This window comes from Lentzea sp., from assembly GCF_036380075.1.
Taxonomy (GTDB): domain Bacteria; phylum Actinomycetota; class Actinomycetes; order Mycobacteriales; family Pseudonocardiaceae; genus Lentzea.
Genome location: NZ_DASVFL010000027.1, coordinates 57,672 through 115,342, shown reverse-complemented (window position 1 = coordinate 115,342; position 57,671 = coordinate 57,672). Strand labels below are relative to the sequence as shown.

43 protein-coding genes (2 of these 43 cut by a window edge) are annotated in these 57,671 nt (G+C 71.1%); 23 read left to right on the top strand and 20 right to left on the bottom strand.

Annotated elements, in window-relative coordinates:
- The 5 genes in view from VF330_RS03175 to VF330_RS03155 are tightly spaced (at most 1 nt apart) and all read right to left on the bottom strand, a layout consistent with a single transcriptional unit that may run on beyond the window.
- A protein-coding gene (locus VF330_RS03175; RefSeq protein WP_330849953.1) for a glycoside hydrolase family 2 protein crosses the window boundary here: on the bottom strand, positions 1-1,524 show its 5' portion. Its footprint begins 906 nt before the window's first position; the window shows 1,524 of its 2,430 coding nt (coding positions 1-1,524); its start codon is at positions 1,522-1,524; the stop codon falls past the left edge of the window.
- Positions 1,521-2,276, bottom strand: coding sequence for an ABC transporter ATP-binding protein (locus tag VF330_RS03170; RefSeq protein WP_330849952.1), 756 nt, complete (start codon positions 2,274-2,276; stop codon positions 1,521-1,523). Before VF330_RS03170 ends, VF330_RS03175 begins: the two co-directional genes overlap by 4 nt.
- Positions 2,273-3,946, bottom strand: a complete 1,674-nt coding sequence (locus tag VF330_RS03165) for a dipeptide/oligopeptide/nickel ABC transporter permease/ATP-binding protein (RefSeq protein WP_330849951.1) — start codon at positions 3,944-3,946, stop codon at positions 2,273-2,275. Before VF330_RS03165 ends, VF330_RS03170 begins: the two co-directional genes overlap by 4 nt.
- Entirely contained in the window at positions 3,943-4,941 is a 999-nt protein-coding gene (locus tag VF330_RS03160) for an ABC transporter permease (RefSeq protein ID WP_330849950.1), read from the bottom strand. The genes VF330_RS03165 and VF330_RS03160 overlap by 4 nt, the downstream gene beginning before the upstream one ends.
- Before the next feature lies 1 nt (position 4,942).
- Positions 4,943-6,598, bottom strand: coding sequence for an ABC transporter substrate-binding protein (locus VF330_RS03155; RefSeq protein WP_330849949.1), 1,656 nt, complete (start codon positions 6,596-6,598; stop codon positions 4,943-4,945).
- Positions 6,599-6,744: 146 nt separating this feature from the next.
- On the opposite strand from VF330_RS03155, the gene VF330_RS03150 reads away from it, so the two are divergent.
- The 8 genes from VF330_RS03150 (at position 6,745) to VF330_RS03115 (ending at position 15,786) form a co-directional block, all read left to right on the top strand.
- The gene (locus tag VF330_RS03150; protein WP_330849948.1) at positions 6,745-7,962 is read left to right on the top strand and encodes an ROK family transcriptional regulator; all 1,218 of its coding nucleotides are present in this window, start codon (positions 6,745-6,747) and stop codon (positions 7,960-7,962) included.
- Positions 7,963-8,364: 402 nt separating this feature from the next.
- Entirely contained in the window at positions 8,365-9,894 is a 1,530-nt protein-coding gene (locus VF330_RS03145) for a glycoside hydrolase family 43 protein (protein WP_330849947.1), read from the top strand.
- A gap of 179 nt (positions 9,895-10,073) precedes the next feature.
- Positions 10,074-10,997 (top strand): sugar ABC transporter permease, encoded by a 924-nt coding sequence (locus tag VF330_RS03140; RefSeq protein WP_330849946.1) that lies wholly within the window; start codon positions 10,074-10,076, stop codon positions 10,995-10,997.
- A complete protein-coding gene (locus VF330_RS03135) occupies positions 10,987-11,829 on the top strand; it encodes a carbohydrate ABC transporter permease (protein WP_330849945.1) in 843 nt (280 codons plus the stop codon). The genes VF330_RS03140 and VF330_RS03135 overlap by 11 nt, the downstream gene beginning before the upstream one ends.
- A 15-nt stretch (positions 11,830-11,844) precedes the next feature.
- Positions 11,845-13,155 (top strand): ABC transporter substrate-binding protein, encoded by a 1,311-nt coding sequence (locus tag VF330_RS03130; RefSeq protein WP_330849944.1) that lies wholly within the window; start codon positions 11,845-11,847, stop codon positions 13,153-13,155.
- Positions 13,152-14,237: a Gfo/Idh/MocA family oxidoreductase gene (locus tag VF330_RS03125; RefSeq protein ID WP_330849943.1), complete on the top strand. Its 1,086-nt coding sequence runs from the start codon at positions 13,152-13,154 to the stop codon at positions 14,235-14,237. Before VF330_RS03130 ends, VF330_RS03125 begins: the two co-directional genes overlap by 4 nt.
- Positions 14,219-15,100: a PmoA family protein gene (locus VF330_RS03120; RefSeq protein WP_330849942.1), complete on the top strand. Its 882-nt coding sequence runs from the start codon at positions 14,219-14,221 to the stop codon at positions 15,098-15,100. The genes VF330_RS03125 and VF330_RS03120 overlap by 19 nt, the downstream gene beginning before the upstream one ends.
- Positions 15,094-15,786 (top strand): cupin domain-containing protein, encoded by a 693-nt coding sequence (locus VF330_RS03115; RefSeq protein ID WP_330849941.1) that lies wholly within the window; start codon positions 15,094-15,096, stop codon positions 15,784-15,786. Before VF330_RS03120 ends, VF330_RS03115 begins: the two co-directional genes overlap by 7 nt.
- Positions 15,787-15,792: 6 nt before the next feature.
- On the opposite strand, the gene VF330_RS03110 is transcribed toward VF330_RS03115, so the two are convergent.
- Together VF330_RS03110 and VF330_RS03105 are read right to left on the bottom strand one after the other, a co-directional pair.
- On the bottom strand, positions 15,793-16,761 hold the full coding sequence (locus tag VF330_RS03110) for a LacI family DNA-binding transcriptional regulator (protein WP_330849940.1): 969 nt from the start codon (positions 16,759-16,761) through the stop codon (positions 15,793-15,795).
- A 210-nt stretch (positions 16,762-16,971) separates the two neighbouring features.
- Complete coding sequence (locus VF330_RS03105) at positions 16,972-17,976, bottom strand: LacI family DNA-binding transcriptional regulator (RefSeq protein WP_330849939.1); 1,005 nt, start codon at positions 17,974-17,976, stop codon at positions 16,972-16,974.
- A 171-nt stretch (positions 17,977-18,147) separates the two neighbouring features.
- Here VF330_RS03105 and VF330_RS03100 point away from each other — a divergent pair, with 171 nt between their 5' ends.
- Entirely contained in the window at positions 18,148-18,840 is a 693-nt protein-coding gene (locus tag VF330_RS03100; protein ID WP_330849938.1) for a GH12 family glycosyl hydrolase domain-containing protein, read from the top strand.
- 1 nt (position 18,841) lies between these two features.
- The gene (locus VF330_RS03095) at positions 18,842-20,608 is read left to right on the top strand and encodes a rhamnogalacturonan lyase (protein WP_330849937.1); all 1,767 of its coding nucleotides are present in this window, start codon (positions 18,842-18,844) and stop codon (positions 20,606-20,608) included.
- Here the strand turns inward: VF330_RS03095 and VF330_RS03090 are convergent.
- The gene (locus VF330_RS03090) at positions 20,605-21,570 is read right to left on the bottom strand and encodes an acetylxylan esterase (RefSeq protein WP_330849936.1); all 966 of its coding nucleotides are present in this window, start codon (positions 21,568-21,570) and stop codon (positions 20,605-20,607) included. The genes VF330_RS03095 and VF330_RS03090 overlap by 4 nt on opposite strands.
- Positions 21,571-21,606: 36 nt before the next feature.
- Positions 21,607-23,841, bottom strand: coding sequence for a rhamnogalacturonan lyase (locus tag VF330_RS03085; RefSeq protein ID WP_330849935.1), 2,235 nt, complete (start codon positions 23,839-23,841; stop codon positions 21,607-21,609).
- A gap of 240 nt (positions 23,842-24,081) precedes the next feature.
- Between VF330_RS03085 and VF330_RS03080 the strand changes: the two genes are divergently transcribed.
- From VF330_RS03080 to VF330_RS03030, 11 genes are all read left to right on the top strand, one after another.
- On the top strand, positions 24,082-26,784 hold the full coding sequence (locus VF330_RS03080) for a glycoside hydrolase family 3 C-terminal domain-containing protein (protein ID WP_330849934.1): 2,703 nt from the start codon (positions 24,082-24,084) through the stop codon (positions 26,782-26,784).
- 16 nt (positions 26,785-26,800) lie between these two features.
- Positions 26,801-27,796, top strand: coding sequence for a LacI family DNA-binding transcriptional regulator (locus VF330_RS03075; protein ID WP_330849933.1), 996 nt, complete (start codon positions 26,801-26,803; stop codon positions 27,794-27,796).
- A 62-nt stretch (positions 27,797-27,858) separates the two neighbouring features.
- Positions 27,859-29,838, top strand: coding sequence for a TIM-barrel domain-containing protein (locus tag VF330_RS03070; RefSeq protein WP_330849932.1), 1,980 nt, complete (start codon positions 27,859-27,861; stop codon positions 29,836-29,838).
- A gap of 1 nt (position 29,839) precedes the next feature.
- Positions 29,840-31,483: an extracellular solute-binding protein gene (locus tag VF330_RS03065; protein WP_330849931.1), complete on the top strand. Its 1,644-nt coding sequence runs from the start codon at positions 29,840-29,842 to the stop codon at positions 31,481-31,483.
- Positions 31,470-32,387 (top strand): ABC transporter permease, encoded by a 918-nt coding sequence (locus tag VF330_RS03060; RefSeq protein WP_330849930.1) that lies wholly within the window; start codon positions 31,470-31,472, stop codon positions 32,385-32,387. The genes VF330_RS03065 and VF330_RS03060 overlap by 14 nt, the downstream gene beginning before the upstream one ends.
- On the top strand, positions 32,384-33,277 hold the full coding sequence (locus VF330_RS03055) for a carbohydrate ABC transporter permease (protein ID WP_330849929.1): 894 nt from the start codon (positions 32,384-32,386) through the stop codon (positions 33,275-33,277). The genes VF330_RS03060 and VF330_RS03055 overlap by 4 nt, the downstream gene beginning before the upstream one ends.
- Before the next feature lie 3 nt (positions 33,278-33,280).
- Entirely contained in the window at positions 33,281-35,236 is a 1,956-nt protein-coding gene (locus VF330_RS03050; RefSeq protein WP_330849928.1) for a beta-galactosidase, read from the top strand.
- Positions 35,233-37,362, top strand: a complete 2,130-nt coding sequence (locus VF330_RS03045; RefSeq protein WP_330849927.1) for a glycosyl hydrolase family 95 catalytic domain-containing protein — start codon at positions 35,233-35,235, stop codon at positions 37,360-37,362. Before VF330_RS03050 ends, VF330_RS03045 begins: the two co-directional genes overlap by 4 nt.
- 170 nt (positions 37,363-37,532) lie before the next feature.
- Positions 37,533-39,791 (top strand): cellulase family glycosylhydrolase, encoded by a 2,259-nt coding sequence (locus tag VF330_RS03040; protein ID WP_330849926.1) that lies wholly within the window; start codon positions 37,533-37,535, stop codon positions 39,789-39,791.
- 142 nt (positions 39,792-39,933) lie between these two features.
- A complete protein-coding gene (locus VF330_RS03035) occupies positions 39,934-43,017 on the top strand; it encodes a family 78 glycoside hydrolase catalytic domain (RefSeq protein ID WP_330849925.1) in 3,084 nt (1,027 codons plus the stop codon).
- 64 nt (positions 43,018-43,081) lie between these two features.
- Positions 43,082-43,531, top strand: a complete 450-nt coding sequence (locus VF330_RS03030) for a hypothetical protein (protein ID WP_330849924.1) — start codon at positions 43,082-43,084, stop codon at positions 43,529-43,531.
- A gap of 49 nt (positions 43,532-43,580) precedes the next feature.
- Here VF330_RS03030 and VF330_RS03025 read toward each other — a convergent pair whose 3' ends face one another.
- From VF330_RS03025 to VF330_RS02985, 9 genes are read right to left on the bottom strand one after another with little or no spacing between them, the layout of a single operon-like run.
- Positions 43,581-44,810 (bottom strand): SGNH/GDSL hydrolase family protein, encoded by a 1,230-nt coding sequence (locus VF330_RS03025; RefSeq protein WP_330849923.1) that lies wholly within the window; start codon positions 44,808-44,810, stop codon positions 43,581-43,583.
- 57 nt (positions 44,811-44,867) lie between these two features.
- Positions 44,868-46,190 carry a rhamnulokinase gene (locus tag VF330_RS03020; protein ID WP_330849922.1) on the bottom strand — a complete coding sequence of 441 codons (1,323 nt, stop codon included), beginning with the start codon at positions 46,188-46,190 and terminating at the stop codon, positions 44,868-44,870.
- Positions 46,187-48,211, bottom strand: coding sequence for a bifunctional aldolase/short-chain dehydrogenase (locus VF330_RS03015; protein WP_330849921.1), 2,025 nt, complete (start codon positions 48,209-48,211; stop codon positions 46,187-46,189). Before VF330_RS03015 ends, VF330_RS03020 begins: the two co-directional genes overlap by 4 nt.
- Positions 48,211-49,365 carry an L-rhamnose isomerase gene (gene rhaI, locus VF330_RS03010; protein WP_330849920.1) on the bottom strand — a complete coding sequence of 385 codons (1,155 nt, stop codon included), beginning with the start codon at positions 49,363-49,365 and terminating at the stop codon, positions 48,211-48,213. Before rhaI ends, VF330_RS03015 begins: the two co-directional genes overlap by 1 nt.
- Positions 49,366-49,382: 17 nt before the next feature.
- On the bottom strand, positions 49,383-49,694 hold the full coding sequence (locus VF330_RS03005; RefSeq protein ID WP_330849919.1) for an L-rhamnose mutarotase: 312 nt from the start codon (positions 49,692-49,694) through the stop codon (positions 49,383-49,385).
- 1 nt (position 49,695) lies between these two features.
- Positions 49,696-50,760 carry a rhamnose ABC transporter substrate-binding protein gene (gene rhaS, locus VF330_RS03000; protein WP_330849918.1) on the bottom strand — a complete coding sequence of 355 codons (1,065 nt, stop codon included), beginning with the start codon at positions 50,758-50,760 and terminating at the stop codon, positions 49,696-49,698.
- Complete coding sequence (locus VF330_RS02995) at positions 50,757-51,716, bottom strand: ABC transporter permease (protein WP_330849917.1); 960 nt, start codon at positions 51,714-51,716, stop codon at positions 50,757-50,759. Before VF330_RS02995 ends, rhaS begins: the two co-directional genes overlap by 4 nt.
- Positions 51,709-52,743 (bottom strand): ABC transporter permease, encoded by a 1,035-nt coding sequence (locus tag VF330_RS02990; protein ID WP_330849916.1) that lies wholly within the window; start codon positions 52,741-52,743, stop codon positions 51,709-51,711. Before VF330_RS02990 ends, VF330_RS02995 begins: the two co-directional genes overlap by 8 nt.
- Positions 52,740-54,239 (bottom strand): sugar ABC transporter ATP-binding protein, encoded by a 1,500-nt coding sequence (locus VF330_RS02985; protein WP_330849915.1) that lies wholly within the window; start codon positions 54,237-54,239, stop codon positions 52,740-52,742. The genes VF330_RS02990 and VF330_RS02985 overlap by 4 nt, the downstream gene beginning before the upstream one ends.
- 126 nt (positions 54,240-54,365) lie before the next feature.
- Here VF330_RS02985 and VF330_RS02980 point away from each other — a divergent pair, with 126 nt between their 5' ends.
- The gene (locus VF330_RS02980) at positions 54,366-55,385 is read left to right on the top strand and encodes a LacI family DNA-binding transcriptional regulator (RefSeq protein ID WP_330849914.1); all 1,020 of its coding nucleotides are present in this window, start codon (positions 54,366-54,368) and stop codon (positions 55,383-55,385) included.
- A 67-nt stretch (positions 55,386-55,452) separates the two neighbouring features.
- On the top strand, positions 55,453-56,340 hold the full coding sequence (locus VF330_RS02975) for a serine/threonine-protein kinase (protein WP_330849913.1): 888 nt from the start codon (positions 55,453-55,455) through the stop codon (positions 56,338-56,340).
- Here the strand turns inward: VF330_RS02975 and VF330_RS02970 are convergent.
- Together VF330_RS02970 and VF330_RS02965 are read right to left on the bottom strand one after the other, a co-directional pair.
- The gene (locus tag VF330_RS02970) at positions 56,264-57,262 is read right to left on the bottom strand and encodes a TerC family protein (protein ID WP_330849912.1); all 999 of its coding nucleotides are present in this window, start codon (positions 57,260-57,262) and stop codon (positions 56,264-56,266) included. The genes VF330_RS02975 and VF330_RS02970 overlap by 77 nt on opposite strands.
- 72 nt (positions 57,263-57,334) lie before the next feature.
- Positions 57,335-57,671 carry the 3' portion of a beta-glucosidase family protein gene (locus VF330_RS02965; RefSeq protein ID WP_330849911.1) on the bottom strand. 1,961 nt of this gene lie beyond the right edge of the window, so only the last 337 of its 2,298 coding nucleotides appear in the window; its start codon lies beyond the right edge, outside the window — the gene reads right to left on this strand; the stop codon is at positions 57,335-57,337.

Here is a 57,671-nt window from a genome sequence, read left to right as displayed (position 1 = left end):
GCCGAACTCCGAGCAGAACCGCGGCACGTGGTCGCGGTAGTGCGGGTAGCCGACCTGGTTCCACACCTGCCACTCGTGCCGGGTGCCGTGGTCGGCGGAGTTGGGGTGCGGGCCGCCGTACGGGCTGCCCGGGCAGTAGAACCGGGTCGGGTCGAGCTCGGCCACGATCGACGGCAGCAGGTCCTCGTAGTGGCCCAGGCCCCACGTCCGGCCGTCGAGCTGCTCGGGCCAGCCCCAGTCGGCGAAGCCCCACAGGTTCTCGTTGCCGCCGTTCCACAACGCCAGCGAGGCGTGCGGCATCAGGCGCACGACGTTCTCGCGGGCCTCGGCCTCCAGCTCGCCGCGCAGCGGCTCCTCCTCCGGGTACGCGGCGCACGCGAGCGGGAAGTCCTGCCACACCAGGACTCCGCGTTCGTCGCAGACGTCGTAGAAGTCGTCGGACTCGTAGATGCCGCCGCCCCAGACCCGCAGCAGGTTCACGTGCGCGGCCACCGCCTGGTCGACCCGGCGGGCGAGCCGGTCGCGGGTGATCCGGGTGAGGAAGTGGTCGTCGGGGATCCAGTTGGCGCCCTTGACGAACAGGGGCTTGTCGTTGACGACGACGGTGAACGGGGTGCCGATCTCGTCCGGTGTGGTGTCGACGGTGATCGTGCGGAACCCGATCCGCTTGTCGTAGCTGTCGAGGAGCTCCGAGGACCCGTGCAGCGTCACGGACAGGTCGTGGAGCGGCTGGGCGCCGTGCCCGACCGGCCACCACAGGTCGGGGTAGGGAACGTCCAGGCGCGCGGTCACGGTCGTCTGCCCGGCCGGCACGAGGACGGTGCAGTCGCGGTCGCCCACGGCGATCCGCAGCGTCAGGTCCTCCTGCCGGTCCCACTCGACCGTCGCGTGCACCTCGACCCGCCCGGTCGAGCCGGTGACGGTCACGACCGGGCGGACCTCGGCGAAGCGGGCGGTGTGCCAGCGCTCCAGCCGCACCGGCCGCCAGATGCCCGCGGTCTGCAGGTCAGGGCCCCAGTCCCAGCCGAAGCTGCACGCCATCTTGCGGATCATGTTGAACGGGTGGGCGTTCACGTGCGCGCGCTGCCCCAGGGCCGCCTCGACCTTCTCCGCGTGCGCGAGCGCGGACGAGAACGCCACCGCCAGGTCGTTGCAGCCGTCGACGAGCAGCTCGCGGACGTCGAAGCGGTGGCTTCGGTGCATGTTCGCGGTCTCGCCGAGCAGGTGCCCGTTCAGCTCGACGGCCGCCACCGTGTCGAGACCCTCGAACACGAGGTCGGCGCGGCCATTGGTGGAAGTGGAGGCGAGGAACGTGGTGCGGTAGCGCCAGTCCGCGCGGTGCGTCCAGGTCAGCTCCGCCTCGGCCCGGTCGAGGAACGGGTCGGTGATCAGCCCGGACGCCAGCAGGTCGAGGTGCGTGCTGCCGGGCACGGTCGCGGGCACGGTGCGGCCCCGGACGTTGTCCGGCACCTCGTCCGTCGTCGCGGTCAGCTGCCAGCCGTCGTGCAGGTACTGCCGGATCAAGACGGACCTCCCTGGCGGAAACGGGTTTCGGGGTTCGGCGCGGCGGCGGCGAGCAGCCGGGTGTACGGGTCCCGCGGGCGCACGAGCACGTCGTCGCTCGGCCCGCGTTCGACGATCCGGCCGCGGTGCATCACCAGGACCTCGTCGGAGAAGTGGCGGGCGGTCGCGAGGTCGTGCGTGATGTAGAGGACGGCGAGGTCCTCCTCCCGCTGCAGGCGGGCGAGGAGCTCGAGCACGTCCAGCCGGATCGAGACGTCGAGCATGGACACCGGTTCGTCGGCGACGACCACCTCGGCGCCCGGTGCGAGCGCGCGGGCGATCGCGACGCGCTGGCGCTGGCCGCCGGAGAGCTCGTGCGGCCGCCGGGACGCGAGGCGGGGGTCGAGGCTCACCCGTTCCAGCAGGTGCGGGACCTCGGCGCGGGACCTGCCGTGCAGCAGCAACGGCCGGGCGAGGTGGTGCTCGACCGTGTGGAACGGGTTCAGCGACGCGAACGGGTCCTGGAAGATCATCTGCACGTGGTCGCGGTAGGACCGCGCGGCGACGGGCGAGCCGTCCGGCCCGGTCAGCACGACCTCCCCGGACGTGGGCCTGACCAGCTTGGCGATCATCCTGGCGGTGGTCGACTTGCCGGACCCGGACTCGCCGACCAGCGCGACCGTGCGGCCGGGGGTGAGGGTGAACGAGACGTCGTCGACGGCGCGGACGCCGCGGTAGGTCTTGGTCAGACCGCGCACTTCGAGGGTGGTCATCGCGTCAGCGCTCCCGCTTCTCCGGTCAGGCCGGGGAACGAGGCCAGCAGCTGCCGGGTGTAGGGGTGCCGCGGCCGCAGGTAGAGGTCCTCGGCGTCGGCGTACTCGACGACCTCGCCGTCGCGCATCACCGCGATCCGGTCGCTCAGCTCCAGCAGCAGCGGCAGGTCGTGCGTGATGAACACGACCGCGAACCCGAGCTCGTCGCGCAGGCGCTTGATCTCGTTCAGGATCTCCCGCTGCACCAGCACGTCCAGCGCGGTGGTGGGCTCGTCCATGATCATGACCTGCGGTTCGAGCAGCAGCGCCATCGCGATCACGACGCGCTGCCGCATGCCGCCCGACAGCTCGTGCGGGTACGCGCCGAGCCGTGCCGGGTCGACGCCGACGAGCCGCAGGACCTCCGCGCAGCGCGCCTCCCGGTCCGATGTGGACGTTCCGGGGCGGTGCGTGGCCAGGACGTCGTCCAGCTGCGCGCGGACCGTCGTGACCGGGTTCAGGGAGTTCATCGCGCCCTGGAACACCATGGAGAGCCTGGCCCAGCGGAACTTCCTGAGCTCCTCCGCGCCCAGTGCCAGCACGTCGACGTCCTCGAACCGGACGGAGCCGGACGTGACCTCGGCCGGCGGCCGGTGCAGGCGGTTGACCGCGTACGCCAGGGTGGTCTTGCCGCAGCCGGACTCCCCGGCCAGGCCGAGGATCTCGCCGCGCCGCAACGTCAGCGACACGTCCTTGACCGCGTGCACGGGGGTGGCGCCCCGGTAGACGACGTTGAGGTCGCGGACGGTGAGCACGGCGCCGGGTTCCGGGGGAGCGTGGTCCGCGGCCACCACGTCCTCCCGGCGTCGTTCGCGGTCGCGCAGGGCGGGGTTGACGATCTCGTCGATGCTGAAGTTGACCAGCGCCAGCGCGCCGCCGAACACCGCGATCACCAGGCCGGGCGGCACGAACCACCACCAGGCCTCGCGTTGCAGCGCGAACCCGTTCTGCGCGTAGTAGAGCATCGTGCCGAGCGTCGACGAGTCCGAGGCGCCGAGCCCGAGGAACGATAGCCCCGCCTCGCTCAGGATCGCCAGCACGACGGCGAACACGAACTGCGCGGCGAGGATCGGCAGCAGGTTCGGCAGGATCTCCACACCGATGACCCGCCACGTCTTCTCGCCGGACACCCGCGCCGCGGCCACGTAGTCCCTGTTGCGCAACGACAACGTCTGCGCGCGCAGCACGCGGGCGGCCGCGGCCCAGCCCGTGATGGCGAGCACCAGCGCGATCGTGGACGTGCCGCGCTGCTCGGCCGGCACGAACCCGGCCACCACGATCACCAGCGGCAGGCCCGGGATCACCAGCACCACGTTGGAGAACAACGAGAAGACCTCGTCCACGACCCCGCCCGCGTACGCGCCGACGATGCCGAAGAACCCGGACAGCACCGTGGCCATGACGCCGACGAGCAGGCCGATCCACAACGAGCCGCGGGTGGCGTGGGCGAGCTGCGCGAGGACGTCCTGACCGGTCAGCGTGGTGCCCAGGAGGTGCTCACCGCCGGGCGGGGTGAGGCCGCTGTCCCTGATCAGCGCGGGGTCGCCGGTGAGCAGCGGGCCGAGGAGTCCGAAGAGGACGACCAGCCCGGCGAGCACCAGGCCGGTGACGAGCTTGGGGGACCGGGTCATGACACGGTGCTCCGATCCCTCGTGCGGGGGTCGACGAGGCCGTACAGCAGGTCCACGACCAGGTTGGCGCCGAGCACCGCGACCGTGATGACCAGGAAGATGCCCTGCATGAGCGCGTAGTCGTTGTTCTGCACGGCCTGCAGCAGCTTCGAGCCGATGCCGGGGTAGGAGAACACCTGCTCGGTGACGATCGACCCGGACACCACGAAACCGAGCGAGATGGCGAACCCGGCGACGGACGGCAGCACGGCGTTGCGGGCCGCGTACCTGATCATCACCCGGCTGCCGCGCAGCCCCTTCGCCCGCGCGGTCAGCACGTAGTCCTCCGCCATCGCCGAGACCATCGTGTTGCGCATCCCCAGCAGCCACCCGCCGACCGACGAGAGCACGATCGTCACCGCGGGCAGCGTGCCGTGGTAGAGCGCCGACCCGACGAACTCGGGGCTCCAGTCGGGATCGAGCACGACGTCGTAGCCGCCGTTGAGCGGGAACCAGCCGAGCCCGGACGACAGCACCGCGACCAGGATCAGCGCGAGCCAGAAGTACGGCACGGCCGACAGCATCGTGGTCGCGGGCACGAGCGAGTCGAGCCACGTGCCGCGCTTCCAGCCGACCACGGCGCCGAGGCCGATGCCGAGCAGGAACGACAGCAGCGTCGCGAGCCCGACCAGCACGACGGTCCACGGCAGCGAGCCCGCGATCACGTCGGTGACCTGCGCCGGGAACGCGCTGACCGACACGCCGAGCTCGCCGCGCAGCAGGTTGCCCAGGTAGGCCAGGTACTCCGCGGCGAACGACTCGCGCCCGCCGGTGCCGAGCAACGTCTCGTAGGCCTGCCGCGCGGCGGGGTCGACGCTGCCGCCGCGCTGCTGGAGCTTGGCCATCAGGATGTCCACCGGGTCGCCCGGCAGCAGTCGCGGGATGACGAAGTTCAGCGTCACCGCCGCCCACAGCGCCGTCAGGTAGAAGGCGGTTCTGCGCAGGTGATGGCCCATGTCACTGCCCCGCGGGCTTGAGCTTCGCGTACACCTGCGAGGCGTCCGGCCGCTTCCAGACGGCGGGGAACGCGTAGAGGTCGTCCTTCGTGGGCCAGCCGGTGAAGCCCCTGGCGTTGAACTCGCTGGGGATGCCGCCGGTGAGCACCGGGATGTACGGCATGGACTTCTCCAGCTCGACCTGGATGGTGTCGTAGTGCCGCTGCCGGGACGGGTCGCCGGTGTCGGTCTTCTTCAGCTCGGCGATCGCCTGGTCGACCGCCGCGTTGCTGAAGCGCGCGTAGTTCGGGACGGCGGCCTGGCCGACCGGCGCCGTCGTCGCCGTGGAGAAGAAGTAGCTGTAGGTGTAGAACGGGTCGGGCGCCGGGCCCTGCTCCACCGAGTCGATCAGCAGCTCGTACTGGCCGCGGCCGCGCGCGTCGGCCCACTCGTTCCACGACAGCTGCTGCGGGGTGAGCTTCACGCCGATCCGCAGCAGCTGCTGGCTCAGCGTCTCCAGCGCGGTGATGTAGTCGGTCCAGCCGGCGACCACCTTCACCGTGAGCGCCAGCGGTTTGCCGTCCTTGGCGTAGATGCCGTCGCCGCCCTTGGCGTACCCGGCGGAGGTGAGCAGCTGGTCGGCCTTGGCGACGTCGGGGTCCATCGGCGCCAGGCGGTCGGTGAGCTTGCTCGACACGAGCGCGTTGTCGCGCGGCAGGAGCGTGAAGCCGGGAGACATCTCGCTGTTGACGTTCTGGAAGGCGAGCGAGTTGATCTGCGTCCGGTTCATCCCGTGGTAGATCGCCCTGCGCACGGCCGGGTCGGTCTGCGCGCCCTGGCAGCCGAGCTGCGCGTTCGAGCACGTGAAGAGCGCGACCTGGTTGAGCGGCAACGTGATCGCTTTGTAGCCGGGGTAGTTCTTCTCGATGTCCTTGATGTCGGGGATCGGGCCGGTCTGCCAGTCGACCGACCCGGCCTTGAGCGCGTCGACCCCGGCCTGGTTGCCCGACAGCGACAGGTACCGCACCTGCTTGACCGCGGGCTCACCGCCCCAGTACCTCGGGTTCGCCTTGAGCGTGAACGACTGCGCCTTGAAGTCGCCGAGCGTGAACGGGCCGGTGCCGACCGGGTTCCGGTTCACCTCGGTGGCGGGGGAGGGGTAGTTCTTCCAGATGTGCTCGGGCATCATCCACAGCTGGCCGAGCACCTGCGGTCCGTCCATGTAGGACGGTTCGGGGAACTTGACGACGACGTGCGCGTCGTCGGTGGCGGTGGCGGTGCCCTTGAAGCCGGTCTTGTTCATCGCCGGGGTCTTCGCGACCATGCCGAGCGTGAAGACGACGTCCTCCGCGGTGAACTTCTCGCCGTCGGACCACGTCGCGTCGTCGCGCAGGGTGATCGACAGCTCGGTGCCGGTGGCGTTCCACTCGAACGCCTTGCCGAGCAGTGGTTTCGGCGGCTGGTCCTTCGCGATGTTGTAGAAGAACAGCGGTTCGTAGATCGTGCCGGGACCCTCGATCTGGGTCGGGGCGTAGGGGTTGAAGTTGAGCTGGAAGTCGCCGGCCTGACCGGTGTAGACGACCAGCGTGTCGTCGGCCTGGCCGCCGCCGGACGCGGCACAGCCGGCCGCTACGACCACCGTCAGACCCAGTGCGCAGAGCCGCTTCAGCAGGAACATCGTCGATCCTCCCCGTGGCTGGGATGCTGCGGGGCGAGATTCTTCAGTTACTAAACAAAGAAAGTCAACGGCCGAAGGTGCTTTACTTGACCCTCGGTCGTCGATGGAGCAGGTTCGTCGTTCGACGGCGGACGGAGGGCGTGGACGTGAGCGGACCGGCGCGGGTGACCCACGCGAGCACCAGGGCGGCCGTGCTGGACCTGATCCGCGCCGCGGGCATGATCAGCAGGGTCGGCCTGGTCAACGCCAGCGGCCTGACCGGCGGGACGATCTCCACGGTCGTGCGCGGGCTGATCGACGAGGGCTTGGTCGCCGAGACCGGGCATGCCGAGTCGACCGGCGGCAAGCGGCGCGTTCTGCTCCAGCTCGACCACTTCGCGCGCTACGCCGTCGGCGTGCACCTCGACGACGCGCGGATCACCTACGTGCTGACGAACCTCGGCGGCGCGGTCGTCGCCCGCATCTCGCGGGCGGGAGCGGCGAGCGAGGAGCCGGCGGCCGTCGTCGCCAGGATGGCCCGCGAGGTCGGCGCGCTGATCGACAGCGTCGGCGTCGAACGCGGCCGGATCCTTGGGCTGGGACTCGTCTCGGCGCGGCCGTGGCAGTTCGGCGCCGACCTCGGACGCGCCACGGGCCTGCCGGTGGTGCTGGACAACGACGCGACGGCCGCGGCGATCGGCGAGCACTGGTCCGGCGGCGTCGGCGCGACCTCGACGTTCGCCGCGCTGTACATGGGGTCGGACCTCGGCGCGGGCGTGGTGCTCGGCGGCACGACCCACCGCGGCCCCGGCGGGCACGCCGGCGGGATCGGCCACTTCTGCCTCGACGTCGACGGGCCGCCGTGCCCGTGCGGCGGGAGGGGCTGCCTGGAGGTGCTGGCCGGGCCCGCCGCCGTCGTGGCGCGGGCGCGGGAGGACCGGGCGCTGACCCGCGCGGCCGGGCTGCCCGGCGGCCGGACCCGGCCCGCCACGCCGGTCGCCACCGACTTCGCCGCGATCTCCCGGGCCGCGCGCCAGGGCAACGCGCGGGCGCTGGCCCTGCTGGAACGGTCCGCCCGCCACGTCGCGGCCGCCGCCAGGACGCTGGTCCACGCGCTCGACCTCGAGGTGCTGGTGCTCACCGGTCCGAGCTTCGCCATCGCGGGCTCGATCTACCTGCCGGTGCTGCGCGAGGAGCTCGACCGGGCGTTCGCCTCCAGGGGAGCGCGGCCGGTCGCCGTGCGGTTGTCGCCATCGGCCGCCTCGGCGCCCGCGATCGGCGCCGCGGCGATCGTGCTCCAGTCGGAGCTCGTGCCCCGCCACCAGGGACTGCGGCTGCCGGACGACCTCGCGGCCGACGAGCCGCCGGTCTTCCAGCGGGCATAGCCGCAGGTCCTCCCGCGGATCTCCGGCGGTCCCGGAAAACGGGATTTTGCATTTCGCACCGAGCGCGTTAACGTCGATGCCATTGTTCGACAACGCGCCGATCGAATATGTCGAAGTGCATTTGTTCCGCACTGTGTTTGTTCAGTCCGCGAGAGGGAGACGTCTCAATTGGCGGGCTGCCGCGCGATGTGGAACGTTATCGACAACGATTGACACGACCCGGTGACGCGGGGGAGTCTCGGGCTTCCGAGACAACCGAACTCCGGGACGACGACCTCTGCGACGATCCGGCGGACCGCCGCAGCACCCGCGCAGCCGGGACCAGCCGTGGGCAGGCGGCACCGGTCCCGGCTGCGCACCACCACGCCGTGGTGCCGGGGACGAAGCGCGGGAGAGCTCCCCTTGGCACAGTTCGCGAACCCGATCCTCGCCGGCTCCCACCCCGACCCGTCGGTGTGCCGCGCCGGGGACGACTACTACCTCGTCACCTCGACGTTCGAGTACTTCCCCGGCCTGCCGCTCTACCACAGCCGTGACCTGGTGCATTGGCGCCAGGTCGGGCACGTGCTGGACCGGCCGTCGCAGCTGCCGCTGCAGGGGATCCAGGCCTCCGGCGGGCTGTACGCGCCGACGATCCGCCACCACGACGGCGTGTTCTACGTGGTGTGCACGCTCGTCCACGGCACGCGCGAGTCGGGCAACTTCGTCGTCACCGCCACCGATCCGGCCGGGGAGTGGTCAGAACCGCAGTGGCTGCCGGAGGCGGCGGGGTTCGACCCGTCGCTGTTCTTCGACGACGACGGCCGCGCGTGGTGGACGGCGACCCGCGAGATCGAGAACGGCCGCAACGAGATCTACCTGCGCGAGTTCGATCCCGCGAAACTGGCGCTGGTGGGCGAGGAGCACGTGGTGCTCACCGGAATCGTGCGCGGTTCCGTGTGGCTGGAGGCGCCGCACGTGTACAAGGTGGACGGTCGTTATGTGATGGTGTGCGCGGAAGGCGGCACGGATTTCGAGCATTCCGTCGTGGTGGCGTCCTCGGACGACATCACCGGGCCGTACGTCCCCTCCAAGATCAACCCCGTGCTGACCCACCGCCACCTCGGCCGCTCGTACCCGATCGCGGCCGTCGGGCACGCGGACCTGGTGGGCACGCAGCACGGCCAGTGGTACGCCGTCCTGCTCGCCGTCCGGCCGTACGGCGGCTACTACTACAACCTCGGCCGCGAGACCTTCCTCGTGCCGGTGGTGTGGGAGAACGGCGCCCCGGTCTTCAGTCCCGGCACCGGGCGGGTCGAGGAGTCCTACCCCGTCCCCGAGCTGCCCGCACACCCGTGGCCTGCCGATCCCGAGCCCTTCTCGTCCGCGGAGCTCGGGGGCGAGTGGATGCTCCTGCGCACGCCGCCGGAGGAGCCGTTCTGGTCGCTCACCGAACGTCCGGGGCACCTGCGGCTGCGCGTGCGCCCGGAGTCGGTCACCGAGCGGGCGAACCCCAGCATCGTCCTGCGCCGCCAGCAGCACCAGGACTTCCACGCCTCGTGCACGCTGGAGTTCCGGCCGGACGGGCCGTCCGACGCCGCCGGGCTGGTGCTGCTGCAGAACGACGACCACCACGTCCGGCTGCTGCTCGGCGCCGGGGGAGAGGTCGTGCTGGTGCTGCGCGCGCAGGGCCGTGACGAGGTGCTGGCGAGGACCGAGGTGGGCGACTCCGCCGTGCGGCTGGGCTTCGAGGCGCGCGGGCAGAGCCACCAGGCGCTCGTCGCCGTCGGGTCGGCGGTGTGGCGGCCGCTGGGGGAGCCGTTCGACGGACGGGTGCTCAGCACGCCGGTCGCCGGCGGGTTCACCGGAGTCCACATCGGACTGTACGCGACCGGCGCCTCCGGGGGTTCCTGGGCCGACTTCTCCGACTTCGTCTACCGGCCGCTGGACTGAATCGTTCCGTCCAGCGGTCCCTCCACGGGAGAGGACTGTCCACACCGGACCGTAGTCGAAACGTTACCCGGCTGTTCGACAGCGGGCGTTCGACGCCGTTCGACAGCGCTGCTTGACGCTGCGCGAAGCGCCGATGCAGACTCCGGAAAGCGTTTTCCAGCCGACGGGGTCAGGAGTTCATGAGCGCTCTCGACGAACTGCGTCAGCTGCGCCGTGGCGGCGTGCAGGTGCGCAAACGCGACAACAAGGCCGCGTTCTGGTTCCTCGCGCCCTGGTTCGCCGGGCTGGTCTTCATCACGATCGGCCCGGTGCTCGCGTCGTTCGGGCTGGGCTTCACCAAGTACAACCTCATCCAGCCGCCGAAGTTCGTCGGGCTCGACAACTTCGCCCGCATCCTGAGCGACGAGCGGCTGCACAACGCCCTGCGCGTGACGTTCACCTACGTCCTGGTGTCCGTGCCGCTCCAGCTGGCGTGCGCGCTGGGCGTCGCGCTGCTGCTCGACAAGGGGCTGCGCGGGCTCGCGTTCTACCGCTCGGCGTTCTACCTGCCGTCGCTGCTCGGGTCGAGCGTGGCGATCGCGGTGCTGTGGACGCAGGTCTTCGGCACCGACGGGCTGGTGAACCGGGTGCTGGGCCTCTTCGGCGTCGAGGGCAGGGGCTGGATCTCCGACCCGGACACCGCGCTGTCGACGCTGATCGTGCTGAACGTGTGGACGTTCGGCTCCCCGATGATCATCTTCCTGGCCGGGCTGCGGCAGATCCCGGTGGTCTACTACGAGGCCGCCGCGATCGACGGGGCGAGCCGGTGGTCGCGGTTCCGGCGGATCACGCTGCCGCTGCTGTCGCCGATCCTGTTCTTCAACCTGGTCCTGCAGATCATCCACGCGTTCCAGTCGTTCACCCAGGCGTTCGTCGTCTCCGGCGGCACGGGAGGGCCGTCGGACTCGACGATGTTCTACACGCTCTACCTGTACCAGCAGGGCTTCAGCCGCTTCGACATGGGCTACGCGTCGGCGCTGGCGTGGTTCCTGCTGCTGATCATCGCGGCGTTCACCGCGGTCAACTTCTGGGCGGCGAAGTACTGGGTGTTCTATGACGACTGAACTGCGCCGCCGGCTCCTGGTGCCCGCGAAGCACCTCGGCCTGGTCCTCATCGGGTTCGTGATGCTGTACCCGGTGCTGTGGATGGTCGTGAGCTCGCTGCGGCCGGGCGACGAGATCTTCCGCAGTCCCGGCCTGATCCTCGACACGTTCCGGACGGAGAACTACACCGAGGGCTGGAACGCGCTCTCGCCGTCGTTCGGGACGTACCTGCTCAACTCGGCGATCCTGGTGCTGGGCTGCATCGTCGGCAACCTGGTGTCGTGCTCGATGGCCGCGTACGCGTTCGCGCGGCTGCAGTTCACCGGCAAGCGCTGGTGGTTCGGGATCATGCTCGGCACGATCATGCTGCCGATCCACGTGATCATCGTGCCGCAGTACGTGCTGTTCTCGAACATCGGCTGGGTCAACACGTTCCTGCCGCTGATCGTGCCGAAGATCCTCGCCACCGACGCGTTCTTCGTGTTCCTCATGGTCCAGTTCGTCCGCGGCCTGCCGCGCGAGCTCGACGAGGCGGCGCGCATCGACGGCTGCGGCCACCCGCGGATCTTCCTGCGGATCGTGCTGCCGCTGATGAAACCCGCGCTCGCCACCACGACGATCTTCACGTTCATCTGGACCTGGAACGACTTCTTCGGTCAGCTGATCTACCTGACGGACCCGGACATGTACACGGTGCCCGTCGCCCTGCGGTCGTTCGTCGACTCGACGGTGGCCACGTCGTGGGGCTCCCAGTTCGCGATGAGCGTCGTGTCGCTCGTCCCGATCTTCCTCGCGTTCCTCGTCGGTCAGCGGTACCTCGTCAAGGGGATCGCCACGACCGGGGGCAAGTAGCCGAAAGGGAAGCTCATGCTCAGAGGTGTTCGCCGCGGAACCGCCTGGGCGGTCCTGCTGTCGCTGTCCGCGTCACTGCTGGTCGCCTGCGGGTCGTCCTCCGACGCCGGAGGCGACCTGACGGCGGAGAAGGTGACGCTGCGGTTCACGTGGTGGGGCGCGGACGACCGCCACAAGCGCACCCAGAAGGTCATCGACCTGTTCCAGCAGAAGCACCCGAACATCACCATCAAGGGTGAGTTCAAGGAGTGGAACGGTTACTGGGACAGCCTCGCCACCACGATGGCGGCCAACGACGCGCCGGACATCATGCAGATGGACGAGCTGTACATCGCCTCCTACGCCGAACGCGGCGCGCTGCTCGACCTGAACGAGGCCAAGAAGCACCTCGACACCACGAACTTCGACCAGAAGGCGCTCGCCACCGGTACGATCGGCGACAAGCGGTACGGGCTGCCGGTCGGGCTGGGCATGTACTCGATCATGGTCAACCTCGACCTGCTGGCGAAGTACAACATCCCCGTGCCCGACGACACGAAGTGGTCGTGGGACGACCTGAAGACCATCGCCGACCAGGTGTCGAAGGCCGGCGGCGGGCAGGTGTTCGGCATGCAGTCGCCGGGCATCAACGACGCCGCGGGCCTGAGCATCCGCGCGCGGCAGCAGGGCAAGGCGATGTTCGACGCCGACGCGAAGGTCGTGCTGCCGCAGGAGATCGCCCGCGACTACTGGCAGTACATCCTCGACCTGTCGAAGTCCGGCGCCTCGATGTCGCCGTCCGCGACGATCGAGAAGGCCTCCGCCGGCCTGAACCAGTCGGCGACGGCGACGAACACGGCGGCGTTCGGCCTGTGGTGGAACACCCAGCTCACCGCGCTGACCGCCGCGAGCGGCGCGAAGCTGAAGCTGCTGCGGATGCCGGGCGAGACGCAGGGCAAGGCGCCCGGCGCCTACTACAAGCCGTCGATGTTCTGGTCGGTGTCCGCGCGCTCGAAGTACCCGGCGGAGGCCGCGGCGTTCGTGAGCTTCCTCGCCAACGACGAGGAGTCGGCGAAGATCCTGCTGACCGAACGCGGCGTGCCCGCCAACCAGAAGATCCGCGAGGCGATCGCCGACCAGCTCAAGGAGACCGACAAGGCCGCCAAGGAGTACCTCGACACCGTGCCGGTCAGCGACCCGCCGCGGATCACCCCGAACGGCGCCAGCACCCTCGACACGATCCTCAAGCGGCACACCGAGGACGTGCTGTTCGGCCGGACCACACCGGACCAGGCCGCGGCGTCGTTCATCAAGGAAGTGCAGTCCGAAGTGGACGCGGCGAGGTGAGGCGGGCCGCGGTCGTCGGCACCGGCGCGATCGCCTCCGCCCACGCCGAGGCGCTGCGGGCGGCGGGCGACCGGGTCGAGCTCGTCGCGGTGGCGGACGTGGACGCCGACCGCGCGGCCGCGTTCGCCGCGGAACAGGGTGTGCCGCGGACGTACCCAGGCCTCACGGCGATGCTCGACGCCGAGTCGCTGGACGTGGTGCACGTGTGCACACCACCCCGTCACCACGTGCCGTTGGCGCTGGAGTGCCTGGCCGCCGACGTGCACGTGCTGGTCGAGAAGCCGCCCGCGTTGTCGTTGAGCGAGGTCGACGCGCTGATCGCCGCCGAGCGCGGCTCGCGGGCGTCGGTCGCGACGGTCTTCCAGCACCGGTTCGGCCCGGCGGCCGTGCGGCTGCGGCGGCTGGTCGCGGAAGGAGTGCTCGGCAGGTCGTTCGTCGCGAAGTGCGACACGCTCTGGTACCGCGGCGACGCGTACTTCGAGGTGCCGTGGCGCGGCACGTGGGAGAGCGAGGGCGGCGGCCCGACGATGGGCCACGGCATCCACCAGTTCGACCTGCTGCTGTCGGTCCTCGGGCCGTGGCAGGAGATCCGGGCGGTCGCGGCCCGGCAGGCGCGGGACGTGCAGACCGAGGACGTGTCGATGGCGCTGGTGACGTTCGCCGACGGCACGGTCGCCTCGGTGGTGAACTCGCTGCTGTCGCCGCGGGAGACCTCGGAGCTGAGGTTCGACTTCGAGCACGCCACGGTCGAGGTCGAGCACCTCTACGGCTACACCGACGCGCACTGGGTCGTCACCCCGGCGCCCGGTCGCGAGGACGTGGCCGCGCGGTGGCGGCAGGAGCAGTCGTCCGGGGTCGTCAGCGGCCACCGGTGCCAGGTGGCGGCGTACCTCGACGCCCTGGACAGCGGCGAGAAACCCCCGGTGACCCTCGAGGACACCAGGACGACCATGGAGTTCATCGCCGCGCTCTACGCCTCCGCGTTCACCGGCGCGGTCGTGAAGGCCGGTCAGATCGGTCCGGACAGCCCGTTCTACGCCACGATGGAAGGGATCGGTGCCCCGTGGGCGAACGCCCGGTGATCTCGCGGCAGGACGACTCGGTGCTCGCGATGGCGGTCGGCGACGTCGAGCTCTTCGAGTACGTGCACGGGCCGTCGACACCGGCCTTCGAGGGGCCGAAGCCGTACCTGCACCCGGTGCGGACGCTGGACGGCGACGTCGTGACGGCGTTCCGGCCGCACGACCACCGGTGGCACAAGGGTCTGCAGATGACCGCGACCGACGTGTCGGGCGAGAACTTCTGGGGTGGCGTCACGTACGTCCGCGACCAGGGGTACGTGGTGCTGCCGAACGTCGGGAGCATGCGGCACGACTCGTTCGCGGACGTCGCGGACGGGTTCGGCGAAGAGCTGTCGTGGTTCACCGAGGCGGGGGAGAACTGGGTCCGGGAGACCCGGTCGTTCGTCGTGCGGGACGTCCTCGACGACTCGTGGACGCTGGAGTTCTCGACCTCGCTGACGAACGTGCGCCCGTCGCCGCTGGTGTTCGGCAGCCCGACCACGAACGGGCGCGAGCTGGCCGGGTACACCGGGTTCTTCTGGCGCGGGCCCCGGTCGTTCACCGGCGGGGAGGTGCTCGCGGCCGACGGCGGCGCGGGCGAGGACATGATGGGCAAGACCGGGCCGTGGCTCGCGTTCACCGGCCACCACGACGAGGTGGACCGCTCGTCCACGCTGCTGTTCCTGGACCACCCGTCCAACGGCACCACCCACTGGTTCGTGCGCAGCGGGCCGTTCGCGGCGGTCAACCCGTCGTTCGCGTTCCACGAGACGGTGTCGCTGGAACCCGGTGAGGGGCTGGACTTGCGCTACCGGGTCGTCATCGGGTGCGGGGCGTGGGACCGCGACCGGCTGGAGTCCTATGTGGAGGCACACCCGTGGTGACGCCGTTCCCCGGCGGCATCGGCATCTCCGGGCTGCGGGTGTACGACTGGCCGACGGTGGACGGGCTGTGCGGGGGTTCGCCGCACGCGCACCTCGTCTGCTCGGAGTGCTACTACGTGGTCGGCGGCACCGGCAGCGTGCAGACGTTGACCGCCAAGGGGTTCGCCTCGACGCCGTTGCGCGAGGGTTCGGTCGTGTGGTTCACGCCCGGCACGGTCCACCGGCTGGTGAACGACGGCGACCTGCGGATCGTGGTCGTGATGCAGAACAGCGGCCTGCCCGAGGCGGGCGACGCGGTGTTCACGTTCCCCTCGGAGGTGCTGGCGTCTCCGGCGCGGTACGCGGAGGCCGCCGCGGGCGGTGACGAGGAGGCCGTGCGGCGGCGGCGCGACCTCGCCCTGGAGGGGTTCCTGGAGCTGCGACGGGGTGGGACCTTGAACTCGTTCCACGCCGCCGCTCTCGCGTTGAAGCGGGACCTGCTGGACTCCTGGGAGGAGCGGTGGCGGTCCGGGGCGCTGGCGGCCGCCGAACTGACCGGCGACCACCTGGACCGGCTGCGCTCCGGCGACCTCGGGCACCTCGGCGAGGCGGTCGTGCACGTGCTGGACTCCCCGGCACCCCGACGGCTCGGCATGTGCGGCCGGCTCGACACGCACGATCCGGGCGACGGGAAGCCGGTGTCCTGACGAGGTTCACGCCGTCGACTCCCGCACCACCAGCCGGCACGGCTGCCGCACCACCCCCGACGCCGGCGCCCCCGCCAAGGCCGAGAACAGGTGCGCCACCGCGCTGGTCCCCAGCTGCTCCAGGTTGAGGTCCACGGTGGTGAGCGGCGGGCTGCAGTCGGCGGCGAAGATGTCCCAGTTGCCGTACCCCACGATCGCGATGTCGTCCGGCACGCGCCGCCCCAGCGCCGCCAGGGCCTGGACGACCCCGCTCGCGATCTGGTCGTTGCCGCAGAAGATCGCGTCGGTCTCCGGCGCGGTGGCGAGCAGCAGGCGCGCGGCCTGGCGGCCCCAGCGTTGCGACCATTCGCCGTGCAGGACCTGGCCCGCCGGTGCCAGGTCGTGCGCGGCCAGGACGCTGTGCACGGCGGCGGCCCGGTCGCGGGCGGTCCGGTGCGACTGGGGGCCCGTGATGTGGGCGATGTGCCTGCGGTGCAACGCGATCAGGTGCTCCACGGCCAGGTGGGCGCCGCCCTCGTCGTCGGAGACGAGGCTCAGGTCCGCCGGGTTGGTCGAGCGGCAGTACGCGTACACCGCCGGGACCGGGAGGTCGGTGGTCAGGGAGGCGCGGACGTCGTTGCTGTCGCCGACCACGATGAAACCGTCGACCTGGCGGGCCAGCAGGGTGCGGATGTAGTGGTTGCGGCGGATGGCGTCACCCCGCGTGTCGCACAGCAGCACCGACATCTCCTGGTCCGACAGGGCGTTCTCGGCGCCCAGCAGGATCGGGACGGCGAAGCGGCCGTCCAGCTCGTCGGTGAGCAGGCCGATGGCGCGGGTGCGGCCGGCCACCAGGCCCTGCGCGAACACGTTCGGCTGGAACGACAGCTCGGCCGCGGCTCTCAGCACGCGGGCCCGTGTCGTGACCGCCACCTCGCCGCGGTCGTTGATCGCCTTGGACGCGGTGGCGATGGAGACCCCCGCCAGCCGAGCCACGTCCCCGAGCGTCACCGCTTCTGACCGTCGCCTGCCCATCGAAATCCTTTCGAACGACATTCGACTGCGTGTTCGACAATTCCTCCGGCAAATGGCGCAACGTCGAAATCGTTTTCGTCCTCCAGAGTGCGTTGTGCGGCGATTTTGCGCAACAGTCAGGGCCGTCCCACCGGCGTGCGGTGCGGGTGAACGGCCTGTCGGAGACCAGGTCTACCGGCGGGCGGCCGTGCTGCCGCGGTCGGTGAGCGCGGGAGCGAGCAGCCGGACCTGGGACGGGTGCTCGCCCTGCAGTCCGCGCATGAGCGTCTCGACGGCGATCGCGCCGACCTCCTCCGCGGGGATGGAGATCGACGTGAGCGGCACCGGCTGGGCGGCGGCCATCGCGTCCGGGCACAGCGCGATCACCGAGACGTCGTCGGGAACCCGGCGGCCGCGGCGGCGCAGCTCCAGCACCACGTCGCCGAGCACGGCCTCGTTGTGCACGACCAGGCCGGTGACGGCCCGGTCCGGCCGCAGCAGGTCGTAGAGGCATTCGCTGAGCGCGGGGAAGGACGGCGCGCACGGGTGGACGTGCGTGGTCACCCCGCGCCGCCGCGCGCATTCGGTGAAGCCCTCCAGGAACCGCGTCGCATAACCGGTTCCGCGTTCGTAGACGGCCGGCGACGAGCCGATGAGACCGACCGACCGGTGCCCGAGATCGGCCAGGTGCTCCACCACCCGCGCGCCGCTCGCGGTGAAGTCGAGGTCGACGCAGTCGAGCCCGTCGGCCTCCGCGGGAACGCCGATGAGCACGACCGGCACCGGGAGCTCGCGCAGCGCCGGGACGCGCGGGTCCCGCGCCTCGACGTCCATGACGAGGACCGCGTCGGCGCGCGACGAGGCGATCACGCGGTGCACCTCGTCGGCGCCGGACTCCTTGGTGAGCAACAGGACGTCGTAGTCGTGCGCGCGGGCCGTCGTGACGATCGACGACACGAACTGCATGATCACGGGCAGGTTGAGGTCCGTCCTCAGTGGAACGACGAGCGCGAGGACGTGGGTGCGGCTGCTCGCCAGCGCCCGCGCCCCGGCGTGGGGGTGGAACCCGAGCTCGCGGATGCTGCGGCGGACGCGGTGCGACGTGGCCCGCGAGATCGGCCTCTTCCCGCTCAGGACGTACGAGACCGTGCTCACGGACACGCCGGCGTGCCTGGCGACGTCCTTGATGGTGATCAACCGGCCTCCCCGCCCGTGTCTTCGCGACAACCTTAGCGAGTGATTCTTTCGATTGTCGATTCGCGTCGAAAAAACTGATCGGGCTTTGTTCGACTTGTTCGACGCTAATGTTCCGCGGCAGTGAAACGTTTCAATTTCGCGGTTCACCTGGCGCGGAGAAGGGCAAGTCCCATGAAACAGATCAAGCGCGCGTTAGCGGCGGCCGTGGCCGTGACGCTGGCGTTCTCGTTGAGCCCGCCGGCCGCCTCGGCGGCGGCATGGTCGTCGTCGGACCGGTGGGGGACCTGGACCAACAGCGGTTACACCGTCCGCAACGACGTCTGGGGAGACGGGCACGGTCCCCAGACGATCTCGGCCGACTCCTACAGCCGCTGGAACGTCTGGGCGAACCACCCGGACACCGGTGGCGTGAAGTCGTACCCGCACGCCGCGAAGGCGGTGAACAAACGGCTCAGCGCGATCGGTTCGCTCTCCAGCAGCTACAACGTCAGCGTGCCCGGCTCGGGCGCCTACGCGACGGCGTACGACATCTGGGCCGACAACAACGCGTTCGAGGTCATGCTCTGGATGACCAGGACCGGGCCGGTCGGGCCGCTGGGGACCTTCCAGGTCAGGGCGTCGACCGGCGGCCACACCTGGGACGTCTACCGCGGTTCCAACGGTCACAACGCGGTGTTCTCGTTCGTGCGCACCTCGAACGCGAGCTCCGGCACCGTCGACGTGAAGGCGGTCCTCAACTGGATCCGCACCCGCGGCTGGTGGGGCGACGTGACGCTCGGCGAGGTCCAGTTCGGCTACGAGATCACGTCGTCGAGCGGCGGCAGGACCTTCACCACCAACAGCTACTCGGTCTCGGGAGGATGAGATGAGGCGACCGGCTCTTTCGGCGCTGCTCGCGGTGGTCCTGGCCGCGGCCGGCGCACCGGCGCTGTCAGCTGAGTCCGCAGCGGGTTCCGCGGGGGACCGCGGGCTCGTCAGCATCCGGTCCGTGCACGGCACGGGCAACTTCGTGTCGTGGCGGCTGCTCGGCTCGGACCCGGCGGCCGTCGGGTTCGACGTCTACCGCGACGGCGTGAAGGTGAACGGGGTGCCGGTGACGACGGCGACGAGCTACCTCGACGCGGGCGCCCCGCCGACCGCGTCCTACTCGGTGCGCCCGGTCGGCGCGGGTGTGTCGGCGGCGGCCACACCTGAGGTCGGCACGCTCGAGACCAGCAGGGACGTCCCGATCCAGATCCCGGCCTCCGGGTACGTCGCCAACGACACGTCGATCGGCGACCTGGACGGCGACGGCGAGCAGGAGATCGTGCTCAAGTGGGATCCCGACAACGCCAAGGACAACTCGCAGGCGGGGGTCACCGGCAACGTCTACCTGGACGCGTACAAGCTCAACGGCACCAGGCTGTGGCGCATCGACCTCGGCCGCAACATCCGCGCGGGCGCGCACTACACGCAGTTCCAGGTCTTCGACTACGACGGCGACGGCCGTGCGGAGGTCGCCGTGAAGACCGCGGACGGCACGCGGTCGGGCACCGGCCAGGTGATCGGCAACGCGAACGCCGACTACCGCAACAGCGACGGGTACGTGCTGTCCGGGCCGGAGTTCCTGACCGTCTTCCGCGGCACCGACGGCGCCGTGCTGGACACGGAGAACTACCTGCCCCCGCGCGGAACCGTGTCGTCGTGGGGGGACAGCTACGGCAACCGGGTCGACCGGTTCCTGGCCGGCACCGCCTACCTCGACGGCTCACGGCCGAGCATCGTCATGGCACGCGGCTACTACACCCGCAGCGTGGTGGTGGCGTGGGACTTCCGCAACGGCCAGCTCACCCAGCGCTGGACGTTCGACTCGGCGGCGCAGTCGAACCGCTCGCAGTGGGAGGGCAAGGGCAACCACCAGCTGTCCGTCGCCGACGTGGACGCCGACGGCCGTGACGAGATCATCTACGGCTCGATGGCGATCGACGACAACGGCCGCGGCCTGTGGCAGAACGGCACCCGTCACGGCGACGCGTTGCACGTCGGCGACTTCATCCCGTCCAGGCCGGGCCTGGAGGTGTTCAAGCCGTCGGAGTCGGGCACCGACCCCGCGGACTGGATGGGCGACGCGCGCACCGGTCAGATCATCTGGAGCGCACCGCCGTGCGGCTGCGACAACGGTCGTGGCGTCGCGGCCGACGTCTGGGCCGGCAACGCCGGTGCCGAGGTGTGGTCGAGCTCGGTCGGCGGCCTACGCAGCGCCACCACCGGAGCCCAGGTCGCCGCCCGCAAGCCGGGGTCGGCGAACTTCGTGATCTGGTGGGACGGCGACGCCCAGCGCGAGCTGCTCAACGGCACCACGATCGACAAGTACGGCCCCAACGGCGACACCAGGCTGCTCACCGGCTCGGGCGTGGCGTCCAACAACGGCACCAAGTCCACCCCGGCGCTGTCCGCGGACATCTTCGGCGACTGGCGCGAGGAGGTCGTCTGGCGCACGTCGGACAACCGCGCGTTGCGCATCTACTCGACGACCGAGACGACGAGCATCCGCCGGGTGTCGCTGTTGCAGGACCGGCAGTACCGGCTGGCGGTGGCGTGGCAGAACACCGCGTACAACCAGCCACCGCACGCCAGCTTCGCTTCGCCTTAGAGATGGTGGCGGAAGTGGTGTAGCTGCGTCTCCACGTGGCTGGTGGGCGTGGTGTGCTTGCCGAACGGCGACACCGTGATCTGCTTGGGCGCGCTGACCTCGTGGTAGGCGGCGTACACGGTGGACGGTGGGCACGTCTCGTCCATCAGCCCGACGCTGAACAGCGTCGGCGCGGTGATCCGGCGGGCGAGCAGCGCGCAGTCGAAGTACCGCAACGTGTCCAGCGCCTGGGGCACGAGCGCGTCCTGCTGCGCCAGGAAGTCGCTGACCTCCGTGTACGGCGGCTTGGTGGCGATGCGGATCGCGCGCCACAGGTCGCAGAGGAACGGCACGTCCGAGTGGCAGACCTTCACGGCGTCCGGCCGCAGCGCCGCGGCGGCCAGGGCGAGCGCCCCGCCCTGGCTGCCGCCGGTCACGCCGATGCGCGCGGGGTCGACGCCGGGCAGCTCCGCGGCGACGTCCACGGCGCGCGCGGCGTCGAGGAACAGGCGGGTGTAGTAGTAGCCGTCCCGGTGGGTGATGCCCTTCGTCATCACGCCGGGGTGCTCGGGGCCGGTGCCCGCGCCCGCGTCGGCGGTGGCGCCGGACGACCAGCCGCCGCCCTGCCCGCGGCTGTCCATCACGAACACCGCGTATCCCAGGCTGGGCAGCAACGTGTGCTGCGCCGGCACGCCGCGGCCACCGCCGTACCCGATGTAGGTGACGACGACCGGCAACGGCTCCTCGCCCGGCGGACGCAGGTACCAGCCGCGGACGCGGTGGCCGTGCGCGCCGGAGAACTCCACGTCGTAGACCGACAGCGGCCCGTACAACGAGGGTTCGTGCGGGGTCAGCTCGACCGGCGTCGCCGCGGCGGAGGCCGCCGCCAGCTGGCCCGCCCACCACTCGTCGAGGTCCGGGGGCTCCGGCGTGGTGACGCGGTGCAGGACCAGGTCTTCTTCCGGCATGTCGACTACGGGCACGGGGCTCCTCCCAAGCTGGTCAGGCGAACGTACCCGTCAACGCCGGGGGAGGGGAACGCGTGCGAAGTCGACGTCCGAGGCCAGGTGGAAGCCGGGGTACGACGGCTGGTTGTAGGTGGTCTGCTGGCGGGCGACCTCCACGCGGTACTGGCGGTCGGCCATCAGGGTGTACATCTTGTGGTTCGTCGGCTCGGTGCTCAGGTAGAAGCGCAACGCCGTGCTGTCCTGCGTGCGCACCACGAGCTCCTCGCGCCAGTCGCCGAACACGTCGGCCACGAGCGACGGGGTTCCCTTCGTGCCGTTGTTGGTCCGCGTGCCGGTCGCCGTGAGCAACGTGCCGCGCTGCCAGTCGTCGATCGTGGGTGTCACGTCCTGGGCGCCGTTCACGATCTGCGTGGTCAGGTCACCGGCCCACCGGATGCTCATGTTCGTGCCGGGGGAACGAATGTCGAGCTGCCGGCCGTCCGCGCTCCACAGGCCACCGGAGTCGGAACCGCCCGGCATGGACGACCACGTCTCGATGCCCCGCACGTCCGGGCGGACGTCGCCGATCATGCCGCGGCCCGTGTCCATGCCGGAGTAGGCGCCGTAGATCGTCTCCCCGGTCCGGGCGTCGCGCAGGGCGTAGCCGTACGGGGCGCCGCGCGCGCCTTCGTGGACCATGAAGACCTCCAGCCCGGGTCGGTCCGGGTCGATGTCGGTGACGTGCAGGGCGTCACCGTGACCGACCCGGACCGTGGCTCCGGGCTCCGCGCTGCCCGGCGGCAGCACTCCGGTGGAGCTGTACAGCACCGAGCCGTCGTCGTCGAGCGTCGCGCCGCCGTAGACGATCTCCTGCCGGCCGTCCCGGTCGACGTCGGCGACGCTCAACGAGTGCGCGCCCTGCGTGGTGAGCCCGGCGTGGCTCGGGTTCGCGCCGTCGCGGCCGTGCGGGGTGTCGCGGAACGGGTTCGTCATCGGCACCCAGCCGCTGTCGGCGAGCCAGCGCTTCGTGAGCCGCCGGCCGTCCCAGTCGTAGGCGGCGACGGTCGAGCGGGTGTAGTAGCCGCGGGCGAAGATCGCCGACGGACGGTCGCCGTCCAGGTAGGCGACCCCGGACAGGAACCGGTCGACGCGGTTGCCCGGCTCGATGCGCGGCATGGCGTAGTCGCCCCACATGAGGCCGTCGTCGTGGCGTCCCGGCTCGTAGCGCACGGTCTGCAGCTCGCGTCCCGTGGCGCCGTCGAACACCGTCAGGTACTCGGGACCGTCGACGACGAACCCGGCGAAGTTCCGCAGCTTGTTGTTGGCGCTGCGGCTCGGCGCGTAGACGTCGAGGAAGTGGTCGGCCAACGCCGAAGCGTCCTGTTCGGACAGCGGGTAGGCGTACCGCGGCTCGATCCCGAACGCCTGCTCCAGCGTCGCCGGCCAGTGACCCGCGACGATCTCGGGATGGGCCTGCCAGCCGCGGAACACCTCGACCAGGTGGGTGCGGTAGCCGTCGGCGCTGAGGCGGTAGTCGTCGGTGTGGGAGAAGCCTGCTCGCACGTCCTCGCGTGGCATGGTGACGTACCGGCCGCGGCCGTCCCTGGTGCCCGGCGCGGTCTTCGTCATCAGCTCCGCGCGGCCGTCTCCGTCGAAGTCGTAGAGCAGGAACTGGGTGTAGTGCGCGCCCGCCCTGATGTTCACGCCGAGCGAGATCCGGTGCAGCAGCGTGCCGTCGAGGCGGTAGGTGTCGAGGAAGACCGGGCCGGTGTAGCCGGCCTGCGAGACGTCCTTGGAGTTGCTCGGATCCCACTTCACCACGTACTCGAACTGCCCGTCGCCGTCCACGTCGCCGACGCTCACGTCGTTGGCGGAGTAGGTGTAGGCCTCGCCCGCGGGCGTCACGCCGTCCGCCGGTTTCCGCAATGGCAGGTCGTGAAACGTCGTCGCCCACGCCGTCACCGGTCTGCTGCGGCCCAGCACCAGACCCCGCACGACGGGCGCGACCCGGTACCGCGCGCCGGCGACCGGTGCCGGGTCGGCGTAGGTCGTGCTGTCGCGGACGGTCGCGATGCGCCTGCCGTCGCGGTAGACCGCGAAGTCCGGTCCGGCGAGTCCCGTCGCCGTGGCGCCGGTGACCTCGTGGCCCAGCAGCCGCCAGCTCAGGTGCACGCCGCCGGCCGCGGTGACCGCGACGAGCCCGCGGTCGAGGCGTTCGCCGTGGCGCCCGTGCGCGGACGCGGGCGGTGCCCCGGCGGCCAGGGCCAGGACCACCAGCGGCAGCAGAACGCTTCGTCGCAGATCCACGGCGGCTACGATGACTCGTCGCAGTCGGCAACGCAAGAGTGAATGTGTTGTGCCGTAACGTGGTAAGCGCTTTCCTCCGCAAAGCGTCGAATCAGCGGGCCGTTCGACAGAAACTCCGTCGAACCCGTCGAAACGACGTCCGAGCGCCTTGACGACCTGTCGCGGACCGTGCCACGTTCACGAGGTCCGGTCGAAGCGATTCGACGCGGGTCCCGACGACGGGAAGGGCGTGGCTCCGGCATGGAAGAACCGCCTTTCCGCGACCGCGACCTGCCGGTGTCCCGGCGCGTCGAGGACCTGCTCGGCAGGCTCACGACCGCCGAGAAGATCGGGCTGCTGCACCAGTACCAGCCCGCGGTGCCCCGGCTCGGGATCGCCGCCTTCCGCACCGGCACGGAGGCGCTGCACGGCGTCGCGTGGCTCGGCAGGGCGACGGTGTTCCCGCAGGCCATCGGCCTGGCCAGCACGTGGAACCCGGACCTGGTGCGCGCGGTCGGCGACGCGACCGGCACCGAGGCGCGCGGCTTCCACCACAAGGACCCGGTGGCGCACGGCCTCACCGTGTGGGCGCCGGTGGTCAACCCGCTGCGCGACCCGCGCTGGGGGCGCAACGAGGAGGGCTACTCCGAGGACCCGCTGCTCACGTCCGTGATGGGCACGGCGTACGCGAAGGGCCTGCGCGGCGACCACCCGGTGTACCTCAAGACCGCGCCGACGCTGAAGCACTTCCTGGGCTACAACAACGAGACCGACAGGTGCACCACCTCGTCGTCGCTGCGGGCCCGCGTGCTGCACGAGTACGAGCTGCCGTGCTTCCGGGGGCCGATCGCGGCCGGAGCGGCGGTCGCGGTGATGCCGTCGTACAACCTCGTCAACGGGCGCCCCGCGCACCTCACGCCGCACATCGAGGAGCACCTGCGCCGCTGGGGCGAGGTCGCGGTGGTCAGCGACGCCTGGGCACCGTCGAACGTGGCCGGTGCGCAGGCCTACCACCCCGACGACGTGACGGCGCACGCCGCGATGCTCCGTGCGGGCCTGGACAGCTTCACCGACCACGACGCCGACCCGTCGACCACCACCGGCCACCTCACCGAGGCGTTGAGACGCGGCCTGATCAGCGAGGACGACGTGGACCGCGCGGCCGGCCGGTTGCTGGCGCTGCGGTTCCGGCTCGGCGAGTTCGACCCGCCGGACGCCAACCCGTACGCGGCCATCACCGAGGACGTCATCGACTCCCCGCAACACCGCGCGCTGGCGCTGGAAGCGGCCAGGCAGTCGATCGTGCTGCTGAAGAACGACACCCTGCTGCCGTTGGGGCGGGGCGGGAAGATCGCCGTGATCGGCACGCACGCAAACGTGCTGTTCGAGGACTGGTACTCCGGCACGCTGCCGTACTCGGTGACCCCGCTGGCCGGCATCACGGCGCTCCACAGTGGAGAGACGACGTACGCCGAGGGCCTGGACAGGGTCTCGCTCCGCGCCGACGGCCACGAGCACGTCTACGACCTGGCCGAGTGGGGCGGCGGCGTGGTGACCCTGCGCAGCGCGCTGACCGGGCGCTACCTGGCCTCGAACGCGGACGGCGAGGTCGTCACCGAACGCACGATGCCCGGTGGCTGGGACGTCCGCGAGCTCTTCGAGCTCACCCGCCTCGACGACGGCACCTGCCTGCTGCGCAACTCCGTGCTCGGCCAGTACCTGACGACGGACGGCTTCACCCCGGACGAGGAGAACGCGACGCGGTGGCGGCTGGAGGTCGAACGGTCCGGGATCGCCGAGGCCGTCGCGCTCGCCGAGGCCGCCGACGTCGCGATCGTCTTCGCGGGCAACGACCCGCACGTCAACGGCCGCGAGACCCAGGACCGCGACACCCTCGACCTGCCACCGGCCCAGACCGAGCTGGTCCGCGCCGTCCGGCGGGCCAACCCGCGGACCGTGCTCGTCGTGGTCAGCAGCTACCCGTACGCGCTGGTCGAGGAGGACGAGCACGTCCCGTCGATCCTCTGGTCCTCGCACGGCGGCCAGGAGCTGGGCCGTGCGCTCGCCGAGGTGCTGTTCGGCGAGGTCTCGCCGTCCGGCCGGCTCACCCAGACCTGGTACCGCGGCACCGGGCAGCTCCCGGACCTGCTCGACTACGACGTCATCGGGGCGCGGTCGACGTACCTCTACCTGGAGGACGACCCGCTCTACGAGTTCGGCCACGGACTGAGCTACACCAGGTTCTCCTACGGCCCGCTGACCAGCTCGGCGGCCGCGGTGCGGGAAGGCGAGCGGTTCGAGGTCTCGGTCGAGGTCACCAACACCGGTGACCGGCCGGGCGCCGAGGTCGTGCAGCTCTACGGCAGCCAGCGGGAGTCGCGCGTCGTGCGGCCCTCCCGCGCGCTGCTCGCCTTCGAACGCGTCCCGCTCGAACCGGGGGAGAGCCGCGTGGTGCGGTTCCCGTTGAACGGCGCGGACTTCTGGCACTGGGACGTCGTGAGCGACCGGCCCGTGGTCGAGACCTCCCCGCACGACCTGTGGATCGGGCCGTGGACCCGCGCACGCACCGAGATCCGCGTGATCGGCGAGGGGATCGGCCTGCGCGGCGAGCACCTGCGCGCGGAGCTCTTCGACGACTGCGCCGGCATCACCCTGTCCGACGAGACCAAGGCGCACGGCACCGTCGTCCAGAGCACCGAGGCGGGGGCCTGGGTCCTGCTGGGCGACGTGCTGGTCGACGAGCTCGCCACGCACTGCACCGCGCGCGTCGCGGGCGCGGGCGGCGAGATCGTGCTGAGAACCGGCGGCGAGGCGCGGTGCACCATCACCGTCCCCGCCGGCGACCCCTGTGCGTGGAAGGACATCCGCGTACCGGCGACCTGGAAACCCGGGGTGCACGACGTCGTCGTCGTGTTCGGATCACCCGGGATCCGGCTCGCCTCAGTCGAGATCGGTCGAACGTGAACCCGGAGGTGCCGGTGTGGTCACCATCGCGGACGTGGCGCGGCACGCCGGAGTCGCGCCGAGCACCGTCTCCTACGTGCTGACCGGCAAGCGGTCGATCTCGCCGCAGACCCGGTCCAAGGTCAGGGAGAGCATCCGGCTGCTCGGCTACCACCCGCACGCCGGGGCGAGAGCGCTCGCGAGCAGCCGGGCGAACGTGGTGGCGCTGGTGCTGCCGCTGCGCGCGGGCGTGCACCTGCCCGTGCTGATGCGGTTCGTGACGGCGGTGGTCACGACGGCGCGCCGGCACGACATGGACGTGCTGCTGGTGACGGCGGACCAGGGCGCGGAGGGGCTGCGGCGGGTCGCGGGCAGCGCCCAGGCCGACGGGTTCCTGGTGATGGACGTGGAACTGGACGACGATCGCGTGCCGTTGCTGCGCCAGATGGCCCAGCCGTCCGTCCTCATCGGACGCCCGGCCGCGGTCAAGGGGATCGTCTGCGTCGACCTGGACTTCGAGGCGGCGGGCGCGCGGTGCGTCGACCACCTCGCCGACCTCGGCCACCGGCACGTCGGTTTCCTCGGCGCCCCGAGCGTGGTCTACCAGCGCAACACCGGCTACGCGCAACGCACGATGGCGGGGTTCGGCGCGGCGGCCATGCGCCGCGGCATCGCCTCGACCGCGCTGCCCGCCGAGGACGACTACGAGTCGGTGCTGGCGTCGATGCGCGCGATGCTGCGCGCCCAACCGGCGATGACCGCGCTGGTCGTGCACAACGAGGCGGCGCTCGGCTGGGTCTCGGCCGGCCTGCGCGCGTTGGGGCGCAAGGTCCCCGACGACGTCGCCGTCGTGGCGATCTGCCCGGACGAGTACGCCGAGCAGCTCCAGCTGACCTCCGTCCAGCTGCCCGCCGAGGAACTCGGCCGGCAGGCGATGGAACTGCTGGTCGCCCGCCTCAACGGCCAGCAGACGCCCCCGCTGACGTTGCTGGCCCCCAAGCTCCTGAGCCGCGCGAGCACCGCACCCCGCTGACCCGGCCCCGCTCGGCCCGGCCGGTCCGTCATCGAAACGCTTCGACAACGACGAGGTGAGACATGTTCCGCGAGATCGCCCAGGGCCTGGAGTGGCGCGAAGGGCACCAGGTGCTGCGAGTCGAGGCGTGGGGACCCGACAGCGTGCGCGTGCGCGTCGGCCTGGCGGTCGTGCGCGACGGCATCCGCGGCGCCCTGCTGGAACGCCCGCCGGGCCGGGTGGAGTGCAAGATCGGCCCGGACTCCGCGGTGCTCCTCAACGGCAGGCTGCGGGTCGAGCTCGGGGACGGCGTCGTGCGGTTCCTCCGCGACGACACCGGGGAGGAGCTGCTCGCCGAGCAGCCGATCCACTTCTGGTGGCCGGGCCCGCGCCTGTTCACCGCCACCGGCAATGGCTACCACCGCGTCGAGCAGAACTTCCGCTCCTACGAGGGAGAGCGGCTCTTCGGCCTCGGCCAGCACCAGCACGGACTGCTCGACCAGAAGGGCGCGGTCGTCGAGCTGGTGCAGCGCAACGCCGAGGTCAGCATCCCGCTGCTGGTGTCGAGCCGCGGCTACGGCCTGCTGTGGAACACGCCGGCGGTCGGCAGGGTCGAGCTCGGCCGCACCGCGACGCGCTGGACGTCCGACAGCGCCCGGCAGATCGACTACTGGTTCACCGCCGGGCAACCCGCCGAGGTGCTCGAACGCTACGCGGGCGTGACCGGGCACCCGCCGCTGCTGCCGGAGTGGGCGGCCGGGTTCTGGCAGAGCAAGCTGCGCTACCGGTCGCAGGAGGAGCTGCTGGAGGTCGCCCGCGAGCACCACCGCCGCGGCCTGCCGCTGTCGGTGATCGTCGCGGACTTCTTCCACTGGACGCACCTGGGGGAGTGGCGGTTCGACCCGGCGGAGTGGCCCGATCCCGCCGCGGCCGTGCGGGAGCTGGACGAGCTGGGCGTGCGGCTGATGGTCTCGGTGTGGCCGTCGGTCAGCCCGTTGTCCGAGCACTACGGGACGATGCTGGACCGCGGCCTGTTCCTCGCCACCGAGCAGGGGCCGCCGGTGCACGCCGACTGGCCGGACAAGGGCGTGGCCGAGGACGTCGGGGTGTCGTTCTACGACCCGTCGAACCCGGAGGCGCGCGCGTTCGTCTGGGAGCAGGTGCGGGAGAACTACTTCCGCCACGGCATCCGCGTCTGGTGGCTCGACGCCTGCGAACCCGAGCTCAAGCCCGGCACCCCGCAGAACCTGCTGACGCACGCCGGACCGGGCCTGGAGGTGATCAACGCCTATCCCGCGGACAACGCGCGGACGTTCTACGACGGCATGCGCGCCGAGGGCGAGACGGAGATCATCACGCTGTGCCGGTCGGCGTGGGCGGGCAGCCAGCGCTACGGCGCCGCGCTGTGGTCCGGTGACATCCCGGCCACGTTCGACTCGCTGGGCCGCCAGATCCGCGCGGGCCTGAACGTGGCGCTGAGCGGCATCCCCTGGTGGACCACGGACATCGGCGGGTTCCACGGCGGCGACCCCGAGTCGCCCGAGTACCGCGAGCTGGTCGTGCGGTGGTTCCAGTACGGCGTGTTCTGCCCGCTGTTCCGCCTGCACGGCTACCGCGAGCCGGGGATGAGCCTCGGACCGGCCATGACCGGCGGCCCCAACGAGGTGTGGGCGTTCGGCGAGGAGGCCTACGAGCTGATCAGCGGGTTGCTCTGGCTGCGGGAGAGGTTGCGGCCGTACCTGATGGACCAGATGCGGGTCGCCCATGAGCGGGGCGTCCCGCCGATGCGGCCGCTGTTCGTCGACTTCCCGGACGACGACGCGGCATGGGCCGTCGAGGACCAGTTCCTGCTCGGTCCCGACCTGCTGGTGGCACCGGTGTACGCGGCCGGTGCGCGTGACCGCGACGTCGTGCTGCCCGCCGGTCCCGAGTGGACGGACGCGTGGACCGGCGAGACGGTCGCGGGCGGCCGGACGGTGCGGGTCTCCGCGCCGCTGGACCGCATCCCGTTGTTCCTGCGCGATGGCGCGGAACTCCCCATCTCCGACGCGAAGGAGCGGTGACGTGCCCGGTGACAGCGGTGTGGACCGGAGAACTTTCCTGGGGCTGGTGGGCGCGAGCCTGCTCGCGACGGCGGCCGGCGGGTGCGGTGCCCCGCCCGCCCAGCAGACCGGGACGGCGCTCGGCGGCGCCGAGCTCGCGGGCGTGCTGCCCGCGCACGTCCCGCTGGACTTCGCGAAACCGGATCTCCCCGGCGTCGACGGGTCGCCCTCCGCGTATCTCAAGTACCCGGCGCGGCTGGTCGAGGCCGTCAAGGACAAGCCCGGCTCAGGCGGGCAGATCACCGCGATGACGCCGTCGTTCTGGCCGGTGCCGCCGGGCCTCGGGCAGAACGCCTACTACGACGCCGTGAACGCGAAGCTCGGCGCGACGATCAAGTTCGAGCAGGTCAGCGGCAACGACTTCCAGCAGAAGCTCAGCGCCATGATGGCGGCGCGGCAGGTGCCCGAGATCGTCGTCATGCCGTCGTTCACGATCCCGGCGAGGTTCACCGAGGGCGTCGGCACGGTGTTCACCGACCTCACCGACTTCCTCAAGGGCGACGAGGTGCGCAAGTACCCGATGCTCGCGAACATCTCCACCGACGACTGGCTGGGCTGCGCGTTCAACAAGCGCCTCTACGGCGTGCCGTTCCCCGGCTCGCTCTACCCGGAGACCATCTTCTACCGCAACGACCTCTTCCGGCAGCTGGGCGTCGCGCCGCCGAAGTCGGCTGCCGAGTTCGAGCAGCTCTGCAAGAAGATCACCGACCCGGCCGCGAACCGGTGGGCGCTCGGTGACGTGTTCCGCGCGATGGTCCGCATGTTCGGCGGCCAGGGCGACTGGAGCCGCGACTCGTCCGGCCGGGTCGTCAACCAGCTGGAGACCGAGGCCTACACCGAGGCCGTGAAGTTCACCCGGTCGCTGTGCGCCGCGGGCTACGCCCACCCCGACTACGTCTCCGGCGGCCTGAGCGGCACCAGCAAGCACAAGGACCTCTTCGCCAACGGCCAGATGCTGATCATGCAGGACGGCGTCGGCGCGTGGAAGGAGATGCTGGCCGCGCAACGGCCGTCGAACCCCTCCTTCGACATGGCCGCGATGCCGTTGTTCCACCACGACGGCGGCAAGCCGGCGTACCCGGTGTCCACGCCCACCACCATGATCACGATGTTCCGCAAGGACCTGCCGAAGGAACGGGTCGAGGAGCTGTTGCGGATCGCGAACTTCGCGGCCAGCCCGATCGGCACGCAGGAGTACCACCTGCTCACCTACGGCACCGAGGGCACGCACAGCGCGAGGGACGCCCAAGGCGAGCCGCAGCTGAACGACCTGGGCCGCAGGGAGATCACCCTCACCTATGGCTTCTTCGCCGGACCGCCGCAGACCATCAGCAACCCCGCCTACCCGGACTTCGTGAAGGCGCAGCACGCCTGGTACGCCGACACGCACGCGCACCGCACGAAGCCGCTGGAGTTCGGCCTGAAGGTGGACGAGCCGGCCGAGTTCTCCAAGCTCGGCAAGGAGTTCCAGGACAAGACCATGGACGTCGTGTTCGGCCGCACGCCGGTCGGCGACGTCGGCAAGCTCGCCGAGGAGTGGCGCCGCAAGGGCGGCGACCGGCTCCGCGAGTTCCACACGAAGGTCCTGGCCGATGCCGGGCGCTGACGCCCTCACCCGCCGGCTGCGGCGCGACTGGCCGCTGCTGGCGATGGTGGCACCCGCGATCGCGGTGTACGTGGTGTTCCACTACGTGCCGTTGCTGGGCAACGTGATCGCGTTCCAGAGCTACTCGCCCTACACCGGCATCGGCGCCAGCCCGTTCGTCGGCCTGTACAACTTCCAGCGGATCTTCACCGACCCGGGGTTCTGGCAGGCGGCGCTGAACACCGTCACGATCACGCTGTTCCAGCTGGTGTTCTACTTCCCGGTGCCGATCCTGCTCGCGCTGCTGCTCAACAGCCTGCTCAGCGCCCGCCTGCGGATGCTGGTGCAGGGCGTGGTCTACCTGCCGCACTTCTTCTCGTGGGTGCTGGTGATCACGCTCTTCCAGCAGGTCCTCGGCGGCACCGGCGCGATCAACGCGTTCCTGCGCTCCCACGGCGCGCAGACGATCGACATCATGAACGACCCCGACCTGTTCCTCGGGCTGGTGACGCTGCAGTCGGTGTGGAAGGACGCCGGCTGGGGCACGATCATCTTCCTCGCCGCGCTGTCCACCGTGGACTCCAGTCTGTACGAGGCGGCCGCGGTCGACGGCGCGGGCCGGTGGCGCCGGTTGTGGCACGTCACGCTGCCCGCGCTGGTGCCGGTGGTCGTGCTGCTGCTGATCCTGCGGCTCGGCGACGCGCTGAGCGTCGGCTTCGAGCAGTTCCTGCTGCAACGCGACGCCGTCGGCGCGGACACGGCCGAGGTGCTCGACACGTACGTCTACTTCACCGGCGTGGTCAACAACGACTGGTCGTACGCGGCCGCCGCCGGGCTGGTGAAGGGCGTCGTCGGCCTGCTGCTCGTGCTGGGGGCCAACAAGCTCGCGCACGTGTTCGGCCAGCAGGGGGTGTACCAGCGGTGAGCAGGGCCGCGTGGGAGGAGGAACCGACCGCGGCCGGCCGCGCGCTGAAGGGCGTGGTCGTGGCCGTCGTCGTGGTGGCCGTGCTCTTCCCGCTCTACGTGGTGGTCCTGACCAGCGTCTCGCCGCAGGCCGCCATCACGAAGGCGGGCGGGCTGGTGGTCGTGCCGGACGGGATCAGCCTCCTCGCCTACTCCGAGCTGCTGGCGGGCGGCGTGGTGAGCAGGGCGGTGCTGGTCAGCACCGGGGTCACGGCGGTGGGCACGGTGTTCAGCACGGTGCTGACGCTGCTCGCCGCGTACGGGCTGTCGCGGCCGGGGTCGTTCGCGCACCGGCCGCTGCTGTTCGTGGTGCTGCTGACGTTCCTGTTCGGGCCGGGCATGATCCCGACGTACCTGCTGGTCAGCTCGCTGGGACTGCTCGACACCTACGCCGCGCTGGTGCTGCCCGGCGCCGTGGCGGCGTTCAACCTGGTTGTGCTGCGGTCGTTCTTCCTCTCCATACCGCAGGACCTCGTGGACAGCGCGCGCATCGACGGCGCGAGCGAGTTCGGGATCCTGCGGCGGATCGTGCTGCCGTTGTCGAAGGCCGTCACGGCGGTGATCGCGATGTTCTACGCGGTCGGCTACTGGAACGCGTTCTTCAACGCCTTCCTGTACCTGAACACGCCGGACAAGTGGCCGTTGCAGCTGGTGCTGCGGCAGTACGTCCTGCAGGGCCAGCCGATCCCCGGCACCGGCGGGGAGGCGGTGATCGAGGGCGTCGCGCCACTGCCAACGCTCGCGGTGAAGATGGCCGTGGTCGTGATCGCCGTCGTGCCGGTGCTGTTCGTGTACCCGTTCGTGCAGAAGCACTTCACCAAGGGCGTCATCCTCGGCGCCGTCAAGGGATGAGCCATGCCGGAGCTGTCCGACGTCACGCGCGGCCGCCTCGTCTACGGGGGTGACTACAACCCCGAGCAGTGGCCGGAGGAGATGTGGTTCTCCGACGTCGCGCTGATGCGCGAGGCCGGGGTGAACCTGGTGAACGTCGGCGTGTTCTCGTGGGGCCGGCTGGAGCCCTCGCCCGGCGCGTTCGACTTCGGCTGGCTCGACCGGGTGCTGGAACTGCTGCACGACAACGGGATCGGCGTCGGGCTCGCGACGCCTACCGCCTCGCCGCCGCCGTGGATGAGCCTGCGCCACCCGGACGCGCTGATGGTGACGGCCGACGGCGTGCGGATGTCGCACGGGTCGCGCAACCACTTCTGCCCGTCCTCGGAGGTCTACCGCCACTACGCGGTCCGGATCGTCACCGAGTTGGCCCGCCGGTACGCGTCGCATCCCGCGTTGTCGCTGTGGCACGTGAACAACGAGTACTGCGAGGTCTGCCACTGCGACGGCACGGCCCGGCACTTCCGCCGCTGGCTGCGGGCGAAGTACTCGTCGCTGGAGGAGCTGAACGAGGCGTGGGCGACGACGTTCTGGAGCCAGCACTACGGCGAGTGGGAGGAGATCCTGCCACCGCGGGCCGCCCCCTACCTGCGCAACCCCACCCAGGTGCTGGACTTCCGCCGGTTCTGCTCGGCGGCGCTGCTCGAGTGCCTCCGCGCGGAGCGCGACGTGCTGCGGGAGGTGACGCCGGACGTGCCGGTCACGTCGAACTTCATGGGCCTGCACGCGCCGGTCGACTACTGGCGGGCGGCCGCGGCGCAGGACTTCGTGTCGCACGACTGGTACCCGGACTTCGAGGACCCCCTGGCGCACGTCGACTCCGCGCTGGGCTACGACCTGATGCGCGGCCTGGGCGGGGGTCCGTGGTTCCTGATGGAGCAGTCGCCGAGCGCGGCCCGCGGTCCGCGCCGGCCGCCGGGCCAGCTGCGGACGCAGTCGTTGCAGGCCGTCGCACGGGGTGCCGACGCGGTGTGCTTCTTCCAGTGGCGGGCGTCCCGCGCGGGCGCGGAGAAGTTCCACTCCGGCATGGTGCCGCACCGCGGACCGGACAGCCGGGTGTTCCGGGAGGTCACGGCACTCGGCAGGGACCTGGCGTCGTTGTCGGGGGTCGTGGGTGCTCCGGTCCCCGCGCAGGTCGCGATCCTGGTGGACTGGGACAGCCGGTGGGCGGTCGGCGACGAGCACCTGCCCGCGCGGGTCGACCTCCTGGACCGGGTGCGCGACTTCTACGCGCCGCTGTGGCGGCTGGGGATCGTCGCGGACTTCGTGCGGCCGTCTGCCGACCTCTCCGGCTACCGGCTCGTGCTGGCGCCGAACCTGTACCTGCTCACGGCGTCCGACGCCGATCGCGTCCAGTCCTACGTGGAGGGTGGTGGGACGTTCGTGCTGGGCTTCCTCTCCGGGGTGGTCGACGAGAACGACCACGTCCAGCTGGGCGGGTATCCCGCGTTGCTGGCCGACGTGCTGGGGTTGCGCGTCGCCGAGTTCCTGCCTCAGAGCGGGACGTTGACGTGTTCGTCGGAGCTGCTCGGCTCGTTCACCGCGGATTTCTGGGCCGATGACGTGGAGGTGACCACGGCTTCGGTGGTCGCCGCGGTGGCCGAGGGCGAGCTGGAGAGCATGCCTGTCTTGCTGCGCAACGACTTCGGCGCGGGTGCGGCGTGGTACGTCGCGACCAGGCCCGCTCCGGACGCGATGCGGGCGTTGCTCGCGCACGTGGCCCAGCAGGCCGAGGTGTCCTCGTCACCGCCGCCGGACGGCGTCGAGGTGGTGCGGCGCGGCGAGCTCCTGTTCGTGCTCAACCACCGGCCCTCACCCGCGGAGGTGGTCGTGGACGGCACGTTCGTCGACCTGCTGACCGGCGAGACGGTCAGCGGCGCGACTTCGTTGCCGCGCTACGGCGTGCGGGTGCTGCGATGACCCGGCTGTGGTTCAGGGCTCCCGCGCGGACGTGGGAGGAGGCGCTGCCGTTGGGCACGGGACGTCTCGGCGCGATGGTGTTCGGCACGGGCCTGGTGCAGCTCAACGACGACCGGCTGTGGACGGGGTCGCCGCTGCCTCCCGCTTGCGGCGACCCGGACCTGGTCGCCCGGGCGCGTGCGCACGTGCTGGCGGGGTCCGTGTCCGAGGCGGAGAGGGTGCTCCAGCGCGTCCAGGGCCCGGACACGGCGAAGTACCTCCCGCTCGCCGACCTGCTGATCGCCGGTGGTCCTCCCGACGGTCGGCGTGAGCTGGATCTGCGCACCGGCGTCCACACGGTGTCGAGCGGGGAGTCGACGCAAGAAGCCGTGTGCCATGCCGGACTGCACGTGCTCGCGGTGCACGGCCCGCTGACCGGTGCGTCTTTGCGCAGTTCGTTGCCCTGTGAGCACTTCACGTCGTCCGGTGCCGTGGGTGTGCGCGGCCGGGTGCCGTCCGGGATGGCGTGGGCCGCGGTCGCGGTGGTGGACGGCGGGACCGTGTTCGTGGCGACCGAGGCGGGCTACCGCGGCCCCGGCACCGCCCCGGAGGACGACCCGGCCGAGTGCGCACGCCTGGCACTCGACCGGGTCGCACGGGCCCGCGAGCTGGGCTGGGACCGGTTCCGCTCGGAGGCCGCCGAGTCCCACCGCGCGCTGTTCGACCGGGTGAGCCTGCACCTGGGCCCGTCGCCCGATCTGCCCACCGACGAACGGCTCGCGCGCCCGGACCCGTCGTTGTCCGCGCTGCTGTTCCAGTACGGCCGCTACCTGCTTCTCACGAGCTCCCGGCCGGGCACGCTGCCCGCGAACCTGCAGGGCGTCTGGAACCCGCACCTCGACCCGCCGTGGCGCGGGAACTACACGCTCAACGTCAACCTGCAGATGAACTACTGGCCGGCCGAGACCACGGCCCTGCCGGAGTGCCACGAGCCGTTGCTGGAGTTCGTGTCGCGGCTGGCCGAGACCGGTGCGTCCACGGCGAAGGCGCTGTACGGCGCGCCGGGCTGGGTGGCGCACCACAACAGCGACCCGTGGTGCCTCACGACGCCGGTGGGGGACGGCGTCGGCGACCCGGCGTGGGCGAACTGGCCGCTGGCGGCGGCGTGGCTGAGCCGGCACCTCTGGGAGCACTACGCGTTCGGCGGCGACGTCGAGTGGCTGCGTGCGCGAGCCTGGCCGGTGCTGCGCGGGGCGGCCGAGTTCCTGCTGCACTGGCTGGTGCCGGTGGACGGGGTGCTCACCACCGCGCCGTCGACGTCGCCGGAGAACCACTACCTCGCGGGCGGGCGTCCGGTCGGTGTGGGAGTGGGGTCCACCGCGGACCTGGCGTTGATCGCCGGGTTGTTCGCGGACGTGGTGGCGGCCGCGGAGGTGCTGGGGATCGGCGGGGCGGAGGGGGAGTGGCGCGACGAAGTCGTGGACGCCATCCGTGCCACCCGACTACCCGCGCCTCCGATCGGCCCGCAGGGGCAGCTCCTCGAGTGGCCCGGCTGCCTCCCGGACGCCGAACCCGGTCACCGCCACCTCTCCCACCTGATCGCCCTCTTCCCCGGCGCAGAGATCGACCGCATCCGCACCCCGAGCCTCGCCGCCGCGGCCGAACGCGCCCTCGTGGCCAGAGGGGACGCCGGCACCGGCTGGTCACTGGCCTGGAAAGCGGCGCTCTGGGCCAGACTCGGCGACGGCGACCGAGCGCACGCGTTGCTGGAGATGCTGCTGACCGAAGCCACCACCGGCGCCGGCGTCTACCGGAACCTGCTGTGCGCGCACCCGCCGTTCCAGGTGGACGGCAACCTCGGCGCCACCGCCGCCATCGCGGAAATGCTGCTGCAGAGCCACACCGGCGAACTGCGGCTGCTGCCCGCGCTGCCCGGTGCGTGGCCCACGGGGGTGGTGAAAGGCCTGCGGGCGCGCGGCGGGATCGCGGTCAGCCTGTGGTGGGACGGCGGACAGCTCCAGGCCGTCGCGGTACGAGCCCTCAGGGACACGGTCGCGGTCGTGACTTACGAGGGCCGCAGGAGAGAAGTGCGCATCGAGCAAGACGGTGAGGTGATGCTCGACGGCACCCTCACGCCGGTGCGATGACGCTTGTCCGGCAGGACAAGCCGACGTCATGGGGTTGTCCGCTGCGGACAGGTTGCCGCGGTGGGCCAACCGGCGGTGCCGTCCGGTCATCGGCTGGCTAGTGTCCGGTTCTGGGAGCGCTCCCGGAAATCGGACATCCACATCGGCGGAACATTTCCCAGGAGGTCGTCGTGACCTTGCGATTTCTCCGGTCGGTGATGGCGGGCCTGCTCCTCGTGGCCTGCGCCGTCATCGCTCCCGCCGCGGCCGGTGCCGCGGCTCCCGCGCGGATAATGACTCTGGGCGACTCCATCACAGGCTCGCCCGGTTGCTGGCGGGCGCTGCTCTGGAAGCACCTGCAGGACACCGGGCACACCGACGTCGACTTCGTCGGGTCGCTGCCCGCGCCGGGGTGCGGCTTCACCTACGACGGCGACAACGAGGGCCACGGCGGGATCCTGGCCACGAACATCGTGCGGGACAACCAGCTCCCCGGCTGGCTGTCGTCGGCGCGGCCGGACGTCGTGCTGATGCACCTGGGTACCAACGACGTGTGGAGCAACATCCCCGCGTCCACGATCCTGAGCGCCTACAGCACGATGCTCGGCCAGATGAGGGCGAGTAACCCCGCGATCAAGCTCGTGGTGGCCCAGATCCTGCCGATGACGCCGTCGAACTGCTCGGCGTGCGCGCAGCGGGTCGTCGACCTGAACAGCGCGATCCCCGGCTGGGCGCGGGCGAACAGCACGGCGGCCTCGCCGATCACCGTGGTCGACCAGTGGACCGGCTTCGACACGGCGGCCGACACGTCCGACGGCGTGCACCCCAACAACGCGGGCATCCAGAAGATCGAGGCGCGCTGGTACCCGGCCGTGGTCACCGCCCTGGGTTCGCAGCCGGCCGCGACCGGCCTGCACGTCGAGGGGACGCGGGTCGTCGAGGCGAACGGCACCCCGTTCGTCATGCGCGGCGTGAACCACGCGCACGTCTGGTACCAGTCGCAGACGCGGGCGTTCGCGGACATCAAGTCCTTCGGTGCCAACACGGTGCGCGTCGTGCTCGGCAGCGGGCAGCGGTGGGGACCGACTCCGGCGGCGGAGGTCTCGAGCGTCATCTCGCTGTGCAAGCAGTCGAAGCTGATCTGCGTGCTGGAGGTCCACGACACCACCGGCTACGGCGAGCAGAGCGGTGCGGCGACGCTCGACCAAGCGGCGACCTACTGGATCAGCGTCGCCAGTGCGTTGAAGGGCCAGGAGAACCACGTCGTCATCAACCTCGGCAACGAGCCGTTCGGCAACAACGCGACGGTCAGCGCCACCTGGGCGAGTGCCACCAGCAGCGCGATCAGCAGGCTGCGCGGCGCCGGGCTCCAGCACCTGCTGATGGCCGACGCGCCGATGTGGGGCCAGGACTGGGGCAACATCATGCGCGACAACGCGGCCTCGGTGCTCAGCGCCGACCCGCAGCGCAACACCGTGTTCTCCATCCACATGTACGGCGTCTACAACACCGCGGACAAGGTCAACGCCTACTTCGAAGCGTTCCGCACGGCAGGTCTGCCCCTGGTCGTCGGCGAGTTCGGGTACAACCACAGCGACGGCGACCCGGACGAGGACACGATCATGGCCCAGGCGCAGGCCCGCGGGCTCGGCTACCTCGGCTGGTCGTGGAGCGGCAACAGCAGCGACGTCGCCTACCTCGACATGACGAACTCGTTCAACCCGGCGAGCCTCACCACGTGGGGCGAGCGGTTCCTCAACGGCGCCAACGGTGTCCGCCAGACGTCGAAGGAAGCCACCATCTACGGCGGCGGCACCGGCGGTGACACGCAGGCGCCGTCCACGCCGGGCACCCCGGTGGCGGCGGGCGTGACGTCCACCGGCCTCACGCTGAGCTGGACCGCGTCGACCGACAACGTCGGCGTGACCGGCTACGACGTGCTCCGCGCGGTGGGCAGCGGGTCGTTCGCCGCGGTCGGCTCGTCCGCCTCCACCGGCTACACCGACAGCGGCCTGACCCCGTCGACCACCTACCGCTACCAGGTCCGCGCGAGGGACGCGGCGGGCAACGTCTCGGCGGTGTCCGGCATCGTCTCCGCGACGACGAGCGCGGGCGGCGGCACCGGGACCTGCAAGGTCGGCTACTCGGGTCAGAACTGGGGCGGTGGCAACGGGTTCACCGCGAACCTGACGATCACCAACACGGGCACCAGCGCCATCAACGGCTGGACCCTGGCCTTCAGCTACGCGAACGGCCAGCGCGTCACCCTGCCGGGCTGGGGCGCGACGGTCGCGCAGTCCGGTGCCGCCGTCACCGCCACCAACCTGGCGTGGAACGGCGCGCTCGCACCGGGCGCGTCGACCGGCATCGGCTTCAACGGCACCTTCAGCGGCACGAACACGGCACCGACGTCGTTCACACTCAACGGGAGCGCCTGCACCACCGGCTGACCACGGGTTTAAACGATTCAACAGGCTGTCCGAATGCGGACAGCCTGTTGCTGTGCGCCTTGACACACCGCAACGCACCGAACACGCTGGGCGTCGCCGCGGCGATTGAAACGTTTCATCCAGCGACGAAGGTGGAGGCGACGTGCGCAGACGGGTGTTCCTCACTGCTTCGGCCGTCGGGCTGACGGCGACCGCGCTCCCGGCCGGGGTGGCCCGCGCCGCCCAGGAGGAGAAGGCCGGTGGTGTGCGGGTCGTGCGCACCACCGTCGAGTACGCGGAGACGTTGCTGGGCACCGACGTCACCGTGCCCCGGCTGAGCTGGGTGCTCGCGGCCGGCGGCAGCGGCGCGCGGCAGACCGCCTACCAGGTCGAGGTCGGCACGGCGCCCGGCCGTTCCGACGTCTGGCAGTCCGGCCGCGTCACCTCCGACCGCACCACCCAGATCGCCTACGGCGGCAAGGAGCTCAAGCCGCGCACGCGGTACCACTGGCGCGTGCGGGTGTGGGACGGCGCGAACCGGCCGTCGGCGTGGAGCACGTCGAACTGGTGGGAGACCGCCCTGCTCGGCACGCCCTGGCAGGCCAGGTGGATCGGCGCCCCGGGCACGTCGATCGGCTTCGCCGGCGCCCGGTGGATCTGGTCGGACACCACCCCGGCGGAGAGCCGCTGGTTCCGCGCCGCGTTCGACCTGCCCGCCGACGCCGTGCGCGCCCGGCTCGTCGCGACCGCGGACGACGACTTCACGTTGTACGTCAACGGAACCCAGGTCGTGCACGTGCCGCAGGAAGTCGACGTCTGGAAGGTCGGGCAACGCGCCGACGTCACCGCTCTCGTGGGCAGGCGGATCGTCCTCGCCGCGCGAGCCACGAACCGGTCGGAGGGTCCAGCCGGGTTCCTCTTGCGGCTGCTCGTGGACCTTCCGGACGGGCAGCGCGAGTTCGTCACCGGTCCCGGCTGGAAGGTGGCCGCCACCGAGCAGCCCGGCTGGCAGACCCCGGACTTCGACGACTCCGCGTGGGCCCCGGCGACCGTGCTCGACCCGTACGGCCAAGGCCCGTGGGGATCGAACGTGACGGTGCGCGAGCAGCCCGCGCCGTTGCTGCGCAAGGAGTTCGCGCTCACCAAACCGGTGAGGAGCGCCCGTCTGTACGTGTCCGGCCTGGCCTACCACGAGACCGAGATCAACGGCCGCCGCGTCGGCGACCGCGTGCTCGACCCCGGCTTCACCGACTACGACAACACCGTCCTGTACGCGACGCACGACGTCACGGGCTTCGTCCGCTCCGGCCGCAACGCGATCGGCGTGACGCTGGGCCGAGGTTTCTACGGCATGAAGACGCCGAACGCCTGGCGGTGGGAGGCGCCGCCGTGGCACGACGAGCCAAAACTGCTGGCACAGCTGGAGATCGACCACCCGGACGGCACCCGCACGACCATCACGTCCGACGGGTCGTGGCGTCTGACCGACGGCCCGACGGTGTCGAACTCGCTCTACGCCGGTGAGACCTACGACGCCCGCCGCGCCCCGCGCGACTGGACGAAACCCGGCTTCGACGACTCGAAGTGGCAGCCGGCGCCCGCCAGGCCCGGCCCGAGGGGAACGCTGAAAGCCCAGGAGCACGAACCGATCCGCGTGGTCGAGTCGGTCACGCCGACCGTCACCTCGCCGAAGGCCGGCGTGTTCGTGGCCGACATGGGCCGCACGATGTCCGGCTGGACGCAGCTCACCGTCACGGCACCCGCCGGAACGGTGGTCCGCCTCAAGCACGGCGAGACGCTCAACGCCGACGGCACCGTCCGCATGGACAACCCGCTGGTCACCGGCGCGCGCAGTCAGCTCGACGAGTACGTCTGCGCCGGGGGAGAGGGGACCTGGGAACCGAAGTTCTCCTACAAGGGCTTCCGCTACGTCGAGGTGACCGGCCTGTCCGCCGCGCCTGGACTGGTGGGCAGGGTCGTGCACTCCGACGTGCCCACCGTCAGCACGTTCCGCTGCTCCGAGCCGTTGTTCGAGAAGTACGACGCCGCGATGCGCCGCACCGTCACGAACAACCTGCACGGCATCCCGACCGACACGCCGACCTACGAGAAGAACGGCTGGACCGGCGACGCCCAGGTCGGCGCGCCGTCCATGCTGGCCGAGCTCGGCATGGCGAAGTTCTTCACCAAGTGGCTCGGCGACCTCGCCGACAGCCAGGACGCGGCCGGGCAGCTGCCGGTGACCGTGCCGAGCGGCGGCTGGGGCTACCGGGAGCTGGCGCCCGCTCCCGAGTGGACGACCGTGTACCCGTTCGTGCTGCGCGAGATGTACCGCGTCTACGGCGACGACCGCCTGGCCGCCCAGCACTGGCCGGTGCTCACGCGCTACCTGGACTGGGAGATCGGCAGGCTGCAGAACGGCCTCGCCGTGACGGCACTCGGCGACTGGCTGCCCCCCGGCTACGGCAACGGCATCCCACCCGAGGACACCAGGCTCGGCGCGACCGCGTACCTCTACCGCGCACTGCTGCACACCGCCGAGCTCGGTGACGTCATCGGCAAGCCGGTGCCGCGCTACCGCGAGGTGGCCGCCGGTTTGCTGGCAGCGTTCAACGATGCTTTCCTGGCAGGCGGTTTCTACCGCACCGCCAAGGACCCCGGCTACCGGCAGACGTCGAACGCGCTCCCGCTGGCGTTCGGGATGGTGCCCGCCGGGTCCGTCCAGACCGTCGCCGACCGGCTGGCCTCGGAGATCAGGGCGAACGGCAACCACCTCGACGTCGGCTGCCTCGGCGCCAGCGTGCTGCTCCAAGTGCTGAGCGACCACGGTCACGCCGACGTCGCGCACGCCGTGGCCGTCGAACGGTCGTACCCGAGCTGGGGCTACTGGTTCGACAACGGCGCCGACACGATGTGGGAGATGTGGGAGTCCGACACCCGCTCGCGCAACCACTACTTCAAGGGCACGGTCGTGCAGTGGTTGTACGAGAACGTCGCGGGGCTGCGGCCGGGTGACGCCGGCTACCGCACGTTCACCGTCCGGCCCAACGCGACCGCGGTCTCCTGGGCGCGGTTCGAGTTCGAGAGCGTGCGCGGACGCATCGGCGTGGCGTGGTCGCGGGTCGACGGCGTGCTGCGGCTGACCGTCGAGGTGCCCGTGGGCTCGACCGCCGAGGTGCACGTGCCGGGCGCGGGGGTGGTGACCGTGCCGCACGGCCGGTGGAAGTTCGACGGCAAGGCGGGCTGAGGCAGGTATTGCGCTGCGCTGCAAAGGCTTCTTCGAGCGACCACCGGCATTGTTGAATTCCGCCATGCGAAGCGTGAAGAAGACGATCAGCCGGGTCGCTGCCGCCGCCGCGGTGGCGCTGTCGGTCATGGCCGCGACCACGCCGCCGGCCGGTGCCGCGGTGAGCGACTTCATCTACTCGGGACAGGACTACGGCTACGCCGGGGCGTCGTTCGAGTGGACCGGCCGCAGCTCGATCGGCAACATCGACCTGATCGTGTCCGACTGGGGCTGCGACGCCAAGCCGGTGTACGCGTACTTCCTGTTCTACAACGGGTCGCTGCACCCCGACACGACGCCGACGCACCGGTACGACTACTCCGGCTGCGACAAGGAGGACTACACGACGTACAACAACCTGTCGTGGTCGATCAGCGGCGACTCGATCACCTACCTGGGTGTCGTCGTGTGCCGTGACGCGTCGAACGGGCCGTGCAAGGTGGGCGGGCTGTCGGGCCGCAACCCCTACGCCTGAGGAAACTCGGCCGGGGCCGTGCGGGCGCGGTGGTCCCGGCCCGCCTCCGTCAGCGGAACAGCCTGAGCGGCACCGCCTGCGCGAGCATGCGGTAGCCGGTCGGGTTGAGGTGCAGGTGGTCGCCGACGTCCGCGACGGGCAGCAGTTGCCGCGGGGTGGCCGGGTCGCGGACCGCGGCGTCGAAGTCGAGCACGGCGTCGAACCGGCGGCTGGTGCGGATCCAGCGGTTCACGGTCTGCCGGGCCGACTCGCGGTGGCCGTCGGGGTCGTCGTAGCCGTGGCCGCCGAACGGGAGCAGCGTCGCGCCGTACACCTCGATGTCGTGGGCGTGGGCCCGCTCGACGACCTGCTGGTAGGCCGCGACCAGGTCCTCGGCGACGGTCTGCTGCGCCGCGGCCGTCGGCGCCGCCGTGCCGATGTCGTTGACGCCCTCGAACAGGACCAGCCACCGCACGCCGGTCTGCGCCAGCAGGTCGCGGTCCAGCCGGGCCAGCACGTTGGGGCCGAGCCCGTCGTCGAGCACCCGGTTGCCGCCCGCCGCCTGGTTCAGCACAGGGACGCCGTGGAGCCGGTCGGAGAGCTGGTCCGGCCAGCGGTCGTTGCCGTTGGTGGTGGAGCCGCGGCCGTCGGTCAACGAGTCGCCGATGACGACCACGCCCGACGTCCGCGGGCGCAGCACCTCGACGCCGCTCAGGAAGTACCAGTGGTCGACCGGCGTCGCGCCGGGCATCTCCGCGGCCTCGGTGTGGTCGCCCGCCAGCAGGTGCGACGTGGTGCGGGAGCCGGGGTGCGAGGTGATCCGGCTGGACGCCTGGCCGGCCGCCAGGTACGCGGTGACCGTCAGGTTCGTGCCGGGAGCCACGGCGAAGTCCAGCGGATCGGACAGCGCGGGAGCACCGACGCGAACGTCCACGAAGGACCGGCCGCTGAACGTCACCCGCCGCACGGTTGTGGGCTTGACGCCGCTGACACCCGCCTTCCCGTCGGCGGGAAGCGCGACGGTGACCGCGGTGAGCGGGAGAACCGCGCCACCGAAGGCGTTGCTGAACCGCAGCCGCAGCCGCCGTCCACCGACCGTGACGCGCACGGTCTGGCGCACCGTCGCGCCGGCCAGCACCAGCTCGCCGTCGGTGAAGGGCGGCGGCGGCATGTTGGCCGGTTCGGTCAGCTGCGGCATCGCCACCCACGAGGCGACCCAGCGGTCTCCGGGTGCCGCCTTGGCGACGGCCGGGGTGAGCGCCCCTGTGACGGCCAGTCCGAGGAACGAGCGCCTGCGCATCGTGACATGCCCCTTTCCGCGCCGGCCACCCAAGCTAGGAGCGCCGGCGGAGGGGAGTCAACTCGTTCGACGCCGTTCGACGGCACGGGGGAGAAAACGCCGCAACGGCTGGGACTGCCGCACCATCCGGCGCAGATCCGCGAGCGTCCCGGAGGCCGCGCCCACGGCCCGCGCCTGCACCAGGACGTTGCCCAGCGCCGTCGCCTCGGCGGGCCCGGCCACCACCGGCAGCCCGCACGCGTCCGCGGTGAGCTGGCACAGCAACGAGTTCCGCGACCCGCCGCCGACGACGTGCACGACCTCGACCTCCGTGCCGGACAGCCGCTGGGCGTCCAGCACGGCGTCGCGGTGCGCCAGGGCGAGACTGTCCAGAATGGACCGGACGATCTCCGGCGGGGTCATGGGCCTGCCGCACCACCGCTGGATCCGGGCCGGCATGTCGCCGGGCGGCAGGAACACCGGGTCGTTGGGGTCGAACACCGATCCCGTCGCCGAAGCCGCCTCGCGCAGCAACGGTGTCATCGGCGTGCCCCACACCCGCAGGCTCTCCTGCAGCAGCCACAGGCCCATCACGTTGCGGAGGTAGCGGATCGTGCCGTCCACGCCGCCCTCGTTGGTGAAGTTCGCGGCACGGCTCTCGGGCGTGAGCACGGGCGCGGAGAGCTCGACGCCGACCAACGACCAGGTGCCGCACGAGATGTAGGCGAAGCGCTCGTTCTTCGCGGGCACGGCGACGACGGCGGACGCGGTGTCGTGCGACCCGACGGCGGTGACCGGCACGCCCTCGAACACGCCCGCCGGATCACCGGGGTGCCGCAGCTCGGGGAGCAGACCGGCGGGCAGGTCGCCGGTCAGCGACGTCGACCACCTGCCGGTGCGGACGTCGATCAGGCCCGTGGTGGTGGCGTTGGTGTACTCGGCGCCGCGTTCGCCGGTCAGCCAATACGACAGCAGGTCCGGTATCAGCAGCAGCTGGGAGGCCCGGGGGAGCAGCGGTTCGGCCGTCAGCTGGAACATCGTGTTGAACGGCTGGAACTGCAGCCCGTTGACCTCGTAGAGGCCGTCGGCGGGTGTGATGCCGTCGGTGCGGGAGTCGCGGTAGCAGACGGGGTCGGCGAGCAGCCTGCCGTTCGCGTCGAGCAGGCCGTAGTCGACCGCCCAGCTGTCGATGCCGATGCTCGCGACCTCCCCGGCGCGCGTCAGCCCCAGGAGCACCTCGCGGTGCAGCGAGGAGACGTCCCAGCGCAGCGCGCCCTGGTGGTGCACCGGCCCGTTGCGGAACCGGTGCACCACCTCGACGCGCACGTCGCCGCCGGTGACGACCCCGCGCACGACCCGGCCGCTGGACGCGCCGAGGTCGACCGCCGCCACCGCCGTCATCGCAGGAACGCCGCTGCCACACCGGCGTCGACCGGCACGTGCAGGCCCGTCGTGAGGGACAGGTCGCCCGCCGTCAGCGCGATCACCGCCGCCGCCACGTGCGAGGGCAGCACCTCGCGCTTGAGCAGCGTGCGCTGGGCGTAGAACTCGCCGAGCTTCTCCTCCGGAACGCCGTAGACGGCCGCGCGCTGCGCGCCCCAGCCGCTGGAGAAGATGCCGGAGCCGCGGACCACGCCGTCGGGGTTGATGCCGTTGACCCGGATGCCGTCCTCGCCCAGTTCGGCCGCGAGCAGCCGGACCTGGTGCGCCTGGTCGGCCTTGGCCGCCCCGTACGCGACGTTGTTCGGGCCGGCGAAGACCGCGTTCTTGCTGGAGATGTAGATGATGTCGCCGCCCATTCCCTGGTCGCGCAACACTTTCGCGGCCTGCCGCGAGACCAGGAACGAACCCTTGGCCATCACGTCGTGCTGGAGGTCCCAGTCGTCCTCGGTGGTCTCCGCGAGCGGCTTGGAGATCGACAGGCCGGCGTTGTTGACGACCAGGTCGACACCGCCGAACGCGAGCACCGCCGCCCGGAACGCCTCCGCGATGCCCTCCGCCGAGGTCACGTCGACGGTGACGGGCACGGCGACGTCCGAGTTCCCGATGCCCTCGGCGACCTCCCGGGCGCTGTCGGCGTTGCGGTCGGCGACCACGACGCACGCGCCCTCGGCCGCCAGCCGTTCGGCGACCGCGCGGCCGATGCCCGACCCGCCGCCGGTGACGAGCGCGACGCGGGTGGCCAGCGGCTTGGGCTTCGGCATCCGCCGGAGCTTGGCCTCCTCCAGCGCCCAGTACTCGATGCGGAACTTCTCCCGCTCCTCGATCGGCGCGTACCGCGAGACCGACTCGGCGCCCCGCATCACGTTGACGGCGTTGACGTAGAACTCGCCCGCGACCCGCGCGGTCTGCTTGTCGCGGCCGAAGCTGAACATCCCGACGCCGGGCACGAGCACGATCGCCGGGTCAGCGCCGCGCATCGGCGGGCTGTCCGGCTCGGCGTGCCGCTCGTAGTACGCCCGGTAGTCGTCGCGGTAGGCGCTGTGCAGTTCCTTCAGCCGCGCCACGACGTCCGCCACCGGCGCGGTGGGCGGCAGGTCGAGCACCAGCGGCCGGACCTTGGTGCGCAGGAAGTGGTCGGGGCACGAGGTTCCGAGAGCGGCCAGCTCCGGATGCCGCGACCGGGAGAGGAAGTCCAGCACCACGTCCGCGTCGGTGAAGTGCCCGACCTGCGGGCTGTCCGTCGAGGCCAGGCCGCGGACCACGGGAGCGAGCTCGGCGGCCCGCACACGACGCTCCTCGGCGGACAACGGCTCGTGGACCACTTCTCCGAACGGCTCGGGCCGGCCGTGCTCGTCGAGGTAGCGCTGGGCGGTCGCGATGATCTCCAGTGAGCGCGCCTCGCACTCCTCGCTCGTCGCACCCCACGCGGTGATGCCGTGCCCACCGAGGATCACGCCGATGGCCTGCGGGTGGTCCCGCTCGACCGCCGCGATGTCCAGGCCCAGCTGGAAACCGGGCCGCCGCCACGGCACCCACACCACGCGGTCGCCGAAGCACGCCTTGACCAGCTCCTCGCCGTCCGCCGCCGTCGCGAACGCGATGCCCGCGTCCGGGTGCAGGTGGTCGACGTGCGCCGCGTCCACGAGACCGTGCATGGCCGTGTCGATCGACGGCGCCGCGCCTCCCTTGCCGTGCAGGCAGAAGTCGAACGCGGCGACCATCTCGTCCTCGCGCTCGACCCCGGGGTACACCTCGGTCAGCGCGCGCAGCCGGTCCAGCCGCAGGACCGCGAGCCCGGCCTCCCGCAACGTGCCCAGGTCACCGCCGGACCCCTTGACCCACAACAGGTCCACGGGCTGCCCGGTCACCGGGTCGGTCGCGGCACCCTTCGCCGACGTGTTGCCGCCCGCGTAGTTGGTGTTGCGCGGATCCGCGCCGAGCCGGTTGCTCCTGCCCAGCAGCGCCTCGACCTGCTCCATCACGCACCCCACCCGGCGGCCTCGCCGCCGACTCGGTCCCGGACGATCTGCTCGGCGTACCCGGACCGCCGGTACGCGGCCATCGGGTCGGGGTCCAGCCCCATCTCCTCCCGGAGCTCCCGCAGGAGCGGCCGCACGTCGGTGTTGTAGGCGTCCATCAACGCGGCGTTCGCCCCGAGCACGTCACCGGCCCGCTGGGCCTCCGCCAACGCGCTGTGGTCGACCAGCAGCGCCTTCGCCGTGGCCTCCTGGACGTTGAGCACCGACCGGATGATCGCCGGGATCTTCGGCTCCAGGTTGTGGCACTGGTCGAGCATGAACGCGATGCCCGCCGACGGCGTCAGCGCGTCCGCCAGCACGATCTCGTGCATGATCCGGAACAGTTGGAACGGGTCCGCCGCCCCGACCATCAGGTCGTCGTCGGCGTAGAAGCGCGAGTTGAAGTCGAACGCGCCGAGCTTCCCCGCCCGCAACAGGAACGACACGATGAACTCGATGTTCGTGCCCGGCGCGTGGTGCCCGGTGTCGATCACGACCTGCGCCTTCTCGCCCAGCTGCGTGCAGTGCGCGAACGCCGTGCCCCAGTCCGGCACGTCCGTCACGTAGAACGCGGGCTCGAACAGCTTGTACTCCAGCAACATCCGCTGGTCGGCACCGAGCCGCTCGTACGTCGCGTGCAACGCCTCGGCGAGCCGGTCCTGGCGCGCACGGATGTCGTCCTGACCGGGGTAGTTGAGACCGTCGGCGAACCACAGCTTCAGGTCGCGCGACCCCGTGGCGTCCATGATGTCGACGCACTCGAGCAGGTGGTCGAGTGCCTTGCGCCGCACCACCGGGTCCGGGTGGCAGACGCTGCCGAGCTTGTAGTCGTCGTCCTGGAACACGTTGGAGTTGATGGCACCGAGCGCGACACCGCGGTCCCGTGCGTGCGAAGCGAGCTTGCCGTAGTCGTCGACCCTGTCCCACGGGATGTGCAACGCGACGGTCGGCGCGACACCGGTCAGCCGGTGCACCACCGCCGCGTCGTCGATCTTCTCGTACGGCGTGCGCGGAACTCCCTGCTGCGCGAACACCTTGAACCGGGTGCCCGAGTTGGCATAGGCCCACGACGGGGTCTCGATCCGTTGCCCGCGCAGCGCGTCTTTCACGCTCATCTTGTTCTCCCCAAAACTCAGTCGAGGTGGAAGACCTCGTCGAGGGGCCGCATCCGTTCGTCGGCGTGGCCGTCACCGACGAAGAACTCCGCCATCTCGTTCTGCCAGCGCGCGTTCACCTCGGTGCGCGCCATCTCCGCGAGCGCCGCGTCGAAGTCGTCGCACTCCAGGTAGCCGACGAGCAGGCCGCCGGCGTCGAGGAAGAGCGAGTAGTTGCGCCACCCCGCCTCGGTGAGGGCGGCCCGCATCTCCGGCCAGACCTCGCGGTGCCGCGCCCGGTACTCGTCAAGACGGTCCGGGCGGACCCGCAACGTGAAGCAGACGCGCACGTCAGAAGTCGAACTTGTCGATGTTGTCCTTGGTGAACACGGTCGGCGGGCCGAGGACGACCTCGCCCTTGGCGCCGATCGTGTAGTCGCCGAGCTCACCGGCCTTGTACTTCTCGCCCTCGGCACCGGTGATCTGCCCGGACGCGAGCGCGGCCGCGGTGTAGGTGGCGAGGTAGCCGAGCTTGCTCGGGTCCCACAGCGCGAACGACTTCACGGTGCCGTCCTGCACGAACTTGCGCATCTGGTTCGGCGTGCCCAGACCCGTGAGCTGGACCTTGCCCTTGTACTCCGACGAGCTGAGGTAGCGGGCGGCCGCGGCGACACCGACGGTGGTCGGCGAGATGATGCCCTTGAGGTTCGGGTGCGCCTGCAGCAGGCCCTGGGTCTTCTGGAACGACGTCTGGTCGTCGTCGTTGCCGTACGCCGTCTCCACGAGCTTCAGGCCCGAGTACTCCGGCTTCGCGAGCTCGGTCTTCATGACCTCGATCCACGCGTTCTGGTTGGTGGCGTTGGGAGTCGCGGACAGGATCGCGATCTCCCCGCTGCCGCCGACCGCGTCGGCGACCAGCTTCACCTGGCCGGCCGCGATCTCGTTCGAGGTGGCCTGGTTGATGAACACGTCCCGCGCGTCCGGTGCGGCGTCGGAGTCGAACGTGACGACCTTGAGCCCCTGCGACCGCGCGGTCTTCAGCGCGGGCGCCACGGCGTTGGCGTCGTTCGCCGAGATCACCAGCGCGTCCTGCTTCTGCTGCGCCGCGGTGTTGATGTAGGTGACCTGCGACGACGCGGCGGCGTCGGACGGTCCGGTGGCCTTGACCTCGCCCTTGATCGCCGTGCCCGCGCTCTCCGCGCCCTTCTGCGCCACGGTGAAGTACGGGTTGTTGACCTGCTTGGGTAGGAACGTGATCTTCAGGCCTTCCTTGACCGCCGCGTTCGGGTCGGCCTTCGCGGAGTTGGTGGCGCCACCGGTCTGCTGCCCGGCGCTGTCCTTCGTGGTGCCGCCACCGCAGGCGGTGAGCGCGACTGCCCCGGAGATCGCCAGGGCGAGCACTAGACGTGTGTTCATGGCGCGGCCTTCCTCAGAGTTGCGACGCGTCGGGTGATCGAAGGGGCGAGAACGCTCACCAGCAGCAGGAGGCCGGTGACGATGGTGAGGACCTCGGTCGAGGTGTCCTGCAGGATCAGCAGGTTGCGCAGGCCACCCAGCAGCAGCACCCCGGCGAGCACGCCGAAGAGCGTGCCCCTGCCGCCGAAGATGGACACGCCGCCGAGCAGGACGGCGGCGACGACGGCCAGCTCGAGCCCGACGCCGTTGTCCGCGCGGGCGCTGGAGAAGCGGAACGTGTAGACGATGCCGGCGACCGCGGCGACCGCGCCGGCGAGCACGAAGAGCGTCAGCTTGATCCGTTTGACCCTGATGCCGGAGAAGCGCGCGCCCTCCTCGTTCGCGCCGATCGCGTAGACGGACCGGCCGAACGAGCTGGCGTGCAGCGCGACGCCGAACAGCACCGCGAGGACCGCGGCCAGCACGATCGGGTACGGGATGTTCGTACCGGGCAACGGGGTCGTGCCGAACGACGTGTAGCTGGCCGGGAAGTCGGCGACGGCCGTGTCGCCCAGCACGACCAGGGCGAGACCGCGGTACAACGCCAAGGTGCCGATGGTGACCGCGAGCGACGGCAGCCCGAGCCGGGTGACCAGCAGGCCGTTGACCGCCCCGCACACCGCGCCCACGACGACCACCGTCGGCAGGATCGTTTCCAGCGACCAGCCGGCGTTCCACAGCCAGCCGATCAGCGCGCTCGACAGCCCCAGCACCGACGCGACGGACAGGTCGATCTCGCCCGCGACGATCACCAGGGTCAGCGGCAGCGCGATGAGGGCGATCTCGCCGATGTCGAGGCCGAGGTAGAAGAGGTTGCCGCCGGACAGGAACGACCCACTGGTGCTGACCTGGCCCGTCAGCGCCACGACGACCAGCAGGAACACCAGCGCGGTCTCCCACCGCAGGAGGTTACGCATGGCTGGTCCCTTCCGTGGTGCGCAGGGCTTTCGCCAGGCGGAGCGCGAGGAGCCGGTCGACGGTGATGGCGCTCAGCAGCAGCGCGCCGGAGATGGCCTGCTGCCAGAACGCGGGGATCTGCAGCACCACCAGGCAGCTGGTGATCGTGCCCAGCAGCAACGCGCCGAGCGCGGCACCCGCGACCGTCCCGGATCCGCCGAAGATCGCGACGCCGCCGACGACCACCGCCGCGACGACCTGGAGCTCCAGCCCGGTGCCCGCCGCCGCGTCGACTGTGCCGTACCGGGCCACCCACAACGCTCCGGCGAGTCCCGCGACCAGTCCGGAGAGGACGAACGTCGTCAGGGTCCGCTTGGCGACCGGGATGCCGGCCAGCACCGCCGCCTCCGGGTTCGAGCCGATCGCGTAGAGCTCGCGGCCCGACCGGTACGACCGCAGGTACACGGCGGCGACGGCGATCACCGCGACGGTGACCAGGACGAGGACCGGGACGCCCAGGACCCGGCTGCTGCCCAGGTCCAGCAGCGCGTCCGGCAGGTTGGCGGCGTTGACCTGTTGCCCTTGGGCGAGTGCGTAGTCGACGCCGCGGAACACGTAGAGCGTGCCGAGGGTGACGACGAGGCTGGGGACGTTGCCCAGCGCCACCAGCAGGCCGTTGAGCAGCCCGCACGCCAGTCCGACGGCGATGCCGAACCCGATGCCCGGCACGAGGGGGGTGCCGGGGTGGTCGGCGAAGTGCTGGGCGGTCAGGAACGCGGACAGGCCGAGCACCGACCCGACCGACAGGTCGACGTTGCGGGTGATCACGACGAGCGTCTGGCCGACGGCGAGCAGCGCGACGATCGAGGCGTTGAGCAGGAGGTCGCGCAGGCTCTGCGGCTGGACGAACCGGGGGTTGACGATCGCGGTGGGGAGGACGACGAGCGCCAGCGCCACGACGATGCCGAGCTCGCGGACGCGGCCGACGCGGGTGGTGAGGCGGCGGGCGGCGGTGCGGCGGGAGGGTGCGACGGCGGTGGTGGTCACCGGGCCACCTGCCCGGCGGCCGCGAGCGCGACGCGTTCCTCGGTGGCCTCGTCGCGCGCCAGCTCCTCCACCAGCCGGCCTTCGTGCATCACCAGCACGCGGTCGGCCATCCCCAGCACCTCCGGCAGCTCCGACGAGATCATCAGCACCGCGACGCCCTGCCCCGCGAGCTCCGACAGCAGGCGGTGCACCTCGGCCTTCGTGCCGACGTCGATGCCGCGCGTCGGCTCGTCGACGATGAGCACGGACGGCTTGCGCGCCAGCCACTTCGCGAGCACGACCTTCTGCTGGTTGCCGCCGGACAGCACGCCGACGGGATCGCTCAGCCGCGCGAACTTCAGCCGCAGCCTGACCGCCCAGTCCTCGGCCAGCGCGCTCTCCGACCGGCGCCGCAGCAGCCCGAACGTCGACAACCTGCCGAGCGAGGCGAGCGCGGTGTTGCGCTCGATGGACGCGTCCATCACGAGCCCCTGCTGGCGGCGGTCCTCGGGCACGAACCCGATGCCCGCGGCCATCGCGGCGGTGGGGGAGCCGTACTTGAGCTTCCTGCCGCGCACGTGCACGGACCCGCCGTCCGGCCGGTCGATGCCGAAGACCGCCCGCGCGACCTCGCTGCGGCCGGCGCCGACGAGTCCGGACAGGGCGACGATCTCGCCCGCCCGCACGTCGAACGACACGTCGGTGAACACGCCCTCCCGCGTCAGCCGTTGCACCGACAGGAGAACCTCGCCCGGTGTCGTGTCCTCCTTGGGGAAGAGCTGCGACAGCTCGCGGCCGACCATGCGGCGCACCAGCGAGTCCGGCGTCTCGTCGTCCAGCGGACCGGACCAGACGAACTCACCGTCGCGCAGCACGGTCGCGCGCTGGCACAGCTCGAAGACCTCGTCGAGCCGGTGCGACACGAACAGCACCGCGGCGTCCTGCGCGCGCAACGCCTGCACCACACCGAAAAGCCGCTGCACCTCGTGCGCCGAGAGAGCGGCCGTGGGTTCGTCCATCACGATCACGCGGGCGTCGAACGACAACGCCTTGGCGATCTCCACGAGCTGCTGGTCCGCAATGGACAGTCCACGTGCCGGACGGGCCGGGTCGAGGCGGACTCCCAGGCGGGAGAACAACTCCGAGGTCCGCGCGTGCATGGTGGCGACGTCGATGCGGCGGCCGAGCCCGAGCGGCTGGCGGCCCATGAACACGTTCTCCGCCACCGACAGGTCGCCGAACAGCGTCGGTTCCTGGTAGATGATCGCGATTCCGGCCGCGAGCGCGTCGGCGGGACCAGAGAACCTCACGGGCTCGTCGTCGACCAGCACCCGGCCCGAGTCCGGGCGGTGGACGCCGGCCAGCGTCTTGATCAGCGTCGACTTGCCGGCGCCGTTCTCCCCGAGCAGGGCGTGGGCCTCGCCCGGCAGCAGCCGCAGCGACACCCCGGACAACGCGCGGACGGCGCCGAAGGACTTGCTCACCTCGTCCAGCGCCACCACGGGAGGTCGGTCCACGTCCGTCTCCGTCTCCTCGTTGAAACGTTTTAACGGTTGAGTTACGTGCACTCTGGGTGCGCTGCGTCACCATGTCAAGACTTGCGGGGTACGATTCGTTGTCACGTTTCAACAAAGGAGCCGCCGGTGAAGCCGTCAGTGGGCATCCGCGACGTCGCACAGCACGCCGGCGTGTCGAACGCGACCGTCTCCAACGTGCTGAACCGCCCCGACGTCGTCGCTCCCGCGACCAGGCAACGGGTTCTCGCCGCCATCGAGCAGCTCGGCTTCGTGCGCAACGAGTCCGCGCGCCAGCTGCGGGCCGGGCGCAGCCGGGTCCTCGCCTACGTCGTGCTCGACGCGGCGAACCCGTTCTTCACCGACGTGGCCCGCGGCGTCGAGGACGCGGCCAGGGACGCGGGCCTCGCGCTCTTCCTGTGCAACAGCGCCTCCGACGACGGCCGCGAGCGCGAGTACCTGGAGCTGCTGCACGAACAACGCGTCGAGGGCATCCTGATCACCCCGGTCGACACCGAGAGCGCCCAGCTCGCCGACCGCGGCACGCCCGTCGTGCTGGTCGACCGCGAGGCGACCGACGGCACGCGCTGCTCGGTGGCCGTCGACGACGTCCTCGGCGGCGAGCTCGCGGTGACCCACCTGATCGAGAGCGGCCACACCCGCATCGCGGTGGTCGGCGGCCCGCTGTCGATCCAGCAGGTGCGCGACCGCCACGAGGGCGCCCGGCGCGCCGTCGCGAACGCGGGACTGCCGGCCGACGCGCTCACCTTCCTCGAGACCAGGGGTCTGCAGGTGGGCGAGGGCCGCAACGCGGGGGACCGGCTCGTCGGCCTGCCCTCCGGCAGACGCCCCACCGCGGCGTTCTGCGCCAACGACCTGCTCGCGCTCGGTCTGCTCCAGTCGATGACGCAGCAGGGCCTGCGCGTCCCGGACGACCTCGCGGTGGTCGGCTACGACGACATCGAGTTCGCCGCGGCCGCCGCCGTCCCGCTGACGTCCGTGCGCCAGCCGCGCGAACAACTGGGCCGTACCGCGACGCAGCTGCTGCTGGCGGAGAACGAGCCGGACCACGAGCACCGGCACGTGAAGTTCCAGCCCGAGCTGGTGGTCCGCGCGTCCACCTCGGCCAGACGGACCGGAGTCCGCTGAGACGCCCGTTACCGAGCCGAGTCCGGCGCCCGCGATTGGATCACCCGGTCGGTGGGCATCCTCGACCATGCCGGACACGACACTCCTCGCCGACCGGTACGAGGTCGGCGAACCGCTGACCACGAGCGGAAGGGCCGAAGTGCGCCGCGGCCGCGACACCGTGCTGGCGCGCGACGTCGCCATCAAGTTCTTCCGGCCGGGCAGGGACCCGCAGGACGCGCGCCGCATCGACGACGAGATCCGCGCGCTCGCGCGGCTGTCGCACCCGGCGCTGGTCTCGGTGTTCGACGCCGACCCGTCCGCCGAGATGCCCTACGCGGTGCTGGAGCGGGTCGAGGGCCGCACGCTGCACGACCGGGTCGCCGGCGGGTGCCTCGGCATCGCCGACGTCCGCCGGCTCGGTGCCGCGCTGGCCGACGCGCTGGTCCACGTGCACGCGGAGGGGTTCGTCCACTGCGGGGTCAAGCCCGCGACCGTGCTGCTCGGCGACAACGACGCCCCGCGCCTGGTCGACTTCGGCCTAGCGCACCTCGTCGACAGCGCGCGCTTGACGCTGGCCGGCCAGATCTTCGGCACGATGGCCTACCAGGCGCCCGAGCAGCAGCACGGCGGCGAGATCACGTCGGCGGTCGACGTCTACGCGCTCGGCGTGCTGCTGCTCGAGTGCCTGACCGGCCGACCGCACCAGGTCCCCGAGGTGCCGGAGGACCTGCCGTTCGACCTGAAGAACCTGCTGATGGCCATGACCTCGCAGTCGGCCGGCGGCCGTCCCACGGCCCGCGAGTGCCTCGACGCGCTGCCCGCGGTCGGCCCGCCGACCCTCGTCGCGCAGCTGCCCCGCCGGGTGCGGGGCGCGCACGCCGCTCCCGCCGCCGGGATCAGTCCTCCTCGCGTTCCCGCTGCCCGCGCAGCGAGCCGGGGTGTGCCTTCGCAGCTGGGTCGTTGCGCGTCTTGACGAGGCTCGCCACCGTCACGACCACCAGGATCGAGATGATCACGCCGAGGCTCAGCGGCGTCGGCACCTCGGGCACGCTCGGCGAGATGTCGACGTGCGCCCAGTGCAGGATCAGCTTCACGCCGATGAACGCGAGGATCACCGCGAGTCCGGCCGACAGGTAGACGAGCCGGTCGAGCAGGCCCTTGACCAGGAAGAACAACGCCCGCAGGCCCAGCAGCGCGAACGCGTTCGCCGCGAACACGATGAAGGGCTCCTCGGTCACGCCGAACACCGCGGGGATCGAGTCGAGCGCGAACAGCAGGTCGACGCCGCCGATGGCCACGAGCACCACGAACAACGGCGTGGCCATCCGCCGGCCGTCGACGCGGGTGAAGATCTTGCCGCCCACGTAGTCGTCGGTGACGGGCAGCAGCTTGCGGGCGGTGGTCACGACGACGTTGTTCTCGACGTCCGGGTCCTCGTTGCGGTGCCGGAACAGCTGCACGGCCGTGTAGATCAGCAGCAGGCCGAACAGCAGGAACATGAACGAGAACAGCGACAGCAGCGTGGCGCCGACGGCGATGAAGATGCCGCGCATGACGAGCGCCAGCACGATGCCGAACGTCAGCACCTTGTGCTGGTGCTCCTCGGGCACCAGGAACGTCGTCATGATGATCACGAAGACGAACAGGTTGTCGACCGAGAGGCTCTTCTCGACGATGTAGCCGGCGAAGTACTCGGTGCCGGCCTGGCCGCCGTAGGCGCTCAGGAACCACACGCCGAACCCGACGGCCACGAGGATGTAGAACACCGACCACGCCGTGGCCTCGCGGAAGCCGACCTTGTGCGGGCGCACGGCGGCGAGCACGAGGTCGACCGCCAGCAGCACGATGATCAACCCGATCGTGACTGCCCACGTCAGTCCGCTGATCTCCAGCACAACAACCCCTTCGCCGCCCGTTTTGTCCGCATCGGACGTTACCGGGCGGCGAGGCCGATGCCGCGAAGGCCGCTACCGCGCGTCGAACACCGCCGACATCACGCGGTCGAACCCGACCTCGCGCTTCTCGCCGGCCAGAGTCAGCCGCAGCGCTGTGTGAATGTTCGCGCTGGACGTGCCGACGTGCAACTCGACGTCACCCGTGTCGACCTGCCGCCGGCCCGAACGACCGGTGTAGGAGGTGAGGTCCGCGTGCAGCTCGGCGGTCACGGTCCTGGTCTGCCCCGGTTCCAGGTCGACCTTCAGGGCACCGACCAGCAGCCGGACGGGCCGGGCGACCTCGGCCACCGGGTCGTGCAGGTAGATCTGCACCACCTCGGTGGTCGCCACCTCCAGCTCGTTGCGCAGC

Coding starts and splice junctions, on each gene's coding strand:
- VF330_RS03060 (WP_330849930.1), top strand. CDS start 31,470: ATGCCGGGCGCTGACGCCCTCACCCGCCGGCTGCGGCGCGACTGGCCG.
- VF330_RS03030 (WP_330849924.1), top strand. CDS start 43,082: ATGCGAAGCGTGAAGAAGACGATCAGCCGGGTCGCTGCCGCCGCCGCG.
- VF330_RS02975 (WP_330849913.1), top strand. CDS start 55,453: ATGCCGGACACGACACTCCTCGCCGACCGGTACGAGGTCGGCGAACCG.
- VF330_RS03095 (WP_330849937.1), top strand. CDS start 18,842: ATGAGGCGACCGGCTCTTTCGGCGCTGCTCGCGGTGGTCCTGGCCGCG.
- VF330_RS03140 (WP_330849946.1), top strand. CDS start 10,074: ATGAGCGCTCTCGACGAACTGCGTCAGCTGCGCCGTGGCGGCGTGCAG.
- VF330_RS03160 (WP_330849950.1), bottom strand. CDS start 4,941: ATGGGCCATCACCTGCGCAGAACCGCCTTCTACCTGACGGCGCTGTGG.
- rhaI (WP_330849920.1), bottom strand. CDS start 49,365: ATGAGCGTGAAAGACGCGCTGCGCGGGCAACGGATCGAGACCCCGTCG.
- VF330_RS03070 (WP_330849932.1), top strand. CDS start 27,859: ATGTTCCGCGAGATCGCCCAGGGCCTGGAGTGGCGCGAAGGGCACCAG.
- VF330_RS03050 (WP_330849928.1), top strand. CDS start 33,281: ATGCCGGAGCTGTCCGACGTCACGCGCGGCCGCCTCGTCTACGGGGGT.
- VF330_RS03130 (WP_330849944.1), top strand. CDS start 11,845: ATGCTCAGAGGTGTTCGCCGCGGAACCGCCTGGGCGGTCCTGCTGTCG.
- VF330_RS03045 (WP_330849927.1), top strand. CDS start 35,233: ATGACCCGGCTGTGGTTCAGGGCTCCCGCGCGGACGTGGGAGGAGGCG.
- rhaS (WP_330849918.1), bottom strand. CDS start 50,760: ATGAACACACGTCTAGTGCTCGCCCTGGCGATCTCCGGGGCAGTCGCG.
- VF330_RS03100 (WP_330849938.1), top strand. CDS start 18,148: ATGAAACAGATCAAGCGCGCGTTAGCGGCGGCCGTGGCCGTGACGCTG.
- VF330_RS03165 (WP_330849951.1), bottom strand. CDS start 3,946: ATGACCCGGTCCCCCAAGCTCGTCACCGGCCTGGTGCTCGCCGGGCTG.
- VF330_RS03015 (WP_330849921.1), bottom strand. CDS start 48,211: ATGGAGCAGGTCGAGGCGCTGCTGGGCAGGAGCAACCGGCTCGGCGCG.
- VF330_RS03135 (WP_330849945.1), top strand. CDS start 10,987: ATGACGACTGAACTGCGCCGCCGGCTCCTGGTGCCCGCGAAGCACCTC.
- VF330_RS03155 (WP_330849949.1), bottom strand. CDS start 6,598: ATGTTCCTGCTGAAGCGGCTCTGCGCACTGGGTCTGACGGTGGTCGTA.
- VF330_RS03080 (WP_330849934.1), top strand. CDS start 24,082: ATGGAAGAACCGCCTTTCCGCGACCGCGACCTGCCGGTGTCCCGGCGC.
- VF330_RS03025 (WP_330849923.1), bottom strand. CDS start 44,810: ATGCGCAGGCGCTCGTTCCTCGGACTGGCCGTCACAGGGGCGCTCACC.
- VF330_RS03020 (WP_330849922.1), bottom strand. CDS start 46,190: ATGACGGCGGTGGCGGCGGTCGACCTCGGCGCGTCCAGCGGCCGGGTC.
- VF330_RS03170 (WP_330849952.1), bottom strand. CDS start 2,276: ATGACCACCCTCGAAGTGCGCGGTCTGACCAAGACCTACCGCGGCGTC.
- VF330_RS02995 (WP_330849917.1), bottom strand. CDS start 51,716: ATGCGTAACCTCCTGCGGTGGGAGACCGCGCTGGTGTTCCTGCTGGTC.